Raw genomic sequence first — 54,268 nt, 5'->3', positions numbered from 1 at the left:
GCATTGTTCGCGCTCCCGCTCGCCTACGGCTATCCGGTACAGTTCGGGTTCGTGAACTTCGCGCTGTCGATGGGGCTGGCGCTGTGCCTGTTCGCGCTCTGGCTGCGGCTGGCGCGGCTCGGGCGAATCTGGCTGCGCGTCGCCTTGTTCGTCCCCCTGTCGTGTATCCTGTGGGTGGTGCACACCTTTGGCTGGGGCGTGCTGGGCGTGCTGGCCTTCTCCAGCGAGCTGATCCGCCAGCATGATCGCCGCAAGGACGCCGGCAGCGGGCATTGGTTCGAAAGCCTGATCCGCGCCGGGCTGGGCTGCGCGCCGCTGGCGCTGCCGATGCTGCTGATGATCGCGTGGCGATCGGGCGCGGACGTGACCGGGCAGACCGCCGACTTCTTCTATTGGCGCACCAAGATCGCGTGGATCGTCATGGCGTTGCGCGACCGCTGGTTGTGGTTCGACATCGGCAGCATGGCGGTGATCTACCTCGTGCTGTTCAAGGCGCTGCGCGACCCGCGGATCGGCTATTCGCGGCACCTGGGGTTATCGGCGTTGTTCATGCTGGCGGTCTATATCGTGCTGCCGCGGATCGTGTTCGGCTCGGCCTATGCCGACATGCGGATGGCGCCGTACATGATCGCGGTGGCGGTGATCGCGATCCGACCAAAACCCGGCACAACCTTCCGCCATGCCGCGGTGCTGGCGGCGCTGGGGCTCGCCTTCTTCGTCGTGCGGCTGGCGGGGACGACGATCAGCTATCTCGAATTCGACCGCGATTACGACGAGGAACTGGCGGCGCTACCGCACGTCCCGGTCGGCGCGCGGCTGATCAGCTTCGTCGGGCATAATTGCCACAATGCGTGGCGCATGTCGCGGCTGGAGCATCTGCCCGCGATCGCGCTGGTGCGGCGGCTGGCCTACACCGACGATCAATGGTCGATGGCCGGGGCGCAGTTGCTGACCTCGCGCTACACCGCCGCTGGCCCGTACGCGCATGATCCGACGCAGATCGTGACCTCGGTGAAATGCCCGGCGGAATGGTGGCGGCCGGCCAATTACGCGCTCGCCCGTTTCCCGCGCGAGGCGTTCGATTATGTGTGGCTGATCCGGCCGCCGGTCTACAATCCCCGCTTCACGGTCGGACTGGTGCCGATCTGGCGCGCGCCGACGAGCAATTCGGTGCTGTTCCGCATCGACCATGACGCGATCGTCCCGGAGGCGAGCGACGAGGAACTCGGCGTGCCGCGCTGGCTGATCGAGCGGATCAAGCGCCGGCGCGAGCGGCTGGAGGCGCTGCGCGAACGGCGCGAGCGCGAGGAAGAGCGGCTGGAGCGGTTACGCGCGGAGCAGGCGCGGTAAGTCGTTCGAGGGGCAGTCGCCCCTCTCAGCCGTTCGTGCTGAGCCTGTCGAAGCACGCGTCCTGGAACACGCCCTTCGACAAGCTCAGGGCGAATGGTGATAGTTGAGGGCGCATTTCCCGCATTAGAACGGTCCGGGAGGGAGCGCGCTACCCCCGCTTGAACGGCGTCAGCTCCCCCAGAAACGCCTGCTCGCCCTCGACCGCGACGCGTTCCTGTTCGAGAAAGTCGGCGACCGCGCGGCGGAAGTTCGGGTCGGGGATATAATGCGCCGACCAGGTCGAAACCGGCGTGTAACCGCGCGCCAGCTTGTGCTCGCCCTGTGCCCCGGCCTCGACGCGCGCCAGCCCGCGTTCGATCGCGGCGTCGATCGCCTGATAATAGCATAGCTCGAAGTGGAGGAACGGCACCTCCTCGGTCGCGCCCCAGTAGCGACCGTAGAGCGCATCGTCGCCGATCAGGTTGAGCGCGCCCGCGATCGGAACGCCGTCGCGCTCGGCGAGGATCAGCAGCACCCGCTCGCCAAGCGCTTGCCCCAGCAGCGGAAAGAAGCTGCGCGTGAGATAGGGTCGCCCCCATTTGCGGCTGCCGGTGTCCTGGTAGAAATGCCAGAAGGCGTCCCATTCGCGTTCGCCGATCGCTGACCCGGTCAGGTGACGGATCGTCAGCCCCTCGACCGCGGCGGCGCGTTCCTTGCGGATCGCCTTGCGCTTGCGGCTGGCGAGCGCGGCGAGGAAGTCGTCGAAGGTCGCATAACCGTCGTTCTGCCAGTGGAATTGCGTTCCCTCGCGCACCAGCCACCCCGCCGCGGCGAACAAAGGCAGTTGCTCAGGGGTAACGAAGGTCGCGTGCGCCGAGGACAGATCGTGCTGCGCCACCACCGCCTCGATCGCGCCGATCAGCGCCGCCGCGGCGTCGGGGTCGCGCAGCAACAGCCGCGGACCGGGGACGGGGGTGAAGGGCGCGGCGACCTGTAATTTCGGATAATAGCGACCGCCGGCGCGCTCCCACGCGTCTGCCCAGCCGTGATCGAAGACATACTCGCCCTGGCTGTGCCCCTTGGCATAGGCGGGCGCGACCGCGATCGGGGTGCCGTCCGCACCGTCGACGACGATCGGCACCGGTTGCCAGCCGCTGCGCCCGCCGACGCTGCCCGATTCTTCGAGCGCCGCAAGAAAGGCGTGGCCGACGAACGGATTGGCAGTGCCGGCGCACGCATCCCATTGCGCAGCGGGGATGGCGGATACGCCGGGCACCAGGCGCGCGGTAAGCGAGGTCATCGCGCGCGAGATAGGATCGCGAAGCCCTTGATCAAAGGGCCGGGGCGACTTCCACGATCGCGTCGACCTCGACCGCGGCACCCAGCGGCAGCACCGGGACGCCGACCGCCGAGCGCGCGTGCTTGCCGGCATCGCCGAACAGCTTGACCATCAGTTCCGACGCGCCGTTCGCAACCTTGGGCTGGTCGGTGAAGTCGGCGGTCGAATTGACGAACACGCCCAGCTTCACGATCCGCGTCACGCGGCTCAGATTGCCACAATGCGCCTTGATTTGAGCGACCAGCATCAGCGCGCAGCGCTGCGCCGCATCCTGCCCGTCCTCCAGCGAAACGCCATCGCCGAGCCGCCCGGTCACGACCGCGCCGTCCTTGAACGGCAACTGGCCCGAGATGTGGAGCAGCCCGCCCGTCTCGACGACGGGGACGTAAGCGGCAACGGGGGCGGCGGCCTGCGGCAGCGTGAGGCCCAGCTCTTCGAGAGCGCGATCGATGCGGTCGGTCATGTCGCGCTGCTTGCCGCCTGCGCCCCGCCGCGGTCAAGCCTCCGCCGGCCTGCCTTCGTCGAAGCGGGCCGCGATCCAGTCCTGCGCGGTCGCCCAATCGTCGATCCGCGCATGGGCGTGCGGGGAGGGCGGGACGCCCGGCGCGAGCTGCGGCTCCGACACCATGTGCAACCGCCACACGCCCGGCGCGTGCTCCGCAACCGATTCGTGGTGATGTGGCAGGTCGTCGACGAAGACCGTGACGGGCGCGCCATATTCCTCGACCAGCCGTGCGACCGGTGTGCCCTTGCCGCCCTGATTGCACTCGACACGATGCGCGATTCCGTGCCCGGCGAGCTGGTCGATGCGATGCGTGCGGCAATGATCCTCGAGATTGGTGAGGATCACGATATCGGCGCGCTGCGCCAGCATCGCCAGCGCCTCGCCGGCGCCGGGCACCAGCGTCTGGCGGTGCATCTCGTCGGGGAAGAAGCCGCCGAGATAAGCGAACATCTCCTCACGGGACATTGGTTCGGCACTGCCGCGGCGTTTCATGCTCTTGGCGAGTTCCCAGCTGCCGATCGTGAAATCGATCTCGTGCACGGTTCCCAGCCAGTCGGCGAAATGCCGGACCATGTGCAGCAGCACCTCATCGCAATCGGAGATCAGCAGCGGCCGGGTCATTGTGTCTGCTCCAGCTTATGGCGCGCCGCCACCAACGATTCGGGGCTGTGCCCGATCGATTCGGCGCAGGCGATCAGATCGGGCTCATAGGCTTCAAGAAACGTGAGCGCCGCCGCGAGCACGGATGGATCTGCAAGGCATGCCCGCAGGTTATCGGGTGTAAGCCCCGTCGTGTCGAGAAACCGGCCGGCGCGTAATGGATCGTTAAGGATAAAGGTCAAGGCATCTAGCGCGCGTGCCACGGCATCATCAGCATTTGTGTCGTTGCGCACCATTATCTATCTTCGCCCTGTTGGGAGTGGTCGTCGCGTGGCAAAAAGGGTGCTCGTTGTCGAGGACAACGAACTCAATCTGAAGCTGTTCAGCGACCTGCTACGGGCGCATGGCTTCGTCGTGGAGCCGGTGCGTGACGGGCGCGAGGCGGTGGAGCGCGCGCGGGCCTTCGCCCCCGATCTGGTGGTGATGGACATCCAGATGCCGCACGTCACCGGGTACGAACTGCTGCTCCAGTTGAAGGCTGACGCCGCGCTGCGCCACATTCCGGTGATGGCGGTGACCGCCTATGCCGGGCGCGAGGATGAGGACCGGCTGCGCGCCGCCGGGGCAGACGCCTATGTGTCGAAGCCGATCACGCTGGCACGCTTCATGGCCGCCGTCACCGACCTCACCTGACCCGTCACGCGAAAAAGCCACCGGCGCAAGGCGCGGGCGGCTTTCGCAAGCACGAAGCAGACGGATCGCGTACGGTCCTGAATCCTGGCGTTCGCCGGGATGGTCGAACGATCGCTACGCGATGCGTGCGATCACTTGATCTTGGCTTCCTTGAACTCGACGTGCTTGCGCACGACGGGGTCGTACTTGTTGAAGCTCAGCTTCTCGGTCTTGGTGCGCGGGTTCTTCTTGGTGACATAGAAGAAGCCGGTATCGGCCGAGCTGACGAGCTTGATCTTGACGGTGGTCGGCTTTGCCATGACCAGTTCCTAGCGAATGAAAACGAAAAATGCGGCGAAGGCTTCTCCGCCGCGTCAGGCTGGGGCGCTTGGCCCATGTGGCGCGCGGAGTCAAGCATCGGTGGGGTTAAGCCCACGGTAACACGCGGCCCGCTACAAGGAGGACAAGAGGAGACAGCCGTCATGAGCAACGACGATATCATCACCGCCCGTGCCGAACTGACCCGCCGAATCGCCGCGATCGAATGGCGTGCCGGCCCGACGCAGCTCGCACCCGACATCGCGCGGATCGAGGCGCTGGCACGGCACCATCATCTGCCCGGCGCGATGGACGCCGCGAATCAGTTGCGGCTAGCGCTGGCGCGCGGAGAGCGGGGCGTGCCGGTGCATCGCCTGCTGCAATTGCTCGGGCAGGCGGTCGCCGCCGATCGCGCGGAGGCGCCACGCCGCGCCGCCTGAGGGCACAAGCGGGAGCCAAATCCCGCCCCGATCGTTTCGCTGCCGATACCTGATCCGTACGGAGCGTTACGTGACCGACACCAACCCTGCCCTCGAAACGCCGACCGGTCTGGCGCGCAACGATACGCGCACCGTCGCCGACGCGCTGAACGCAGCGCTGGCGGACAGCTACGCACTGTATCTGAAAACCAAGAACTTCCACTGGCATGTCAGCGGGCCGCACTTCCGCGACTATCACCTGCTGCTCGACGATCAGGCGGCGCAGATCCTCGGCGTGACCGATGCGATCGCCGAGCGTGTGCGCAAGACCGGCGGCACCACCTTGCGCTCGATCGGCGACATCTCGCGCCGGCAATCGATCAAGGACAATGATCGCGATTTCGTCCCCGCCGACGAGATGCTCGCCGAATTGCGCGACGACAATTTGACGCTGGTGGAGCAGTTTCGCGAGGTGAAGCGAGCGTCTGAGGAGGCCGGCGACAATGCCACCAGCGGGATCGTCGACGAGTGGACCGATCAGGCCGAGGAACGTGCCTGGTTCCTGTTCGAAGCCAGCCGCAAGGGCTGACACCCGGCCACGACAATCAACGGAGTCTCGTCATGCTGAAACTCGCCGTCATCTTCCTCATCGCCGGGCTCGTACTCGGTGCCCTCGGCTTCGGCGGGATCGGCGGCGCGTTCGTCGGCATCGCCAAGATCCTGTTCTTCATCGCGCTGGCGCTGTTCCTGATCTTCCTCGTGCTGGGGGTGGTCGCAGGCAAGAAGGTGAAGGACTCGGTCTGACATCGCGGGAAACAGGGCAGCCATCTTGCCCCAACCTGCGCGCGGGTGCATCACCGCGCGCAAGTTACGATCCCGAGGAGTTCCGATGCGTTTGCCCTTCGCCGCCGTCCTGTTGACCGCGATGACGACCTCTGCCGCCGTGCCGATCGCCGCCGCCGCGCAGACCCCCGCGCCGCTGCCCGCCACCAATCCGTTCGCGAAGCCGAGCACGCTCCCGTTCGAAGCGCCGCCGTTCGACCGGATCAAGGACACCGACTATCAGCCGGCGCTCGAGGCCGGGATGGCCGAGCAGCTCGCCGAGGTGAACAACATCGTCCGCGTCCGCTCGATGCCGACGTTCGACAATACGATCGCGGCGCTGGAGCGTTCGGGCCGGCTGCTGGAGCGTGCCGCGCTCGCCTTCTACGGCGTCAACGGCGCGAACACCAACGACGTGCTCCAGAAGACGCAGGAGGTGCTCGCGCCCAAGTTCGCGGCGCATCAGGACGCGATCCAGCTCAACCCGCAGCTCTTCGCGCGCGTCCGCACGCTGTACGACGCGCGGCAGACGCTGAAACTGACGCCCGAGCAATTGCAGGTGCTGACGCTGACCTATGAAAATATGGTCCGTGCCGGTGCCAAGCTGTCGCCCGCCGACAAGACGAAGCTGAGCGCGCTCAACGCGCAGCTCTCCACGCTGGAGACGGCGTTCCAGCAGAAGCTGCTCGCCGCCGCCAAGGCCGGCGCGCTGGTCGTCGATGACCGTGCCAAGCTGGCCGGGCTGTCAGAGGCGGAGATCGCCGCCGCCGCCGATGCCGCCAAGGAGCGCGGGCTGGCGGGCAAGTACGTCCTGAAGCTCCAGAACACCACCGAGCAGCCGGCGCTCGCCTCGCTGACGGATCGGTCGACGCGCGAGGCGCTGTTCAACGCCAGCTGGACGCGCGCCGAAAAGGGCGATGCGAACGACACGCGCGCGACGATCAGCCAGCTCGCCGAGTTGCGCGCGCAGAAGGCGAAGCTGCTCGGCTTCGCGACCTGGGCCGATTACGTGCTGTCCGACCAGATGGCGAAGAACCCGACCACCGCACTCGGCTTCATGCAGCAGCTCGGCAAGCCGGTCGGCGCCGAACAGCGCCGCGAGGCAGCCGAATTGCAGCAGCAGATCAAGGCCGAGGGCGGCAACTTCCAGCTCAAGCCGTGGGATTGGGATCTCTATTCGGAGAAGCTGCGCAAGGCGAAGTACGACCTGAACCAGGACGAGCTGAAGCCGTATTTCGAGATCAACAAGGTGCTGACCGACGGCGTCTTCTATGCCGCCAACCAGCTGTACGGCATCACCTTCAAGCGCCGCACCGACATTCCCGTCTATCAGCCGGACGTGATGGTCTATGAGGTGTCGGAGGAGAACGGTACGCCGATCGGGCTGATGTATTTCGACTATTGGAAGCGCGACAACAAGAACGGCGGCGCGTGGATGTCGAACTTCGTCAACCAGTCGAAGCTGCTCGGCACCAAGCCGGTGATCTACAACGTCGGCAATTTCACCAAGCCGGCGGCAGGGCAGCCAGCGCTGATCACCTTCGACGACGTGACGACGATGTTCCACGAGTTCGGCCATGCACTGCATGGGCTGTTCGCGAACCAGACCTATCCGTCGGTATCGGGCACCAACACCGCGCGCGACTTCGTCGAGTTCCCGTCGCAGTTCAACGAGCATTGGGCGCTCGATCCCAAGGTGCTGCCGCATTATGCGGTCAATCGCGAGGGGCAGGTGATCCCGCCCGCGCTGGTCGCCAAGATCAAGCGTGCCGCGACGTTCAACACCGGCAGCAGCTTCGGGCAGGCGCTGGCGGCGGCGGAGCTGGACATGAGCTGGCATTCGCTGCCGGCGAGCGCCGGGCGGCAGGACGTCAATGTCTTCGAGCCGAAGGCGCTGGCGGCGACCGGGCTCGACACCGACGACGTGCCGCCGCGCTACCGGTCGAGCTATTTCCTCCACATCTGGGGGAATGGCTATTCGGCGGGCTATTACGCCTATCAGTGGACCAAGATGCTCGACGCGAACGCTTATGCATGGTTCGAGAATCACGGCGGGCTGACGCGCGCCAACGGGCAACGCTTCCGCGACATGATCCTGTCGAAGGGCCACACCGAGGATTATGCGCCGATGTTCCGCGCCTTCAACGGCAAGGACCCGGAAGTCGGGCCGCTGCTCCACGATCTGGGGCTGAACGCCGACGGGAGCCGCGTTGCGGCGGAATAACCCGCGATCTTCTGGACCCCGGCGACGGCCGGGGTCCAGGTACGGAACGATCGTAACGGCGCGCCGTGCTCCGTTACTCCGGCCTTCCCAACTGGGCTCCGGCCTTCGCCGGGGTACAGAAGCCTACGCCAGCAAGTCGCGCGTCTCGGGGTGTTTTTCTATATACGCCCGAACAAACGGGCATTGCGGCACCACCTTGAGCCCGCGGTCGCGCACGATGTCGAGCGCGCCGCGGATCAGCTTGCTGCCGACACCGCGACCCTCGATCTCGGGTGGCACGACGGTGTGCGTGAAGACGATCGTCGCGCCTTCCAGCTGATAGGCCGCAACCGCGCGCTGGCCATCCACCTCGAGCGTAAACTCCTGCTCTGAGCGCTGATCCTTTACCCGCTCCACGCTCATCGCGCTGCCGCCGGCAGCTCGGGCGGGGCGTCGATGCCCTTGGCGGCGGGCGCGATCGGGCGGGGCTTGTCGGCCTGACTCTCGGTGTCAGGGGCGCGGCGCTCGCACGCCGACAGCGCGGTCGCCGCCGCAAAGGTGAACAGGGCCAGATTGGGGCGCACGCGCATCGCGATCTTTCGGCAAGCTTATGGTTCGCGCATTACGCGCCAGCGTCGTCCGCCGTTCCCACCCCCGGTTGCGGAAGCCGCCCCGCGCGCCTAGGTGCGCCCTTGCACATGGCGCGCGATCCGCTTCCCGACCTCCACCGCATCTTCGGCTTTCCTGCGTTCCGCGGCGTGCAGGAGCAGGTGGTGACGCGCGTGCTGGCCGGTGAGCGGACGCTGGCGGTGATGCCGACCGGTGCGGGCAAGTCGCTCTGCTACCAACTGCCCTCGGCGATGCTGGAGGGGACGTGCGTCGTCGTCAGCCCGCTGATCGCGCTGATGCACGACCAACTGCGCGCCGCGACGGCAGTCGGCCTACGCGCCGCGACGCTGACCAGCGTCGACGAGAACAAGGCCGAGACGCGCGGGCGCTACCTCGATGGCGAGCTGGACCTGCTGTACGTCGCGCCCGAACGCGCCTCGACCGCAGACTTTCGTGATCTGCTGACGCGCGGCCGGCCGGCGCTGTTCGCGATCGACGAGGCGCATTGCGTCAGCGAATGGGGGCACGACTTCCGCCCCGACTATCGCCTGTTACGCCCGCTGCTCGACACGTTCGCGGACGTGCCGCGGCTCGCGCTGACCGCGACTGCCGACGCGCATACCCGCGCGGACATCCTCGAACAGCTCGGCATCCCGCACGAGGGGATGATCGTCGCCGGCTTCGATCGCCCGAACATTCGCTATACGATCCGCCCCAAGGACAACAGCACGCGCCAGATCGCCGACGTCGTGCGCGACACGCCCGGACCCGGCATTGTCTACGTCCAGACCCGCGCCGCGACCGAGAAGATGGCCGCGCAGCTGACGCAGATCACCGGTCGCCCGGTGCGCGCGTACCACGCCGGGCTCGATCCGGCGGTGCGCGCGAAGAACCAGGCCGATTTCGTCGCGTCCGAGGACATGGTGATGTGCGCGACGGTCGCGTTCGGGATGGGGATCGACAAGCCCGACGTCCGCTTCGTCGCGCATGCCGGGCTGCCCAAGTCGATCGAGGCCTATTATCAGGAGACCGGCCGCGCCGGGCGCGATGGCGATCCGGCGGTCGCGCATCTGTTCTGGGGCGCGGAGGATTTCGCGCGCGCGCGCCAGCGGATCGGCGAGGTCGAGCCGCAGCGCCAGCCCGGCGAGCGCCAGCGGCTGGCAGCGCTGGGCGCTTTGGTCGAGACTGCCGGGTGCCGCCGCGCGATCCTGCTGCGTCACTTCGGCGAGCATCCGCCCGAGACGTGCGGCAATTGCGACAATTGCCTGTCGCCTCCTGCGGCGATCGACGCGACCGAGACCGCGCGCAAATATCTGTCGGCGGTGTTCCGCACCGGGCAGATGTTCGGCGCGACCTACATCGAGGAAGTGCTGACCGGAAAGTCGAGCGAGCGCAGCCTGATGAACGGGCATGAGGCGCTGTCGGTGTGGAACATCGTCGACGGCACCGAGGTCGCGATGCTCAAGCCGGTCGGGCGCGCGCTGCTGCTCAAGGATGCGCTGCGCACCAATCCGCACGGTGGGCTGGAGTTCGGCCCGGCGGCGCGGGCGCTGCTGAAAGGTGAGGCGACGCTGGCGCTGGTCGAACCGCCCAAGCGTGAGCGGCGGCGGCGTGGCGCCGGAGCGGCGGACAATCCGGTCGACGATCCGCTGTTCGAGGCGTTGCGCGCCACCCGTCGCGAACTGGCCAAGGAGGCGGGCGTACCGCCGTACGTCATCTTCCACGATTCGGCGCTGCGCGAGATGGTGGCGCTGCGCCCGACCTCGCTCGCCGCGCTGGGGCGGATCGCCGGGATCGGGCAGCGCAAGCTCGACGCTTATGGTCAGGCGTTCCTCGACACGTTGCGTGCGCACGGCTGACGTTTCCGGCTGACGACCGGGCCGCGATTGGCTACGGAAGCGCGATGCTTCGCCCTCTCGATCCGACGATCGCGGTCGCTCCGCAGATCAGCCCCGATGATGTCCCCGCGATCGCCGCCGCCGGTTATGTCGCGATCGTCAACAACCGCCCGGATGGCGAGGAGCCCGGCCAGCCCGATGGCGACGCGATCCGCGTCGCGGCCGAGGCGGCGGGGCTCGCCTATACCGCGATCCCGATCACCCATGCCGGCTTTTCGCGCCCGCAGGTCGATGCGATGCGCGACGCGCTGGCGGCGGCGAACGGGCCGGTGCTGGCCTATTGCCGCTCGGGCACGCGCTCCTGCAACCTCTGGGCGCTCGCGCGCGCCGCGCAGGGCGACGATGCGGAGGCATTGACCGCCAAGGCCGTACAGGCCGGCTACGACCTGCGTGGTCTGCGCCCGGCGATGGACGCGGTTGCGCACGCGGGCTGAGGCCGGTGCGACTGGCGGCGCTGCTCGGCCTTGGCCGCCCGGAGCGCTTGATCCATACGATCGATGAGGCGATCGAGGCGGTGGCGGAGGCCATGCCCGGCTTCGTGGCATTCGATGCCGCGATCGGCGACGATGGCCGCGCCGCGCTGACGATCGATGCGACCGGGCGGCTCGGGCTTGTCGTCGCGCGCGGCGCGCGGGTGCGCGGGCGTGAGGTGCAATGGCCGATGCTGCGCCAGATCGACGGCGGGATCGTGATCGAAACGCGCGACCGGCGCTTCGGCGCGGTGGTGCTCAACCGGCTGACCGCGGTCGACATCCGCCGGCTGGGGATGCCGCCGCTGCCCCAACGCGAGCCGGCCGAGATCGTGTACGAGCCCGCGGCGGCGTAGCGGCGATCATTTCGTCATTCCCGCGCAGGCGGAAATCCAGAACTTCTGACGTCGCGACTCTTGCGAGCACCTGCGCGGCTGAGTCCCCGCCTGCGCGGGGATGACGGCGGCGGCGAGGGGCTCCCGGTCTACTTCCCCGCCGCCTCGCGCGCCGCCTGCCGATCGCGATAGAATTGCTGGACCACCGCCCAGCCTTCCGCCGCGCTTTCGACATAGCGGAAGATGCCGAGATCGCGCTCCGACACCACGCCTTCCTCGACCAACGCCTCGAAGTTGATGACGCGCTCCCAGAACTCGCGCCCGAACAGCAGCACCGGGATCGGCTCGACCTTGCCGGTCTGGATCAGCGTCAGCAGCTCGAACAATTCGTCGAACGTCCCGAACCCGCCCGGGAACGCGGCCAGCGCGCGCGCGTGAAGCAGGAAGTGCATCTTGCGCAGCGCAAAATAGTGGAATTGCGTCGAAAGCGCCGGGGTGACGTAGGGGTTGGGCGCCTGTTCGTGCGGCAGGACGATGTTCAGCCCGATCGATTCGGCATGGACATCCGCCGCGCCACGATTGGCCGCCTCCATGATCGAAGGACCGCCGCCCGAACAGACCACGAAATGCCGCTTCCCCGCCTCGTCGCGAGGAAAGTTCGAGCAGAGCTGCGCCAGCTCGCGCGCCATGTCGTAATATTTGCTCTTGTCGACCAGACGCTGCGCGATCTTGCGGCTCTTCTCGTCGGTGGCGAGGTCGAGCAGCGCCTGCGCCTTGGCCGGCTCGGGAATTCGCGCTGAGCCGTAGAAGACGAACGTCGAGCCGATGTGCGCTTCCTCGAAGATCAACTGCGTCTTGAGCAGTTCGAGCTGGAAGCGGACCGGGCGGAGATCCTCGCGCAGCAGGAAGTCCATGTCCTGAAAGGCGAGCCGATAGGCCGGGCTCTCGGTCTGCGGGGTGGAGACGTTGGTCTTGGCGACCTCGGCATCCTGCTTGGCACGCGGAAAGACGCGGCTCGGTACTCTGGTATCACTCATTTATCGTGAGATAGAACGCCACTGTGACACTCGCAAGATTAGCGGCAGAAGCGCGCGCTATCGTCCTCCAGATGCAGATGATCGCGATGCACCGCATTGTAATCGGGCGATAGCACCGTTCCGAAGCGCCGGCACGCCGAGGTGTGGACGACCTTGAGGAACTCCCGCACCGCCGGATCGGAAGAGTTCCAGTCGCGCAGGATCGAGATGCGTCGCCCGTCCTTCAGCTCGAACGCGCCAATGTCGATTGCGTTGGCGATCGCGTGGCCCGAACGGCGCGCCGGGCCGCGGGTGCCGACGGTGTTGCGGCAGGCATAGCTGCCCATGCTGACGACGCGCGACAGTTCAGACCCGAGAATCTGATAGGCGGCGGGGGCGACGCCGTTGCGCGCCCACCCGGCATAGGCGCGCGCCGCGCCGCAGCGCACCGCGCCCAGGTTGGCGGTCGGCACGCCGATATCGAGCAGCTTGACCGTTCCCGTCAGCCCGCACCCGCCTCCGAAATCCTTGTCGGGCAGCGGCTGGAAATCGACCCCCAGCGCGCGCAAGTCGGCGAGACACTGGCGCGTCTCGCGCGCGGAGGGCAGCTCGACGCGGGCGCGTTGCGTCGGCACGGCGGGTCGCTCGGTGCGCCCGCAGCCGGCGAGCGCGAGCGCCACCACCAACGCCCTGCCGGACCGGCACTCACGCACACTCGCCTTCCGCATCGCGCCGGTGTGCGCCACGCCGCCGCTGCCGACAAGGGTGGGAGGACGAAGGGACTCGGCGGTACGACGACCCGAGCAATCCATGTTGCCAGATCGCGAACCCGCCGCTAGGGCCATCGACGGGCCACGCGGTCCCAACGCCGCGCGTGCTCTCTGTAAGGAGAGACAGACATGACTGATTCGACTGCCGCCGACGCTACCCTTGCGCCGACGAAGCCCGCCACCAAGCCGGCGCGTCCGCATTTCTCGTCCGGCCCGTGCGCCAAGCCCCCGGGCTATGATCCCGCCAAGCTCGCGACCGACGTCCTCGGACGTTCGCACCGCTCGAAGCTCGGCAAGCAGCGGCTGCAATATTGCATCGACCTGATGCGCGAATCGCTTAACCTGCCCGACACGCACCGCATCGGCATCGTCCCCGGTTCCGACACCGGCGCGTATGAGATGGCGATGTGGACGATGCTCGGCGCGCGCCCTGTCACCGCGCTGGCATGGGAAAGCTTCGGCGAGGGCTGGGTGACCGACGCGGTCAAGCAGCTGAAGATCGACCCGACCGTCATTCGCGCCGATTACGGGCAGCTGCCCGATTTGCAGCAGATCGACTGGTCGAACGACGTGCTGTTCACCTGGAACGGCACCACCAGCGGCGTGCGCGTGCCGAACGGCGACTGGATCCCCGACGACCGCGCCGGGCTGAGCTTCGCCGATGCGACCAGCGGCGTGTTCGCCTACGACCTGCCGTGGGACAAGATCGACGTCGCGACGTTCAGCTGGCAGAAGGTGCTGGGCGGCGAGGGCGGGCACGGCGTGCTGATCCTCGGTCCGCGCGCGGTCGAGCGGCTGGAAAGCTATACCCCGGCGTGGCCGCTCCCCAAGGTGTTCCGCCTCGTCTCCAAGGGCAAGCTCGCCGAGGGCGTGTTCAAGGGCGAGACGATCAACACGCCGTCGATGCTGGCGGTCGAGGATGCGATCTGGGCGCTCGAGTGGGCCAAGGGGCTCGGCAAGGGTGGGCTGATCGCGCGCTCCGACGCGAACGCCGCCGCGCTCGACCGGATCGTCGCCGAGCGCGACTGGCTCGGGCATCTCGCCGAAGACGAAGCCTCGCGCTCGAAGACCAGCGTGTGCCTGACCGTCGAGGGCGCCGACGCGGACTTCATCAAGAAGTTCGCCGCGCTGCTCGAAAAGGAAGACGCCGCCTATGACGTCGCGGGCTATCGCGACGCGCCCGCCGGGCTGCGCATCTGGTGCGGCGCCACCGTCGACACCGCCGATATCGAGGCGCTCGGGCCATGGCTCGACTGGGCCTACGCGACCGCGAAGGCGGCCTGATCCTTTACTTCGTCATTCCTGCGAAGGTGGGAATCCAGACACGCAGGTCGTCGATAGAGCCGCAACGTCAGAGGTTCTGGATCCCCGCCTTCGCGGGGATGACGGCCGTTTCCGAAAGGGAATGCACATGCCCAAGGTACTGATTTCCGACAAGATGGACCCGCGCGCTGCCGAGATCTTCCGCGAACGCGGGGTCGAGGTCGACGTGATCACCGGCAAGACCCCCGACGAGCTGAAGGCGATCATCGGCGACTATGACGGGCTCGCGATCCGCAGCTCGACCAAGGTCACCAAGGAGATCCTCGAACACGCCACCAACCTGAAGGTCGTCGGCCGCGCCGGGATCGGCGTCGACAATGTCGACATCCCCGCCGCCTCCGCCAAGGGCGTGGTCGTGATGAACACGCCGTTCGGCAATTCAATCACCACCGCCGAACACGCGATCGCGCTGATGTTCGCGCTCGCACGCCAGCTGCCCGAGGCCGATGCCTCGACGCAGGCCGGCAAGTGGGAGAAGAACCGCTTCATGGGTGTCGAGGTCACCGGCAAGACGCTGGGGCTGATCGGCGCGGGCAACATTGGCTCGATCGTTGCCGATCGCGCGCTGGGGCTGAAGATGAAGGTCGTCGCCTTCGACCCGTTCCTGACCGAGGAGCGTGCGGTCGAATTGGGCGTGACCAAGGTGACGCTCGACGAACTGCTGGCGCGCGCCGACTTCATCACGCTGCACACGCCGCTCACCGACCAGACCCGCAACATCCTGTCGGCCGAGAACCTCGCCAAGACCAAGAAGGGCGTGCGGATCGTCAATTGCGCGCGCGGCGGGCTGATCGACGAGGCGGCGCTCAAGGAAGGGCTCGATTCGGGGCATATCGCGGGCGCGGCGCTCGACGTGTTCGTGCAGGAGCCGGCCAAGGAAAGCCCGCTGTTCGGCACCCCCAACTTCGTCTCCACCCCGCATCTCGGCGCGTCGACCACCGAGGCGCAGGTCAACGTCGCGATCCAGGTCGCCGAGCAGATGGCCGATTATCTGGTCTCGGGCGGCGTCACCAACGCGCTCAACGTCCCGAGCCTGTCGGCCGAGGAAGCGCCGAAGCTGCGCCCCTACATGGGGCTGGCGGAGAAGCTCGGCTCGCTGGTCGGGCAGCTCGCGACCGGCGCGATCGACCGCGTGTCGATCCACCGCGAGGGCGCGGCGGCGGACCTCAATCCCAAGCCGCTGACCAGCGCGGTGCTGACCGGCTTCCTGCGCCAGCAGACCGACACGGTGAACATGGTCAATGCGCCCGTACTGGCGCGCGACCGCGGCATGGAAGTGCGCGAGATCCGCACCGAGCGCGAGGGCGATTACCACACGCTGCTGCGCGTCGCGGTCCGCACCGCCGACGGCGAGCGCTCGGTGGCGGGCACGTTGTTCGGCGACAGCGCGCCGCGGCTGGTCGAGCTGTTCGGGATCAAGGTCGAGGCCGACCTGACCGGCGCGATGCTGTACGTCGTCAACGAGGACGCGCCGGGCTTCATCGGCCGGATCGGCACGCTGCTGGGTGAGGCCGGGGTCAACATCGGCACCTTCCACCTCGGTCGTCGCGAGGCGGGCGGCGAGGCGGTGCTGCTGCTGTCGGTCGACCAGCCGGTCGATGCGGCGCTGCTCGCACAGGTCAAGGCGCTGCCGGGCGTGAAGACCGCGATGGGGCTGTCGTTCTGAAACAGTTGTCAGCCCTCTGTCCGCGCGGCAGAGGGCTGGCATGACCGCGCTTCTGCCCGAAGGTCTTCGTGACCGCCTGCCGCCCTTCGCCGATGCCGCCGCCGCGATCGAGGCGCGGGTGCTCGCCGCGATCGGTGCGCATGGCTATGAGCGCGTCGATCCGCCGCTCGCCGAATTCGCCGACGGGCTCGGCACGCGGCTGAAGGCGGGGGCGCTGCATGATGCGGTGCGCTTCGTCGATCCGGTGTCGCAGCGGACGCTGGCGATCCGCCCCGACCTGACCGCGCAGGTCGCGCGGATCGCCGCGACGCGGATGGGGCACCACCCGCGCCCGGTTCGGCTGAGCTATGCCGGCGCGGTGCTCAAGCTGCGCGCCAGCCAATTGTCGCCGGCGCGCGAGACGCGACAGATCGGCGCGGAACTGTTCGGGCTCGACTCGGTCGCCGCCGCGCAGGAGGTCGTCACCGTCGCGATCGACGCGCTGGAGGCGGCGGGGGTGACGCACGGGTCGATCGACTTCACGCTCCCCGATCTCGTCGATATGCTCGCCGCCGGGCCGTTGCCGATCGCGCCCGAGGCGCTGGACGTGCTCCGCCAGCGGCTGGACGCCAAGGATGCGGGCGGGGTCGCGGCGATCGCACCCGACTATCTTCCACTGATCGAAGCCGCCGGCCCGTTCGATCAGGCGCTGGCCCGGCTGCGCGCGTTCGATCGCGCGGGCGTGCTGGCGACGCGGCTCGATGGACTGGCGGCGATTGCCGCGGCGGTCGGCGACCGTGTGGCGATGACGCTCGACCCGACCGAGCGGCATGGCTTCGAATATCAGACGTGGCTCGGCTTCTCGCTGTTCGCTGGCGGGTCGGGGACGGAAATCGGGCGCGGCGGCACCTATACGGTCGTTCATGAAGGCGGCGCCGAGGAAGCAGCGACCGGCTTCTCGCTCTATGCCGACCGCTTGCTCGGCGATCCGCCGGTGCACGACCGCCGCCGGCTGTTCCTCCCGCTCGGCACGCCGACGGGCGAGGCGGCGCGGCTGCGCGCGGCAGGCTGGGTGACGGTCGCGGCACTGACGGCGGGCGACACGCCCGAGGCGCAGGTCTGCACGCATCTGTATTCGGACGGGGACGCGCGGGCGTTGTAGGCCAAGAAGCGGCGGTGTTCCGCGCGTTTTTGAATGCTTGACGAGGCCGGGCATGACGTCGTGGTTGCCTTCCACGGTTGACCCGCTCCCGCCCGCCCGCTACCCGCGCCACCGACATTCCTGAACCGCCCGCGTGCCGAGTCCTGTCGAAGGGCGCGCGGGTTCGCAGCGGCAGGCGGGGAATCGCATCCATGGCAAATGTGGCAGTCATCGGCGCGCAATGGGGCGACGAGGGCAAGGGCAAGATCGTCGACTGGCTGGCGGAGCGCGCCGACATGGTCGTCCGCTTCCAGGGCGGGCACAACGCCGGGCATACGTTGGTGGTCGGCGAGAACGTCTACAAGCTCTCGCTGCTCCCCTCGGGGATCGTGCGCGGCACGCCGTCGGTGATCGGCAACGGCGTGGTGCTCGATCCGTGGGCGCTAAAGGCGGAGATCGAGCGGCTGGGCGCACAGGGCGTCATTGCCACGCCCGAGACGCTGCGCATCGCCGACAATTGCGCGCTGATCCTGCCCTTCCACCGCGATCTCGACGGGTTGCGCGAGGATGCGAGCGGCGCGGGCAAGATCGGCACCACGCGGCGCGGGATCGGCCCCGCCTATGAGGACAAGGTCGGCCGCCGCGCGATCCGCGTCTGCGATCTGGCGCATCTCGACGATCTCGGGCCGCAGCTCGACCGGCTGACCGCGCATCACGACGCGTTGCGCGCCGGGTTCGGCGAGTCGCCGATCGACCGCGATGCTTTGGTCGCCGAGCTGCGCGCGATCGCGGACTTCGTGCTCCAGTTCGCGCGGCCGGTATGGCGCGACCTGAACCTCGCCAAGGAAGCCGGCAAGCGTATCCTGTTCGAAGGCGCGCAGGGCGTGCTGCTCGACATCGACCATGGCACCTACCCGTTCGTCACCTCGTCGAACACGATCGCGGGCAGCGCGGCGGGCGGCTCGGGGCTCGGACCGGCGGCGGTCGGCTTCGTGCTGGGGATCGCCAAGGCGTACACTACGCGCGTCGGTTCGGGGCCGTTCCCGACCGAGCTGGAGGACGAAACCGGCGAGCGGCTCGGCACGCGCGGGCATGAGTTCGGCACCGTCACCGGTCGCAAGCGCCGCTGTGGCTGGTTCGACGCGGTGCTGGTGCGGCAATCGGCGGCGGTGGGCGGGATCACCGGGATCGCGCTGACCAAGATCGACGTGCTCGACGGGTTCGAGGAAGTGAAGATCTGCACCGGCTACCGGCTGCGCGGCGAGGTGATCGATTATTACCCGGCCCACGCGGCGGATCAGGCGCTGGTCGAGCCGGTCTACGAAACGATGCCGGGCTGGCAGGAGTCGACGGCGGGCGCGCGGAGCTGGGCCGATCTGCCCGCGCAGGCGATCAAGTACATTCGCCGCGTCGAGGAATTGATCCGCTGCCCGGTGGCACTGGTGTCGACCAGCCCGGAGCGCGCCGACACGATCCTCGTGCGCGATCCGTTCGCGGATTGAGGAATTACAAACGGCGACGAAAGCACGCTTCCGTCGCCGTTTGCTTGAGCTGTCTTCCCGGGCCGTGCCCGGGCAGACGAGGAGACGCTTAGTTGCGCGGCCCCGGCTGGGTAGCGGTGCCCGCGGCGCCGCCCTGCGGCAGCTGGTCCGGCGGGGTGTTCGTGGCCTCGGTCGGCTGCCCCTGCTGCGGCTGGCCCATCGTCGTGCGCGAGTTAGTCACCGCGTCCGGGCCGGTCGTCGTCGTGCTGTTGGTTCGCGCACGGCGCGACGAGCGCATCTTCGTCGTGGTGGTGCGATCGGTCGAGGTGCTCGGCATCGTCGTCTGCGGCGATGTTGTCATCGGGTCCATCGTGGAGCCGCCCATCGTGCCACCGGGCTGCTGACCCATGGTCCCGCCCATCGTGCCACCGGGCTGCATCGTGCCACCCATCGTTCCGCCGGTCTGGCCCATCGTGCCTCCGGCGCCGGTCGTCTGCGCCACTGCGGCAACGGGAAGCAACAGGGCAGCGGCGGTCATCGCGATATAGGTACGCATCGAACCTCTCCTTATGTGGAATGGCTCGTCAACGATGCGCGAACGCCGAACGTTCCTGACAATCGGCGGAGGTCGCCTAGTTGATGCCACACTGGGCGCGATGGAGCAACGCCTGGTCGGCCAGTACCAGCGCGACCATCGCCTCCACCACCGGCACGCCGCGGATGCCGACGCATGGGTCGTGCCGGCCCTTGGTCATCACCTCGGTCGCGATGCCGTCGCGGGTGATGCTGGGAACGGGCGTGAGGATCGAGCTGGTCGGTTTGAACGCGACACGCACGCGCACCGGCTGCCCGGTCGCGATCCCGCCCGCGATCCCGCCGGCATGGTTGGCGAGGAAGTCGGGCGTGCCGTCCGCGCCGGGGCGCATCGGATCGGCGTTCTGCTCGCCCGACAGCGCCGCCGCCGCGAAACCGTCGCCGATCTCGACGCCCTTGACCGCATTGATCGACATGCACGCGGCGGCCAGTTCGCTGTCGAGCTTGGCATAGAGCGGCGCGCCCCAGCCCGCCGGCACCCCGGTCGCCTCGCACGCGATGACCGCGCCCAGCGACGAGCCGGCCTTGCGTGCGGCGTCCATCTTCGCTTCCCAGCGCGCGACGGCACCGGCATCGGGGCAGAAGAACGGGTTGGCATCGATCTGCGCATCGTCGAACGCGGCATAGTCGATCGCGTCGCCGCCGATCGCCTCGACCCACGCGCGGATGCGGACCTGCGGCACCACCGCGCGCGCCACCGCCCCCGCCGCGACCCGCGCCGCGGTCTCGCGCGCCGACGAGCGCCCGCCACCGCGATAGTCGCGGAAGCCGTATTTGGCGTCATAGGCGTAATCAGCATGGCCGGGGCGATAGGCCTGCGCGATCGCCGAATAATCCTTCGAGCGCTGGTCGACATTCTCGATCATCAGGCTGATCGGCGTGCCGGTGGTGCGGCCCTCGAACACACCCGAGAGGATGCGGACCTGATCGGGCTCCTGCCGCTGCGTCGTGAAGCGCGACTGGCCGGGGCGGCGGCGGTCGAGCCACGGCTGGATATCGGCCTCGGTCAGCGCGATCCCCGGCGGGCACCCGTCGACCACCGCGCCGAGCGCCGGTCCGTGGCTCTCGCCCCAGGTGGTCAAACGGAAGACGCGGCCGAAGGTGTTGAAGCTCATGGAGGCGCGCTTTGCCAGAAGCGCGGGGCGGGGGACAGACCCTCTCCCGTCATTCCCCCGCACCCTCCCGTCATTCCCGCAAAGGCGGGAATCCAGACGCGCAGGTCTATCGATAAGAGCGAAACGTCGGAGGTTCTGGATTCCCGCCTACGCGGGAATGACGGAGCGGCGGGTCAGGTCACCAGCTTCTTCAGCCCGGCCAGCGTATCCGCCTCCGCCGCGGGCTTGTCGGTCCTGATCCGGGCGATCCGTGGGAAGCGCATCGCCAGCCCGGACTTGTGCCGCTTCGATTCGTGGATCGAATCGAACGCGATTTCCAGCACCAGCGTCTTCTCGACCTCACGCACCGGGCCGAAGCGGTTGAGCGTATGCTGGCGCACGAAGCGGTCGAGCTGCGCGATCTCCTGGTCGGTGATCCCCTGATAGGCCTTGCCGACCGGCAGCAGCTCGCCGTCCTCGGTCCAGCAGCCGAAGGTATAATCGCTGTACCAGCTCGACCGCCGGCCGTTGCCGCGCTGCGCGTACATCATCACGCAATCGGCGGTCAGCGGATCGCGCTTCCATTTGTACCACAGCCCGGTGCGCCGCCCCGCCACATAGGGCGAATCGCGGCGCTTGAGCATCATGCCCTCGATCGCCGCATCGCGCGCGCCGGAGCGGATGCCCTCAAGCGCCGTAAAGTCGTCCGCTTCGATGACGCGGCTGAGATCGAAGCGCTCGGGGTCGAGCCGCGCGGCGAACGCCTCCAGCCGCACACGCCGCTCGGTCCATGGCAGCGCGCGCAGATCCTCGGCGCCGTCGAACAATATGTCGTAGAGCCGCACGAACGCGGGTGCCTCCGCCAGCATCTTCGCCGACACGACCTTGCGCCCGAGCCGCTGTTGCAGCGCGTTGAAACTCGCCGCCTCGCCGCCCTGAAAGTCGCCCTTCACCATCAACTCGCCATCGACAACGCCATGTGTCGCGAACGCGGCGGCGACATCGGGAAAGGCGCGCGTCACATCGTCGCCGGTGCGGCTGTAGAGCCGCGTCTCACCCGCGACGTGAACCAGCTGGACGCGGATGCCGTCCCACTTCCATTCCGCCGCATAGTCCGCGAGATCGACGCGCAAATCCTCCAGCGGATGCGCCAGCATGAACGGGCGGAAAACCGGCACATCGGCGGCGGTGGGCTGGGCGCCGGTGCCCTCTGCCCAGGCAAACAGCGTCGGGTAGGGCGGCTCCAGCCCGTGCCAGACTTCCTCGACCGCCTCGACGTCGAGCCCGAACGCATCCGCCAGCGCCTGTTTGGCGAGCCGCGACGACACCCCGACGCGCAAGCCCCCGGTCGCCATCTTGAGCAACGCAAAACGCTCCTCGGCGTCCGACTGGTCGAGCATCGCGGCAAGCGCTGCCGGTGCATCCGAGCGCGAGAGATGCGCGAGCCGGTCGACGACGTTCGCGACCGTCAGCGGCGCGGCAGTTTCCGGCGGGTGATCGGGTTCCGGCCACAGCAGCGCTACCGTTTCGGCGGTATCGCCGACATAGTCGCGGCTCATCCGGAACAGCACCGGATCGACCCGCGACTCGACCAGCGCGCGAATCACCGCCGGCTTGACCCCGGGCAGGTCGAGCTCGCCGGTCAGCGCCGCCATCGCCCAGCCGCGATCGGGATCGGGCGTCTCGCGCAGATAATCACCGATCAGCTTGAGCTTGGCATTGCGCGAGCGGGTGTAGATCAATGCGTCGAGCAGGGCGGCGAAGGCGTGCACGTCAGAAGATGCCGAGGAATTTCTTGCGCTTGGCCCCCTCGACCTTGCCGTCGCCGACGTCCTTGCGCGGCTTGCCATCCTTGTCGCGTTGCGCGGCGGCAGGCTTGGCGGCGAGCACCGGTCCGCATTGTGCCGCCTTGGCATCGCCCGGATCGACGAACGCCAGCAGTGCGGCGACCGGAGTCGCGACGATCGCCAGCCCCAGCCCCGCCCCGGCGCGTGCCACGAGCTGCGGCGAGATCACGTTGAGCGACGGCGACGCAAAATATCCGCTGATCCCGACCGGCGACTGGCCGGAAAACAGGCTGAACTTCTTGGCGTCGGCGCGGAAGGCGAGATCGAGCGCCTCGCTCCTGAAGCTGAAGCCGCCGTTGCCGAGGATCACGTTCTTCCTGGTGTCGATCAGGATCGGGTCGGTCGCCGCGACCCCATTGCGGACGGTGAAGGCGACCAGCCCGCAATTGATCTGCACTGGCTCCTTCAGCTCCTGCTCGAACATCTTCTGGATGAACACGCCGAGGTCGATCTCGGCGAGCTGGACGTTGCGGGTCCACAGACTGCCGTTCGGGATCACGAAGGCGATGCGGCCATTGGCGGTCGAGAGCGAATCATGGATCGTATCGCCGCGTCCCTTCAACTCGATGCGCCCGCGGATCGTGCCGCTCGTCCCCGACTCAGCGACGCCATAACCGGCAAGCAATTGTCCTAATGGTGTGGGCGCAAGCCGCACGTCATAGCTGACTGCGCTGGGCCGCTGGCGCGTGTCGAACACGCTGTCGGTGGCGAGCTTGCCGCGCGCCATCGTCATCGTCAGCGGCGACAGCGCCAGCCGTCCGCGCTCAAGATCGAGCTTCAGGTCGATGTCGGCGATCGGCAGCCGCTTCGACCGGACGCGATCGATATGCCATATCAGATCGGCGTCGAAGCGCTGCATCGTCGCGATCGGCAGTGCGGCGTCGGGCAGGATGCGCGCAGGCGCGGCACCGGTCGCGGCGGCGGCGGCGATCGCGCCCTTGGTCGCGACGATGTCCGGGTTGAAGCCGATGAACGGCGCGGCATCGATGATGTCGAGCTGGCGAGTGGTCAGTTGCGAATCGAGGTGGAGCCGCTCGCGGTTGGCGATCGTCAGCTGCCCGCGCACGTCGCTGTCGCCGAACGTGCCGCGCAGATGCGTGAAGCGATATTCCGGTCCGCTCTGCACGAGTTGCGCGCGCAGCCGGTAGGTGCGCGTGTTCGGGATCGCCACGCCGATGATGTCGAGCAACGTCGCAAGATTGCGCCCGCGTGCCTGAACCGCCAGCGGCACGTCCTCGAACGCCGCGATGCTCGGCAGTGTCCCCGCCACGTCGATGACGTTCCCCGCCGCCCGCGCACGCATCACCAGCTCGTTCTTGCCGCGCGCGACGGTGGCGTCGGGCGACAGCAGACGCGCGACGACGGTGAACGGCGTGCCGCGCAACCGCCCGCCGCCGTCGAGCCCAACCGCCTGCCCGATCCGTGCGTCGGTCGACCGAATCGTGTCCAGTTTGACATCGGCGAGCAGTTGCAGGCGCGGGTCGAGATAGCGAACCTGTGTGCCGGTGACGGTCGCGCGGTCGATGCGCGGCAACTCGAGCGGCTTGCCGCCCTTCTTCTCGCTGAACGTCCAGCTGTTATGATCGTGCGCGTTGGTCCATTCGAGATCGACCGCGCCGTTGGTCAGGTCGAGCCAGTAAAGCCGGCGCTTGCCGAACAGCAGCGACAGCGGCGCGATGCGTGTGTCGATCCGGTCGGCGGTGAACAGGTAAGGCCGCGTCGCCCACGCCGGGTTCGCAATCGCAAGCTTCTCGGCATAGAATTTGATCCTGAGCGGCGCGAAATAGAGCTGGAAGTCGCCGCCGACCGTCACCTGCCGGTTGGTCAGCCCGCCGACGACACGCTCGAACGTGCCCTTCAGGAACCGGCCCTTGGTGACGAACAGCACCAGCCAGACCGCCGCCAGCGTCGCCAGCAACACCAACGCGACATTGCGCGCAATGCGCCGCCAGCGCAATTTGGTCTGCGGCGCGGGTGCGGTCGTTGCCATCGCGGTACAATCGCAAGATCGCGGCGCGGGTTCCCTGCACCTGCTTCCCCTCGGTGGTTGCTTTCCAAGCATCATCTCGCTATGCGGCCCGCTTCCGAGCGATCGGCGGATACGGACGGCCCGGCCAACGAGGGCTGCCGCGGCCGTCTCAGTCGATTCGCGCAGCAGAAAGGATGAAAATGCCCAAGCTCAAGACCAAGAGTGGCGTGAAAAAGCGCTTCAAGCTGACGGCCACCGGCCTTCTCAAGCACGGCGTTGCTGGCAAGCGCCACCGCCTGATGAGCCACAACGCCAAGTACATTCGCCAGAACCGCCGCACCAAGGTGCTGTCGAAGGCCGACACCGCCGCGGTGAAGGCCTGGGCGCCCTACGGTCTCAGCTGAGCGAGAAGGAATAAGATATGGCACGCGTCAAGCGGGGCGTAACCACTCGCGCCAAGCACAAGAACATCCTGGAACAGGCCAAGGGCTATCGCGGTCGTCGCAAGAACACGATCCGCGTCGCCCGTCAGGCGGTCGAAAAGGCCGGCCAGTACGCCTATCGCGACCGCAAGGTTAAGAAGCGCACCTTCCGTGGTCTGTGGATCCAGCGCATCAACGCCGGCGTCCGCGCCGAGGGTCTGACCTATTCGCAGTTCATGCACGGCCTGAAGCTGGCGGGCGTCGAACTCGACCGGAAGGTCCTGGCCGACATCGCGATGCACGAGGGTGAGGCGTTCGCCGCCATCATCGCGCAGGCGAAGGCGGCTCTCCCGCAGGCCGCCTGATCGCGGACGGCCCGTGCCTGCGACAGCAGGCGCGGGACTCGTCACGGCGGGCAGCGGGTCGGCAACGCCGATCCGTCTGACGGCGTGACAGATGAGGTATGAGAAGGGCGTCGGTGGCAGCACCGGCGCCCTTCTTCTTGTTGTCATCCCCGCGCAGGCGGGGATCCAGACGCGCAGGTTCATCAATAGAAGCGCAGGCGTCAGAGGTTCTGGATTCCCGCATGCGCGGGAATGACGAAAAGGGGCGGGGAATGGAGCGGCAACCGTGCGTCTATATCCTCGCCAGCCGCCCTCACGGCACGCTCTACATCGGCGTCACCTCGAACCTGCTCGCGCGCCTCATCCAGCATCGCGACGGCACCTTGGAGGGCTTCACCTCACGCTATCACGTAACCCGCCTCGTCTGGTACGAAACCGCCGATACGATGGAGGCCGCGATCCAGCGCGAGAAGCAACTGAAGAAATGGAATCGCGACTGGAAGCTGCGGCTGATCGAGGAAACGAACCCGCAATGGCTGGACTTGGCGGCGAGTCTCGGCTTGGACGGCACGCATGACGGATAACACGATGACCGACACCGACGACCTCAAGACCCACCTGCTCGTCGCGATCGAGGCCTCCGCCTCGCTCGATGCGCTGGAGGCGGTCCGGGTCGATGCGCTGGGCAAGCAGGGGCGCGTCACGCAGCTGCTCAAGACGATGGGTGCGCTCTCCCCCGAAGAACGCCAGACGCGCGGGCCCGCGATCCACGGGCTGCGCGAGGCGGTGACCAGTGCGATCGCGGCGCGCAAAGGCCATCTGGAGCAGGTCGCGCTCGACAGGCAACTCGCCAGCGAGGCGCTCGACATGACGCTGCCCGCCGACGCACCGCTCGCCGGCACCGTCCATCCGGTCAGTCAGGTGATGGACGAGCTGGCGGAGATCTTCGCCGACCTCGGCTTCGCGGTCGCGAGCGGGCCGGAGATGGAGACCGACTGGCACAATTTCGGCGCGCTCAACATCCCGGAGACGCATCCGGCGCGCGCGATGCATGACACCTTCTACCTCGCCGGGCGGGAGGACAGCGATCCCAACGACCGCGAGACGCCGCGCGTCCTGCGCACGCATACCTCGCCGGTGCAGATCCGCACGATGCTGGCCAACAAGCCGCCGATCCGGATCATCGCGCCGGGGCGCACCTATCGCTCCGACAGCGATGCGACGCACACGCCGATGTTCCATCAGGTCGAGGGGCTGGTGATCGACAAGGGCATCACGCTCGGCCATCTGAAATGGACGCTGGAGACGTTCCTCAAGGCGTTCTTCGAGCGCGACGACATCGTGCTCCGCCTGCGCCCCAGCTATTTCCCGTTCACCGAGCCGTCGGCGGAGGTCGACGTCGGCTATTCGGTGGTCAAGGGCAAGCGCGTGATCGGCGGGTCGGAAGGCTGGATGGAAGTGCTGGGCAGCGGCATGGTCCACCCGAAGGTGATCGAAGCGTGCGGGCTCGATCCCGAGGAGTGGCAGGGCTTTGCGTTCGGCTGCGGGATCGACCGGCTGGCGATGCTGAAATACGGCATGGACGATCTGCGCCCGTTCTTCGACGGCGATATCCGCTGGCTGAAACATTACGGGTTCAGCGCGCTCGACGTGCCGACCCTGTCGGGGGGCGTCGGGACGCCGGCCTGATCCTCGCCACGGCTACAGACATTCAGGCCCCCGCGGGCGGGGGCGACGGGAAGTAAAATGAAATTCACGCTCTCCTGGCTCAAGGACCATCTCGAAACGACCGCATCGCTTGACGAGATCGTGGTCGCGCTCACCAACATCGGGCTGGAGGTGGAGGGCGTCACCGACCCCGCTGCCAAATTGAACGGCTTCACCGTCGCGCGCGTGCTCACCGCCGAACGCCACCCGCAGGCCGACAAGTTGCAGGTGCTGTCGGTCGATGCCGGAGACGGGCCGTTGCAGGTGGTGTGCGGCGCGCCCAACGCGCGCGCCGGGCTGGTCGGCGTGTTCGGCAAGCCGGGCGCAACAGTCCCGGCGAACGGCATGGTGCTCAAGGTCGCAGGCATTCGCGGCGTCGAATCGAACGGCATGATGTGCTCGACCCGCGAGCTGGAACTGGGCGAGGACCACGACGGGATCATCGAACTGCCCGACGACGCGCCGGTCGGCACCGCCTTCGCCGATTATGCCGGGCTCGGCGATCCGGTGATCGAGGTGTCGGTGACGCCCAACAAGCAGGATTGCATGGGCGTCCACGGCATCGCGCGCGATCTGGCGGCGGCGGGCCTCGGTACTTTGGTGCCGCCGACCGTGCCCGAGGTCGTGGGCGAAGGCGCCGGGCCCGACGTGCGGATCGAGGATGCGGCGGGCTGCCCGGCATTCTTCGCGCAAGGTGTGCGCGGCCTCACCAACGGCGCCGCGCCGGAGTGGATGACCAAGCGGCTGCGCGCGATCGGGCAGAAGCCGATCTCGACGCTGGTCGACATCACCAATTACCTGACGGTCGATCTCGGCCGCCCGCTGCACGTCTACGACAAGGCGAAGCTGTCGGGCGGGCTGGTCGCGCGTCAGGCGCGCGACGGCGAAACGGTTGAGGCGCTCAACGGCAAGACCTACACGCTGTCGGCGGGGATGACCGTCATCGCCGACGATGTCGCGGTGCACGATATCGGCGGGATCATGGGCGGCGCGCATTCGGGCGTGTCGGATACGACCACCGACGTCGTCATCGAATGCGCCTATTTCACCCCGGAGGCGATCGCACGCACCGGGCAGAAACTCGCGCTGACCAGCGATGCGCGGCAACGCTTCGAGCGCGGTGTCGACCCGGCGTTCCTCGACGACGGGCTGGCGATCGCGACCTTCCTCGTGCTCGAATATTGCGGCGGCACCGCCAGCGGCGTGACCCGCGCGGGTGAGCCGCCGCTCGGGACGCGCTCCTACGCCTATGACCCGGCGCGCGCCGAAACGCTCGGCGGGCTCGCGGTCGCGCCGGAGCGGCAGCGCGCGATCCTCGAATCGCTCGGCTTCACGGTCGACGACGCATGGAACGTCACCCCGCCGACATGGCGACGCGACGTGGACGGCACCGCCGATCTGGTCGAGGAAGTGATCCGCATCGAAGGGATCGACAAGGTCGCCCCGGTGCCGCTGCCGCGCACCCCCGGCGTCGCCCGTCCGACCGCGACCCCCGAGCAGCGGATCGAGCGCCGCACCCGCCGCGCCGCCGCTGCGCGCGGGCTCGACGAGGCGGTCACGTGGAGCTTCCTCAGCGAGAAACAGGTCGCGCCGTTCAGCGAGGCGGCGTGGCGGCTGGCGAACCCGATCAGCGAGGAGCTGAAGGTGATGCGTCCCTCGCTGCTCCCCGGCCTGCTTTCGGCTGCCGAGCGCAACCTGCGGCAGGGTGTCGAGACGGTGCGGTTGTTCGAGATCGGCCGGCGCTATCTCGCCGAGGGTGAGCGCGCGACGGTCGGCGTGGTGCTCGCGGGCGACAAGCGCGCGCGCGGCTGGCGTGAGGGCAAGGCCGCCGGGTTCGACGCTTATGACGCCAAGGCCGAGGCGCTGGCGCTGCTGGCGGCGGCAGGCGCGCCGGTCGACAATCTGCAGGTAATGGGCGAGGCGGGCGCGGCCTTTCACCCCGGTCGCTCGGGCACGCTGCGGCTCGGGCCGAAGACGGTGCTGGCGGCGTTCGGCGCGGTGCATCCGGCGGTGATGAAGGCGTTCGACCTGGGTGGACAGGTCGCGGCGGTCGAACTGTATCTCGACGCGATCCCCGCCAAACGCGGTTCGGGCTTCATGCGCGCGGCCTATGCGCCGCCCGCGCTCCAGCCGGTGCGCCGCGACTTTGCGTTCCTCGTCCCCGCCGATGTCTCGGCCGAGGCGCTGGTGCGCGCGGTCAAGGGCGCGGACAAGGCGACGATCACCCGCGCGCGCGTCTTCGACGTGTTCACCGGCACCGGCGTCGCCGAGGGGCATAAGTCGGTTGCGGTCGAGGTGGTGCTGCAACCCGCCGAGAAGAGCTTCACCGACGCCGATTTGAAGGCGATCGCCGACAAGGTGGTCGCCGCCGCCGCCAAGCAGGGAGCGCAATTACGTGGCTGATGACTGGATCCGCATTTCGAACGGCACGCTGTCCGCGGCGATCAACCCGCTCGGCGCGGAGCTGTCGTCGCTCACCGACGCCGACGGGCGCGAGCTGATGACCGACGCCGACCCGCGTTTCTGGACTGGGCGTGCCCCGCTGCTGTTCCCGGTGGTCGGGATGACCGCCAGCGGCGCGATCAAGGTCGATGGCGTGTCCTATCCGATCGCCAAGCACGGCTTCGCGCGCCGCAGCGTCTTTTCGGTAATCGAGACGAGCGCCACCCGCGCCGTGTTCGCGTTGACCGACGATCAGGCGACGCGCGCTTCCTATCCGTTCGCGTTCCGACTGGAGGTGGCGTTCGAACTGCGCGACGCGACGCTTGGCATCGAGGTGACGGTCGTGAACCCGGCCGACGCGCCGCTTCCCGCCAGCTTCGGCTTCCACCCCGCCTTCGCCTGGCCGCTGCCCTACGGACAGGACCGCGCCGCGCACCGCATCACGTTCGAGAAGGACGAGCCCGGCGCGCTCAAGGTGATCGCCACCGACGGCACGATCGCTGCGACCGAGCGTCCCTCGCCGCTCGATGGTCCCGTGCTGCACCTCGCCGACGATCTGTTCGCCGACGACGCCTTGGTGTGGGACCCGGTCGCCTCGCAGTCGGTTATTTACGGCGTCGACGGCGCACCGCAGCTCCGTATCGCGTTCCCGGACACGCCGAAGCTCGGCATCTGGACCAAGCCCGGCGCGGCCTATGTGTGCGTCGAGCCGTGGCACGGCATCGCCGACCCCGAAGGCTATGACGGCGAATATCGCGACAAGCCCGGCGTATTCGAGGTGGCGCCGCATGGCGAGCAGCGGATCACGATGAGCGTCACGCTGGTCGACTGACGTAGGGAGCGTTGCCCGAAGGGCCGCGCTTCTTGAGGACGATGATGCAACGCTAATCCGTCATTGCTTCGCAACGCTCGCAATGACGGTCGATGCGTTCAAACCGCATCCACGCCTCAATCGCGGTACAACGACCCCTTGCCGCTGCGGGCGCGCGCCCAGATTCCCCATCGGGCAGGTCGGTTTCCATCAGCTCGACCGGCACACCGCCGTCGTCGATGATCGCGACGCGATAACCGTCGATCGGCTCATAGGGGCCAAGCAGCAGCGTCTCGCCCGCGATCGCCATCGCCAGATCGTCGACCTTGAACGCCGTATGCGGGACGGTGCGGATCAGCGGGTGCAGCGTCGACTCCGGCGTGAAGCGATGCCACTGGATGCGAAAGGCGCCGGGATTGTCGGCGGTGAACATCCCCGCCTTCGCGCTGTAGCTCTCGCCCTCGCGCGGCGTGTCGCATGGGATGCCCATATGGTGGAACTGGTAACGGATGCCCGGCTTCATGCGCCGATCATAGCCGTGCCGCTTCCGCGACCAAAGTCCGCTTCACCTCGGCCACGTCCCCGGCTACGCTAGCCGCAGGAGACGGATGATGCTGAAATCACTGATGATGATTGCGATGTTGGCAGCGGCGCAGGCGCCGGACAATCCGCATCTGCCCGCGCCGGTCGTCGACACCGTCGCGCCGACGCTGCCTGCCGGGCTGAAGGGCGCGGTGCTGATCGTCTCCAAGACCAACGGCTGGCGGCATTTCGAACATATTCCGCATTCCAACGAAGTGCTGGGCGACATCGCCAAGCAGCTCGGCCGCAAGAGCTTTGCGACCGAGAATGCCGCGGTCTTCAACGACCGCGACCTCAGCCACTTCGCGGTCGTGGTGCTCAACAGCGCGAGCGGCAATTTCATGAGCCCCGATCAGCTCGCGGCCTTTGAACGCTTCGTCGCGCGCGGCGGCGGCGTCGTTGCGCTCCACGCCGCGGGTGACGATAGTCACAAGGAGCCGTGGTACGACCGCACCATCATCGGCACGACCTTCATCGGCCACCCCAATGGCGACGATCATATCCAGACCGCGCAGGTGATCGTCGACAAGCCGCAGCATCCGGTGATGGCCGGGGTCGCGCGGACCTTCCCGCTGTCGGACGAATGGTATTCCTTCTCGAACGATCCCGCGACACGCGGCATGACCGTGCTCGCGCGTGTCGACGAGAAGAGCTACCGCGTCGGGGGCAAGCTGGCGATGGGCGCGTCCCACCCGGTGGCGTGGGTCAATCCGCGCGCCAAGGGCCGGGTCTTCTATTCGGCGCTGGGGCACGAGCCGGCGGTCTATGACGATGCCAACGTGCACCGGATGCTGACCAACGCGGTCCGCTGGGCGGCGCGCTGACCCGCAGCGACAGCAAAAGCGATGCCGAATTGCCACGTCGCGCGGCGTGGCGGTTTTTTTCTGCACGGGAATGTTGCAATGCGGCCGCAACCGGCCCCATCCTCATCCCGTGTTGAGACAATATGAACTGATCGACCGGGTCCTCGATTACGACCCCGACGCCAACGAGGCGATGCTCAACCGCGCCTACGTCTTCTCGGTCAACGCGCACGGAACGCAGAAACGCGCCAACGGCGATCCCTATTTCAGCCATCCGATCGAGGTGGCGGGCATCCTGACCGAGCTGCATCTCGACGACGAGACGATCGCGACCGCGATCCTCCACGACACGGTCGAGGATACGGTCGCGACGCCCGAGGAGATCGAGCGGATCTTCGGCGCGAACATCGCGCGGCTGGTCGATGGCGTGACCAAGCTCAGCAAGATCGAGGCGCAGACCGAGAACGAGCGCGCCGCCGAGAACCTGCGCAAGTTCCTGATGGCGATGTCGGGCGACATCCGCGTGCTGCTGGTGAAGCTGGCCGATCGGCTCCACAACATGCGCACCTTGCACTTCATCCCCAAGCCGGAGAAGCGCCGCCGCATCGCGAAGGAGACGATGGACATCTACGCCCCGCTCGCCGAGCGGATCGGCATGTACGAGTTCATGAAGGAGATGCAGACGCTCGCCTTCGCGCAGCTCGAACCCGAGGCGTATGAATCGATCACCAGGCGGCTGGAGCAGCTCAAGGAAGGATCGGGCGGCGACCGGATCGCCAAGATCGGTTCGGGGCTGAAGCTGCTGCTCGGCCGCGGCGGCGTCGACGCGCAGGTATCCGGGCGCGAGAAGCACCCCTATTCGATCTGGCGCAAGATGCAGGAGCGCCACATCAGCTTCGAGCAGCTGTCGGACATCATGGCGTTCCGCGCGATCGTCCCGACGATCGAGGATTGCTACCGTGCGCTCGGGCTGATCCATCGTCGCTGGCCGGCGGTGCCGGGGCGGTTCAAGGATTATATCTCGACGCCGAAGCGCAACGGCTATCGCTCGCTCCACACCAGCGTGATCCATGCCGAAAATCGCCGCATCGAAATTCAGATCCGTACGCCCGACATGCATGCCGAGGCTGAGTTCGGGCTGGCGGCGCATTGGGCGTACAAGCAGTCGGTCGGCGCGCACCCGGTCCGCCCCGACCAGCAGCAGGACTGGATCAAGGATCTCGTCGAAATCCTCGACACCGCCGAAACGCCCGAGGAACTGCTCGAACATACCCGAATCGCGATGTACCAGGATCGCATCTTCGCCTTCACGCCGAAGGGCGAGCTGATCCAGCTGCCCAAGGGCGCGACGCCGATCGACTTCGCTTATGCCGTCCATACCGATCTCGGCGACCAGGCGGTCGGCGCGAAGGTCAACGGCCGCGTCGTGCCGCTGTCGACCGTGCTGGAGAACGGCGATCAGGTGCAGGTGCTGCGCTCCAAGGCGCAGGTGCCGCAGCCGGCGTGGCTGAAGGTCGCGATTACCGCCAAGGCGCTTGCCGCGATCCGCCGTCACCTGCGCAACGAGGAACGCGAGCAGACGATTGCGCTGGGCCGCAAGCTGTACGACGACATCGTTCAGCGCTTGCCCGCGACGCTGGCCGATCACGCGATCGACGAGGCGCTCAAGCGGCTGAAGCTCGCCGACGAACCCGCGCTGATGCAGGCGATCGCGCGCCGCACCCTGACCGACGGCGAGGTGATGGAGGCGCTGATGCCGGGCTCGGCGGGTGCCGATGTTGCGCATGCGCCGCCGCAGTCCAGCGCCATTTCGATCGAGGGGCTGGCGCCCGGCGTCGCCTATGAGCTGGCGGATTGCTGCCACCCGGTGCCGGGCGACCGGATCGTCGGGCTGCGCCGCCCCGACGCCTCGATCGAGGTCCATGCGATCGATTGCCGCGTGCTCGCCGATCTGGCGGAGCGCAGCGAGGACGAAACCGACTGGATCGACGTGCAATGGGGGCACGCCACCGAGGGCGCGACCGCGCGTATTTCGGTGGAGGTCCGCAACCAGCCCGGTGCGCTCGGGATGCTGGCGACCATCATCGGACAGCACAAGGCGAACATCATCAACCTGCGGCTCGACAACCGCGATACGCAATTCCACACCAACGTCATCGATGTGGAGGTGCACGACGCGCATCAGTTGATGCGACTGCTTTCCGCGCTCCGCGCCGCCGATGCGGTCAATGCGGCGGAGCGGCTCTGACCCCTCTCCATCGGGCCCGATGGAGCGCGATCCGGCCTACAACACCGTAGGTGCGCTGGTCACGATCCCGCAGCCGGCCGCTGCCTTGGTGACTTCCAGCGGAACCTTGGGATCCTTTACTTGCCCGGCAACGCGGATGAAGTCGCCGATCGTCAGCCGCCCCGGCGTCGTGTCGCCCTCGCGGGTCGCCCGCGCCGCCCGGCCGAGTTGCTGAAGCTGGCCGATCGACAGATTCTTCTCCAGCCGGTCGCCGACGCACTGCGACTGCCCCGGCGCGAAGCCGTAGCCCTCAAGCGAGGAGGCGATCCGCGCGGACGGGTTGACGCAGGCCGCGAGCACCAGCGTCATCATTGCTATGCCGGCGCCGATCGTTCGTTGCTTCCCGTGCATCATCCAGCTCCCGTCGCTGCTCCATCGAACAAGCAGCATCGGTGAAGTGTCCTGATCTACAATAATAATTCAAGTTGCTTGGTTTAGAAAGCGCTCCAGTCCTCGTTAACAGCGTCCAGCGCGACGTTCCCGCGTACGACCGGGACGCCGGCGGCACGAACCGCACGACGCACCGGTGTGGCAGGCGCTCGGATTGCCACTGGCGTCGCAGCGACGCGGAAACGGTTCACCTGACTCTCCAGCGTCACCGTCTCGTCGGTGAGCAGGCGGCATGCGGCGGTCACTTCCTCCACCATCGCAGCGTTGGCCTGCGTGGCACTGTCCATTTCGCCGATCGCGACATTGACCTGCCCGATGCTCGCGGCTTGCGAAGCGGCGCTGTCGGCGATCTTCGTCACGAACGTCGCAATCTCGTCGATCCCGCGCGTGATCGCGCGCAGCGATGTGTCGGTTTCCTGCGCCAGTTCGACGCCGCTGCGGACCCGCTGGACAGTGTTGGTGATCCGCGCATTGATGTCGCGCGCGGCCTCCGCGGAGCGCTCGGCGAGCGCGCGCACCTCGCTGGCGACCACCGCAAACCCCTTGCCGGCATCGCCCGCACGCGCGGCCTCGACCCCGGCGTTGAGCGCCAGCAGATTCGTCTGGAAGGACAGGCCGTCGATCAGCGCAATGATCTCGGCGATCTCGTTCGATGACCGTTCGATATCGTTGATCGCCGACATCGTCCGGCGAACGATCTCCTCGCTGTGGCGCACGTCGGCAGTTGCGCGGTCAACGACACCGATTGCGGCCTTGGCCTCATCGGCGGTGGCGCGCACCGATGCCGCGATCTCTGTCACGGCAGCGGCGCTTTCGGCGAGGCTCGATGCCTGCTGCTCGGCGCGCTGGGCGAGGTCGTCGGTGGCCGCATGCATTTCGGCGGTGCTGGTCGCGATCCCGCCCGCGCTGCCGCGTACCGTGCCGAGCGCCACCGCAAGCCGCGCGACAGCGGTGTTGAAGTCGCGCTCCAGCGCGGCATAGGAGGGCGGGAAGCCGCGCAGCGTCGCGCACAGGTCGGCCTCGGCCAGTCTCGCGAGCGCGCCGCCGACCTCGGCCATCACCTGCTGCTGTTCGGTATCGGCCTGCGCCTTCGCCGCGGCGGCGTCGCGAAAGACGAGCACCGCGCGCGACATGCTGCCCAGTTCGTCGGCGCGATCCGTGTCGGGCACGGTCAGACCGTGATCGCCGCGCGCGAGCGTATCCATGACTCTGGTCAGCCGCACCACGGGGCGGGCGAGCGCGCGACCCAACAGCAACGACACCAGGATCGCCGTACCGGTCATCGCCAGTCCGCCCAGCGCCAGCGCGATCTTGCCGGTCAGCAAAGCCTGCATCCGTGCCGCACTGGCCGCTTCGCCGCGCTCGGTTTCCTCGTCGCGCAGGTCGCGCAGCGGGGCGAGCACGGGAACCAGCGTCACCTTCCTGCTGACCGCACGCAGCCGTTCCTGCGCCGCCAGGCGATCGCTGCGGGCCAGCGCGATCATCGGCTCCGCCACCGCGCGACGCCAATCCTCGGCGCGGGCCAGCGACTCGTCGACCTTGGCGCGTTGCGCCGGCCGATCCGCGAACAAGGCGTGCAATTTGGTCGTGCCGTCCACGACCTGCGCCTGCCCCTCGCGATATTGCTTCAGATAGCCTTCGTCGCCCGTGACCAGAAAGCCGCGCATCTGGCTGTTCTGGCGCAGCATGCCGATCTCGATCTGTAGCGATTGCGCCAGCACCTCCTGCCCGCGCGCGCTGACATCGCTGGTCGCCTCGATCCGCGACAGCAACGTCCACAGCACGGTCATCATGACGAGTACCGCGAGAATAACCGCGCAGAAGGCGGCGGCGATCTTCTTTCCGATCGGCAAGCTGTTGAACATCGATGCTGTCCCCGATCCATCCTTACGGCGATGCTCTGCCGCGCGAGAGTCAAGATCACGTTAATCAATACCGTGGGACTCGGCTGACCCATTGGATGCGGGGAGGTGGAAACCACCAACGCTTTTCCGCATTGTGGCAAGTCGGGAGGACGAACAATGTTACGATCCATGCTGCTTGCCGCAGCACTGGCGACCGCCGCGTCGCCGGTTGCGGCCCAGTCGATTTCTGCGAATGACAAGGCGCTCGGCGCACGCGCGAACCCTGAATTGCTGGCGCAGTTCGGCGGCAAGTACACCGGGCCGCAAGCGACTTATGTTGCACGGGTCGGCAAGCGGGTGGCGGTGCAATCCGGGCTGTCGAATGCGCAGGGGGACTTCATCGTCACCTTGCTTGACTCACCGGTCGAAAATGCCTTCGCGATCCCCGGCGGCTATATCTACGTGACCCGGCAATTGCTGGCGCTGATGAACAGCGAGGCGGAACTGGCGTCGGTTATGGGGCATGAAGTCGGCCACGTCGCCGCGCGCCATTCCGCCGCGCGTAATCAGCGCGCGACGATCGGCGGCGTGCTCGCCGCGGTGGTCGGCGCGGCGGCCGGCAACAGCGCGGCCGGGCAACTGGTCGGCACGGCCGCGCGTAGCGAGGCGCAACTCTATGTGCTGAAATATGGCCGCGATCAGGAATATGCCGCCGACGGCCTCGGCGTGAAATACATCACCGCCGCCGGCTATGATCCCTATGCCGCCGCCGACATGCTTGCGCAGCTCGATGCGCAGAGCCAGTTGCAGGCGGAGGTCGGAGGGAAGGGCGGGCAGCAGGTGCCGAGCTGGGCCTCGACCCACCCCAACAGCGCCGACCGTGTGCGGCGTGCCGCCGCGCTCGCCAAGGCGACCGGCCGCCCGCTGATCGAGCCGCCGCAGGACGTGACGTTCCTTCGTCAGCTCGACGGGCTGGCCTATGACGAGAAGGGATCGGGCAAACGCATACGCATCGTCACGGTAAAGCGCGGCGATACGATCGACTCGCTTTCGCGGCAGATGGCGTATGACAAGCTTCAGCGCGACCGCTTCATGACGCTCAATGCGATCGAAGATGACGCACAATTGACGCCGGGACGCTTGGTAAAGATCGTGACGCGCGGATAAGCTTCGGTTAGATGCGGGCATTATGCATCGTCCTGCGCTTTCGGTCGTCATCCCGTGTTATAACGAAGAGGCTACGTTGCCGCTGCTCCACGCGCGCGTCTCGGCGGCGGCGCGGGCGGCGGTCGGCGACGATCACGAGATCGTGCTGGTCAACGACGGTTCGCGCGACAACAGCTGGGCGGCGATGCAGCGGCTGTCCTACGAGGATCCGCGCGTGGTGGCGATCAATCTGTCGCGCAACCACGGGCACCAGCTCGCGCTGACTGCCGGGCTCGATATGTGCGCGGGCGAGCAGATCCTGATCATCGACGCCGATCTTCAGGATCCGCCCGAGCTGCTGTCCGACATGCGGCTGATGATGGCGCGCGAGCAGGCCGATGTCGTCTACGCGGTGCGGCGCAAGCGCGAGGGCGAGACTTTCTTCAAGAAGGCGACTGCCGCCGCTTTCTACCGCGTGCTTGATCGCGTCACCGATACGGCCATCCCGCTCGATACCGGCGATTTCCGGTTGATGACGCGCCGCGCGCTCGACGCGTTCCTTGCGCTGCCCGAACAGGCGCGCTTCATCCGCGGCATGGTCGCGTGGGTGGGGTTCCGGCAGGTGCCGTTTCCTTATGACCGCGCCGAACGGCATGCGGGCGAAACCAATTATCCGCTCGGCAAGATGGTGCGGCTGGCGCTGGATGCCGTCACGGGCTTCTCGACCGCGCCGCTTCGCTGGGCCAGCCATCTCTCGGTCGTGCTGGCGGCGTGTTCGATGTTGCTGCTGGTCTATATCGGCTGGGGCTATTTCGTCGGCGACCATGTGCAGGGGTGGACCTCGACGATGCTGGTCGTGGTGGTGCTGTCGTCGATCCAGATGTTCGTGCTGGGGATGATCGGCGAGTATCTTGGCCGCCTGTACATCGAAGCGAAGCGCCGACCCTTGTACCTGATCGCCGATGTCGCCGGTACCGCACATGGCCGCGCGACGCTGGGATTTCAGGCCGAGCGGACGCGCATCCCGGACACGCAGGTCGCGGGCGAGGTCGTCGCGCAGGATTGAGGCGGCTCCGTCGTTCCCGCGCGGGCGGGAATGACGGGAGCGGCGTCGCCGCTTCCCCATCCGTCATCCCGGGCTCCCGCTTTTCGCTAGCGCGGCAAACAAGAAGTGGGGCCCCGGTTTTCGTCCGGGGCCAGGATGACGGGGAAGGCGGCGTCGCATCAGACCGCCGCCACGAACCTCACGCCGCTTCTTCGGCATCCAGCCCATATGCGGTGTGCAGCACACGCACCGCCAGTTCGGTCTCGTCCTCGTGGATCAGGACCGACACCTTGATCTCGCTGGTCGAGATCGCCTGGATGTTGATCCCGCGCGCGCCCAGAGTCGTGAACATCGAGCTTGCGACGCCGGCATGGCTGCGCATCCCGACGCCGACGACGCTGATCTTCGCGACGCGCATGTCGTGGATCAATTCGCCGAAGCCGATCGTCTCGCGCGCCTGATTCAGCGCCTCGATCGAGCGCGGCAGATCGGCGGCGGGCACCGTGAAGGTCACGTCGGTCGCGCTGCTGCTGCCGCCGGTCGTCGACGGGCTGCGATGCGCGATGTTCTGGATGATCATGTCGACGTTGATGTTCGCCGCCGCCAGCGGCTCGAAGATGCTCGCCACCGAGCCGGGCTTGTCGGGCACGCTGGTCAGCGTGATCTTGGCCTCGTTCTTGTCGTGCGCGATGCCGGTGATGAGCTGGCGTTCCACGTCTTCGATCTCCTCTTCGCCCACGATCATCGTACCGGGCAATGTATCCGCCATCGGTGCATCCTCGCCGGTGAACGACGACAGCACCTGCACGCGAACCTTTTCCTTCATCGCCAGCCCGACCGAGCGGGTCTGAAGCACCTTGGCGCCGACACTGGCGAGTTCCAGCATCTCCTCGTACGTCACCTTGGCAAGCTTGCGCGCGCGCGGCACGATCCGCGGATCGGTGGTATAGACGCCGTCGACGTCGGTGTAGATGTCGCAGCGATCGGCCTTCATCGCCGCCGCCATCGCCACCGCCGACGTGTCCGACCCGCCGCGCCCCAGCGTTGTGATCCTTCCCTCGGCCGACACGCCCTGAAAGCCGGGGATCACCGCGACCTCGCCCGCCGCCAGGCTGGCGTCGAGCGCTTCGGTGTCGATGGTCCCGATCCGCGCCTTGGCAAAAGCGTCGTCGGTGTGGATCGGCAATTGCCAGCCCAGCCATGAGCGCGCCGGCACGCCGATCGCCTGCAGCGCGATCGCGAGCAGCCCGCTGGTGATCTGCTCGCCCGCGGCGACGACGACATCATATTCGCGCGGATCGTAGAGCGGCGAGGCTTCGCGGCAGAAGCCGACCAGCCGGTCGGTTTCGCCCGCCATCGCGGAGACGACCACCGCGACCTGATTGCCGGCGGCGGCCTCGCGTTTCACCCGCGCGGCGACCGAGCGGATGCGCTCGATTCCCGCCATCGAGGTGCCGCCGAATTTCATGACGATGCGCGCCACTGCCGTATCCAAACGCCTTGGGATGAGAGGGGCGCCCTGATAGGAAGCGGGCATGACCGACGCAAGCGTAACAACCGCAACCATCCCCGCCGCCCCGCACGCCTCGGTGATCGGGCGCGAAGCGGCGCATTTCGGCAGGCTGGCGGCGGAATGGTGGGACCCAAACGGCTCGTCGGCGATGCTCCACCGGCTCAACCCGGTGCGGCTGCGCTATCTGCGCGCGGCGATCGACCGGCACTGGGACCTCGACGATCGCACCTTCACGCCGCTCGCCGGAAAGCGTGCGCTCGACATGGGCTGCGGCGCGGGGCTGCTCGCCGAGCCGCTGGCGCGGATGGGCGGCACCGTGACCGGGGTTGATGCCGCGGCCGAGAGCATCGCGGTCGCGCAGGTCCATGCCGAAGGGCGCGGGCTGACGATCGACTATCGCGCGGGCGGGGTCGAGGCGGTGGCCGGCGAGACGTTCGATCTGGTCTGCTCGCTGGAGGTGGTCGAGCATGTCGCCGACGCGCGTTCGTTCGTCGCCGGGCTTGCGGCGGCGGTCGCGCCGGGCGGACTATTGGTGATGAGCACGCCCAACCGCACCTGGTGGTCGCGCGTCGCATTGGTCGAGGGCGCGGAGCGGCTCGGCCAGATCCCGCGCGGGACGCACGACTGGGACAAGTTCCTGACCCCCGACGAATTGTCGGCGATGATCGTCGACGCAGGTTTCGAGGTCACCGACGTCACCGGCTTATCGGTCGGCGCGACCGGCTTCACGCTCGGCGGCTCGACCGCGCTCGATTATTTCGTAACTGCAGTGCGGTCCATATAACCGTCCTCAACTGTCATTTCCGCGAAGGCGGGAATCCAGACGCGCAGGTCTTGTAAGAGCCGAGACGTCGGAGGTTCTGGATCCCCGCCTCCGCGGGGATGACGACCGTGATCAGCCCTTCGATTTCCCCAATCCCCGCTCGACCATCTGAGCGCCATTGCGCTGGCACGCCGCGCTGACGACCGGAAAATCGAGGTCGTTGTTGCGTGCGAGCACATCGGGCATCGCCGCCTGACATTGCTGGACCGTCGCATAATGCGCGGGCTCGATGCGGGCGGTGGCGCAGGCTGCGGCGGCATCGCCGCATCCCATGATCGCCATGACGAAGAACGCAGCTTCCATCTCGTCTTCCCTTCACGGATAAAACGAGTACACGCCCGGCGTGTTCCGATCGGCGACCGGTCCCACCGCGGGACGGTTGACGCGCGTGCTCCCGCGCACGACATCCCCGTCACCCATGCCACCCGACAGATCGACCTCCTCCGCCGCCGAGCGCCCGCTTCTGCCGACGCTCCGCCGCTTCCTGCCCGATCTCTGGCCCGCCGACGCGCCGGGGATGAAGCTCCGCGTGGTCGGCGCGATGCTGCTGGTCGTGCTGTCGAAGCTGGTGCAGGTCTATGGCGCGCCCTTCGCGCTGCAGGGCGCGGTCGACGGCATGGCGGTGCCGACCACGCCGCTGTCGCTCGTCGTGCTGCTGGTGGTCGGCTATGCCGCCGCGCGCTTCGGCACGACGTTGTTCGACAATCTGCGCAACACCGTGTTCGAGCGGGTGGGGCAGGAGGCGACCCGCCGGCTGGCGGCGCGCGTGTTCCGGCACCTCCACCAGCTCTCGCTGCGCTTCCACCTCGAACGCCGCACCGGCGCGGTGACGAAGGTGGTCGAGCGCGGCACCAAGAGCATCGACACAATGCTCTATTTCCTGCTCTTCAACATCGCGCCGACCGTGCTCGAACTGACGCTGGTGCTCGGCATCTTCTGGGTGAAGTTTGGATGGCAGCTGGTCGCGGGCACCGTCGCGATGGTCGCGTTGTACATCTGGTTCACGCGCCTCGTCACCGATTGGCGTTCGGCGTTGCGCGAGCGGATGAACGACCTCGACACCGGCGCGGTCGCGCATGCGGTCGATTCGCTGCTCAACTTCGAGACCGTCAAATATTTCGGTGCCGAGGAGCGCGAGGCGCAGCGCTACGACCGCGCGATGCGCGCCTATGCCGATGCCGCGGTGGTCAGCGAGAACAGCCTGGCGTGGCTCAACATCGGGCAGGCCGCGATCACCAATGCGATGCTCGGTGGCGGTATGGCATGGATCGCCTATGGCTGGAGCCAGGGTCGCTTCACCGCGGGCGAGGTGGTGCTGGTCTCGACGTTGCTCTCGCAGCTGTTCCGCCCGCTCGACCTGCTCGGGATGGTCTATCGCACGATCCGGCAGGGCGCGATCGACATGGGCGCGATGTTCGACCTGATCGACACGCCGTCCGAAGTGGTCGACGCGCCCGGCGCACCGGCGCTGCTGGTGTCGCGCGGCGCGGTGCGGTTCGAGAACGTGATGTTCGGCTATGACGCGGGCATGCCGATCCTGAAGGGCATCGACCTCGACGTGCCCGCCGGCACGACCTGCGCGGTGGTCGGACCATCGGGGGCGGGCAAGTCGACGCTCGCGCGGCTGATGTACCGCTTCTACGATGTCAGCGGCGGGCGGATCACGATCGACGGACAGGACATCGCGAAGGTCGCGCAGCCGTCGCTGCGCGCCGCGATCGGGATCGTCCCGCAGGACACGGTGCTGTTCAACGACACGATCGGCTATAACATCGCCTACGGTCGCGCCGACGCCGATCAGCGCGCGATCGAGCAGGCGGCGCGCGGCGCGGCGATCGCCGGCTTCATCGAGCGCCAGCCCGACGGCTATGCCACGCGCGTCGGGGAGCGCGGTTTGAAGCTGTCGGGCGGCGAGAAGCAGCGTGTCGCGATCGCGCGCACCTTGCTGAAGGACCCGCCGATCCTGATCCTCGACGAGGCGACCAGTGCGCTCGACAGCCGCACCGAGGCAGAGATCATGGAGACGCTGGAGGCGATCGAGCGCGGCCGCACCACGATCGTGATCGCGCACCGGCTGTCGACGATCGTCAACGCCGACCAGATCGTCGTGCTGGAGGCGGGGCAGGTCGTCGAGCGCGGCACGCATGCGGCGCTGCTGGCGCAGGGCGGGCTTTACGCGGAGATGTGGGCGCGACAGGCGCAGGAGCAGGAAGAGGAAGCGTTGGCCGTGACGGTGGAGTGATCGCCGCATCAATCGCCATTGCGCGCATGGCGAAGCAATCAAGGGCGTCCTGGTCCGGCTCTGGACTGCTTCGCTACGCGCGCAGTAACGGTGCCGCTACTCGTCTATCCCAAAATTGAGCCCGCGCGAGATCGCCGGATCGGCGACCGCGGTCAGCAGATACGCCACGAACTGCTTGCTCCGCTGCCACCAGCCGGTTGTCGCGCGGTAAGCGTTGACCGTCACCTCGTTCGACTGCGCGATCTCGCCATCGACATAGCCGCGCACATGCTCCGCAAATGCCGCATCCTCGATCCGCAGCATCAGTTCGAGATTGATGAACAGGCTGCGCATGTCGAAATTGGCGCTGCCGATCCATGTCGCGTCGTCGACCACGTACAGCTTGGTATGCAGCTTGGTCGCGGCATATTCCCAGATCCGCACGCCCTTGCGCAGCAGCCCGGCATAGGTGAATCGCGACGCCGCGATCGTGACATTGTTGTCGGAACGCGAGGCGGTGACGACGCGCACCGTCGCCGCGCGCTTGCCCGCGCGGTCGAGCCGTCGCAGCACGGTCGGGCTGGGCGTGAAATAGCCCGCGATGATGTCGATCCGCTGCGCGTGCCGCATGTCGGCGCGGATCGCGCGCGCCCATGGCGACAGATGGCGGGTCGGCCCGCCGATCAGCCAGCGCAGCCGCCCGTCGCGCTCGCTCCATTGCGCCAGCGCCTTGTTGAGACGGCGGATCTTGCCGCCGCTGTGGATGCCCTCCTCCAGCGCGTCGAAATAGCCCGCCATCCGCGCCGCCGCCGGTCCCTCGACCAGCAGCCCGAGGTCGCGCCACGCCTGTTCCTTGGGCGTGCCGAAATAATCGTCCTCGATGTTGAAGCCGCCGATGATGATCTTGGCGTCGTCCTCAGCGTCGGCGAGCGCCAGCTTCTGGTGGTTGCGCAACAGGTAGCGCCGCCCGACGCGCGGCGAGAAGCGGCACACCGACACGCCCGCGTCTCGCAACGGATCGAAGAAGTCGTCGCCCTCGCTCCCGAAGCCGTCGACGATCAGCTTGACCGCGACCCCGCGCCGCGCCGCCGCGATCAGCGCGGCGTTGACGCGTCGCCCGGTCGTGTCGTCGGCATAGATGTAATAGAGGATGCGCAGCGACCGTCGCGCGCCGTCGATCAGCGCCAGCACCGCCTCGAGTCGCCGCGGCCCGGTATCGAGCAGCGTCAGCCGGTTGCCGTCCACGGTGAATACGGGTTGCGGGGCGGCCTCATCCATGATCCGGCAGATGGCGACGGCGGCGCCGTCGGGCAAGCGCAGCCTTTCCTTGACGAACGCGCCCCGGCCGCGTACCTGCTCCAGCTTCCCTGAGTTTACCGTTTAGAGGATACGCGGATGGCGCGCGTCACTGTCGAGGATTGCGTCGACAAGATCCCGAACCGTTTCGATCTGGTCCTGCTCGCTGCACAGCGCGCGCGGCAGGTGTCGGGCGGTGCCGAACTGACGATCGATCGCGATCGCGACAAGAACCCGGTGGTCGCGCTGCGCGAGATCGCCGAGGAGACGGTGCGTCCGAAGGACTTGCACGAGTCGGTGGTGCAGAGCCTCCAGCGTGTCCAGATCGACGACGAGGAAGAGGCCGATGCGATCGGCAGCCTTGCCGCCTCGGCCGAGGCGCTGCGCCTCACCGCCGTTGCCCCGCCGCGCAATCAGAACCTCGGTGCCGATTACGACGGTTGATCCCGTCGCTTCGGTGTAGATGAAAAAGGGCCGGTCGCTGGATGCAGCGACCGGCCCTTTTCGTGTGCGCACGCCGGTCGTCGCTACGAGCGAAGCGAAGCAATGACGGGTAGCTTGGCCTCAAGCCCCTCGTCATCCTGGACTTGATTCGGGATCCCGCTTCTTGCCGCCGTCGAGAAGAAGCGGGGCCCCGGATCAAGTCCGGGGCGACGACGCGGGGAATATAGCCTGCAACCGTAAACTCACCCCGCAACCTTGCCCGGCGTGTTGACCCCCATGCTCTGCAGGTATCTCTTCACGTTGCGCGCCGCCTGCCGCAGCCGCTGCTCGTTCTCGACCATCGCGATCCGCACGAAGCCCTCGCCGTTCTCGCCGTAACCGACCCCCGGCGCGACCGCGACCTTGGCGTGCGCCAGCAACTGCTTCGAAAACTCCAGCGATCCCAGATGCTTCAGCGCCGGCGGCAGCGGTGCCCAGGCGAACATGCTCGCGGGCGGGGCAGGGATGTCCCATCCTGCGCGCCCAAAGCTCTCCACCAGCACGTCGCGGCGCTTGTGATACAGCTGCCGGTTCTTCTCGACGATATCCTGCGGCCCGTTGAGCGCCGCGCACGCCGCCGCCTGCACCGGCGTGAACGCGCCATAATCGAGATACGACTTCACGCGCGTCATCGCCGCGATCAGCTTCTTGTTGCCGACCGCGAAGCCGATCCGCCACCCGGCCATCGAGTAGGTCTTCGACAGGCTGGTGAATTCGATCGCCACGTCCTTGGCGCCCGGCACCTGCAGGATCGAGACGGTCGGCTTGCCGTCGAAGTACAGCTCCGAATAGGCAAGGTCGGACAGGATCCACACTTCGTTCTCGCGCGCCCACGCCACCAGCCGCTCATAGAAGGCGAGGTCGACCGTCTCGGCGGTCGGGTTCGACGGATAATTGACGACCAGCACGCTCGGGCGCGGGATCGTGAACTCCATCGCGCGTTGCAGGCTCTCGAAATAATGTTCGTCGGGGGTCGTCGGCACCGCGCGGATCGTCGCGCCGGCGATGATGAAGCCGAAGGTGTGGATCGGGTAGCTCGGATTGGGCGCGAGCACCACGTCGCCCGGCGCGGTGATCGCGGTGGCGAGGCTCGCCAGCCCCTCCTTCGATCCCATCGTTACGACGACCTCGGTTTCGGGATCGATATCGACGCCGAAGCGGCGCCCGTAATAATTGGCCTGCGCGCGCCTGAGGCCGGGGATGCCGCGCGACTGCGAATAGCCGTGCGCCGACGGCTTCTGCGCCACCTCGATCAGCTTGGCGATCACATGGTCGGGCGGGGGCAGGTCGGGATTGCCCATGCCGAGATCGATGATGTCCTCGCCGCCCGCACGCGCCTGTGCCCGCATCGCATTGACCTCGGCGATGACATAGGGCGGCAGGCGCTTCATGCGGTAGAATTCGTCGGACACGGGGCTGATACTCCTTTGCGCCGCCGGCTATACAGCCAATCGCCCGCGCCGGGCACCCCGCGCAACAAAAAGCCGTGGACCTGACTTCGCGCTGCAACGTCGGTACGTTACGGCAGCCGAGAGAGAGGAACCCGCGTGACCGAGCCCGTCGCCCCGCCGAAGACCGCGCTGCCCGACCTGACCGATCTTCAGCATTGGACATGGCTGATGGGCCGTGCGCAGCAATTGATGCTGGAGGCCGGCGTCCCGCTCGCGCCGCCCGAGACGCTGGCGGAGCAGACGCGCGATTTCTGGAGCGATTACCTCGCGCTGTGGCAGCGCTTCACCACGCCTCCCGCGCCCGAGGCGGAACGGCCGAAGGAGAAGGACCGTCGCTTTGCCAATCCGGCGTGGCGCAGCAACCCGGCGTTCGACTGGATGCGGCAGAGCTATGCGCTGATTGCCGACCACATGCTGCGCGGGGTCGATGCGCTGGAGGGCGTCGACGAGCGGACGCGCGCGCAGCTGAAGTTCGCCACGTCCGGCTTCGTCGACGCGATGAGCCCGTCGAACTTCGCGGTGACCAACCCCGAGGTGATCGAGAAGACGATCGAGACGCGCGGGCAGAACCTGCTCACCGGGCTCACCAACATGCTGTCCGATATCGGGCGCGGGCAGCTGACGCATACCGACGGCACCGCCTTCGAGGTCGGGCGCAATCTCGCCGCGACGCCGGGCAAGGTGGTCAAGCGCACCGAGCTCTACGAATTGATCCAGTACACGCCGACGACCGAGACGGTGCTGGCGACGCCGCTGCTGATCTTTCCGCCGTGGATTAACCGCTTCTATATCCTCGACCTGACGCCCGAGAAGAGCTTCATCCGCTGGGCGGTGGCGCAGGGGATCACCGTGTTCATGGTGTCGTGGAAGTCAGCGGACGCGTCGATGGCCGAGGTGGTGTGGGACGATTACGTCGCCGCGCAGGTTGAGGCGATTGACACGGTCCGCGACCTGCTGGACGTGCCCGCGGTGCATACGGTCGGCTATTGTGTCGCGGGCACCACGCTCGCCGCGACGCTGGCGTGGCTCGCCGCGAAGGAGCAGGCCGACAAGGTGGCGAGCGCGACTTTCCTGACCGCGCAGGTCGATTTCTCGCGCGCGGGCGAGTTGCTCCATTTCGTCGACGACGAGCAGCTGAAGATGATCGCGACGCTCAGCCCGCAGGGGTTCCTCGACGGTCGCTATCTCGCCGCGACCTTCAACCTGTTGCGCGGGCGTGACCTGATCTGGAATTACGTCACCAACAACTATCTGCTCGGCAAGGATTATGCGCCGTTCGACCTGCTCCACTGGAACGGCGACGTCACCAATCTGCCCGCGAAGTGGCACCTCGCTTATCTGACCGATCTTTACCGCGACAATCTGCTGGTGCAGCCCGGCGCGATGAGCGTCGGCGGCGTGCCGCTCGACCTCGGGAAGGTTGAGACCCCCGCTTATGTACAGGCGGGACGCGAGGACCATATCGCGCCGGCTGAAAGCGTCTGGAAGCTGACCGAGCATCTGCGCGGACCGCTACGCTTCGTGCTCGCGGGCTCGGGGCACATCGCCGGGGTGGTCAACCCGCCGGCCGCCGGCAAATATCAGCATTGGATCAACGATCAGCCCGCCGACTCGCTGGACGCCTTCATCGCTGGCGCGCGCGAGGTGAAGGGCAGCTGGTGGAACGACTGGGCGGACTGGCTCCGCGCCCGTTCGCCCGCGACGGTGGCCGCATACGGGCCGCGCATGCCGGGCGCAGGGGCGCTACCCGCGCTTGAGGACGCGCCCGGCCGCTACGTCAGGGCCAAGTAGCGCTTCTGCTGCGCCGCACAAACTACTTGTCTTTGCAACCACGAATCACTATTGTGCAGTGCAGCAATTACGGAGCGGACACGATGGTGGACCAGACCGGCAAGGTTGAGGGCAGGAAGACGGGCACACCGGCCAAGGGTCGCGCACGTGCCGCGGCAAAGCCGGGCGCGTCGCTCACGCCCACACTGCCGCCGGTTCCCGTCGAGCCGGACGTGCCCGCGGTGCTCGCCAACCCGGCGCTCACTGACGAACCAGCGCCGGTGGTGATCGCCGCCGAAGAGCCGACGGTTCCGGTGACGGAAGCGCCCCCCGCACCTGCTCCCGTGATTGAAGAACCCATTCCCCAACCCGAACCCGCTGCCCCCGCGGCGCCATTGGAAGTGAAGGACACGAACATGACCGACACCGTCACGACGTTCGCCGACAAGGCGCAGGACCAGGCCAAGGCCTTCGCTGACAAGGCGCAGGAGCAGGGCCGCGCGGCGTTCGCCAACGCTGGCGAGCAGGCGCGGGTCGCGCTCGACAAGAGCCGCAAGGTCGCCGAGGACATGGCCGAATTCGGCAAGGGCAACGTCGAGGCGCTGGTCGAATCGAGCCGCATCGCCGCGCAGGCGTTCGAGTCGTTCGGTCAGGACGCCGCCGCGTTCGCGCGCGCCCGTTACGAGAGCACCGCGCAGCTCGTGCAGACGCTGGCGTCGGTGAAGTCGCCGACCGAGGCGCTTCAGCTCCACGCCGAATACGTCCGCGCCTCGTTCGACGCGCTGGTCAAGGAAGCCTCGCGCTCGACCGAAGCGACGCTGAAGCTGGCCGGCGACGTCGCCAAGCCGCTGCAGAACCGCGTCGCCGTCGCCGCCGACAAGTTCCGCCCGGCCGCCTGATCGCGGTCGCGCAGGCGAAAGAGGGCGGCCGCAGCGATGCGGCCGCCTTTTTTGCGCGTTTGCGGTCTTGCCTGCGCGCCCCCGCGTGCCATATTCGCGCAGTGTCCATGCAGCAGCAGATTGTCCCGATGGCCGCGGGCCAGAGCGACGATGCCGACGGTGACGGCACCGGGATCGGCATCGCCACGCGCACACGCGCCCGCACCAAGAAGCCGACGCCCTACCGCGTCCTCATGCTCAACGACGATTACACGCCGATGGAATTCGTCGTCCTGTGCCTCCAGCGCTTCTTCCGCATGAACATGGAAGAGGCGACACGCGTGATGCTCCACGTCCACCAGAAGGGCGTCGGCGTGTGCGGCGTGTTCAGCTATGAGGTCGCCGAGACGAAGGTGAGTCAGGTGATGGACTTCGCCCGCCAGAACCAGCACCCGCTGCAATGCACGCTGGAGAAGGCGTAACCGCGTCGCCCCGGACCTGATCCGGTGGGACGATAAGGGCGCTCCTCCAGCCCCGACGCCCGTCGCCCCTGCGCAGGCAGGGGCCCATGTCCGTGGCAGGTGGCGGAACATCTGACACATAGACAGCGTCCACGACGGGCCACGACCATCAAGTCGCTGGCAGCCATAGGCCCCTGCCTCCGCAGGGGCGACGGCGGTAGACTCCGCTCCCACGCCGACCTTCCACGTCCCGTCGCTTCCCGCTACCCTCCCACGCTAACCACAACGAATCGTGAGAGGAACCGTCATGGACCCCAGCCTGCGCGACCGGGCGATCGGCCTGTACGACGCCTTCACCCACGAACATCGTGATCGCCGCACCCTGCTGCGCCAGATGACCGCGCTGGTCGGATCGGTTGCCGCCGCCGAGGCGCTGATCGGCGGGATCGCCGCGTCGCCGGCCGCCGCCGCGCTCACCGATCCCGGCGACGCCCGGCTCGTCACCCGCAAGGGCAGTTATGCCATCGGTGGCGGCGCGCAGATGACCGGCTATTTCGCTGCGCCACGCAATCCCGGCCGCGCAATCGGCGCGGTGATGGTGATCCATGAAAATCGTGGGCTGCAACCGCACATCGAGGATGTCGCGCGCCGCGTCGCACTCGCCGGCTTCTTCGCCGTCGCCCCCGATTTCCTCTCCGCGCAGGGCGGCACCCCCGCCGACGAGAACGCCGCGCGCGACCTGATCGGCAAGGCCGACATGGACGCAGTGCTGGCCGGCGCGGTGGCGACGGTCGGGCGGCTCGCAAAACTCTCGCATGGCACCGGCAAGGTCGGCACGGTCGGCTTCTGCTGGGGTGGCGCACTGGTGGACCGCGTCGCGCTCGCCGCCGGACCGGGGCTCGCCGCCGCGGTCAGCTATTATGGTCCCGCGCCCGATCCGGCCGAGGCGCCGAAGCTGCAGGTCCCGCTGATGCTCCATTATGCCGGCAAGGATGCGCGTGTCGCACAGACCGGCGGTCCATGGGTCGCCGCGCTCAAGGCCGCCGGCAAGCCGGTCGAGGCGTTCGACTATCCCGGCGTCGACCACGCGTTCAACAACGACACGTCGGCCGAGCGGTACGACAAGGCCGCTGCCGACCTCGCCTGGGGGAGGACGATCGACTTCTTTCACCGCCATCTGGATGCCCGCGCATGACGCTGACCTTTTACACAAATCCGATGTCGCGTGGCCGGATCGCGCGCTGGATGCTCGAGGAGGTCGGCGAGCGCTACGACACGGTGCTGGTCGACTGGACGCAGAAGCCCGCCGCGTTGCTCGATGCCAATCCGCTCGGCAAGGTGCCGACGATCGTCCACGACGGCGCGGTGGTCAGCGAAGCGGCTGCGATCTGCGCCTATCTCGCCGACGCGTTCCCCGCCGCCGGGCTCGCGCCGCGCGCCGAAGAACGCGCATCCTATCTGCGCTGGATGTTTTTCACCGCGGGGCCGCTGGAGGCGGCGATGGTCGACAAGGTGCTGGGGGTCGAGGTGCCCGCGGCCAAGCGTGGGATGGTCGGCTACGGCGGCTTCGCGGAGGCGGTCGACACGCTCGAATATGCCATATCGTCGCACAGCTACATCACCGGCGACCGCTTCACCGCGGCCGACGTCTATGTCGGCAGTGCGGTCGGCTGGTTCACGCAATTCGGGCTGCTGGAAAAGCGCGAGACGTTCATGCGCTATCTCGACCGGCTCCAGCAGCGCCCGGCCTATCAGCGCGCCGTCGCGATCGACGACGCGCTGATCGCGGAGGCCGCTCAGCGATAGCGGCGGTCGTGCTTGTCCCAGCGGACGCGCGCGCTCAGCGCGTCGAAGCGGCGGTTGAGGTCCTGACGCTCCCAGTTCGACAGCCCGCCGCTGCGGCGATAGCGCGTCTCGAGCTGGACGAGCTGGCGCGAGTCGCGGCGCAGCCGGGTCGCTTCGCGGCGATCGAGCTTGCCGCTGCGGATGCCCTGGTCGATCCGCTGGTCGAGCCGCGTCTGCCGTGCGTTGATCGACTGCCACGGCGCGGCGCTGGCGGCGAGCGGGGCGGTGACGCCGACCAGGCTCAGCCCGGCGACCAGCAGGTGAAAACGGTTCATTTTGACGCTCCTTTGCACTGGCACCGCAATCAGCGGCGGTACGAGAACGAAGATAGGCAGCATCTGTCGCAGCCCCGTCCCGTCAACCCTGTGAAAGTGTGTCACTTTGTCGCGGCGGCGACGGCTTCGTTCAGCTTCGGGCCTCGCCGGTCAAGGCGGTGCGCAACCCGGCGACCTGCCGATTGAGGTGCGCAAGCTGGTCGAGCGACAGCCCGCTGCGCGCGACCAGTTCCTCCGCGAGACATCCGCAGCGTTGGCGCAAGGCGCGCCCGCTGTCGGTCAGCAATACGCGCACCTGCCGCTCGTCGTCCGGGTTGCGTTGGCGCGCAACATGCCCGGCTGCCTCCAGCCGTTTGACCAACGGCGTCACCGTGCTCGATTCAAGCGCCAGTCGCTCGGCGATTGCGCCGATCGTTCGAGCGTCCTCCTCCCACAGCGCGTGGAGCACGAGATATTGCGGATAGGTAATCCCGATCGCATCGAGCAGCGGCTTGTACGCGCGCCCGACCGCCATGCTCGCGGAATAGAGCGAGAAGCACAGCTGCTCGTCGAGGGGGCGGGCGTCAGCCATGGCAGGGGCTTAGCAGCTTTTTCCTTATCGCGATAATCTTTTCACTGGACTGTTGTATTCTTCTGATTTATATACCGTGATACTGATTATCGAGATAAGGATCATGCGCATGTCCGTCGACGTCAAATACGCCACCACTGCCTCTGCCACTGGTGGCCGCGACGGCCGCGCGCGCAGCGAGGACGGCCGCTTCGAGGTCGCGCTATCGACGCCGACGGAACTGGGCGGCGCGGGCGGTGAGGGGAGCAACCCCGAACAATTGTTCGCTGCCGGCTATTCGGCGTGCTTCCTCGGCGCCCTGAAGGTCGCCGGGCAGCAGCTCAAGGTGAAGGTGCCCGCTGAAACCAAAGTCACCGCAACTGTCGGCATCGGTCCGCGTTCGGCGGGTGGGTTCGGCATTACCGCCGACCTCGTCGTCGACCTGCCCGGCGTGGACAAGGATGAGGCGCAGCAGCTGGTCGATACCGCGCACCAGATCTGCCCCTATTCCAACGCCACGCGCGGCAACGTCGATGTCGGCCTGACGCTCGCCTGATCCGGAGAAGACCATGCCCCGCACGCCCGGCACCGAAGGGTTCGCGCTCAACCAGACGATGCTTCGCATCCGCGATCCGAAGCCGTCGCTGGCCTTCTACCGCGACGTGCTGGGCATGAGCCTGCTTCAGCAGCTCGACTTTGCCGACATGCGCTTCTCGCTCTATTTCCTCGCCTATCTCGGCGAGGGCGAGACGGTGCCTGATGATCCGGCCGAACGCGCGCGCTTTATCTTCACACGCGAGACGACGCTGGAGCTGACCCACAATTGGGGCACCGAAAGCGACCCGGCCTTCACCGGCTACCACAGCGGCAACGACGACCCGCGCGGCTTTGGCCATATCGGCATCTCGGTGCCCGACGTGGCGGCGGCGTGCGCGCGGTTCGAGGAACTGGGTGTGCCGTTCAGGAAGCGTCCGCAGGACGGCACGATGAAGGACATCGCCTTCATCACCGATCCCGACGGTTACTGGATTGAGATCCTGTCGCCGGCGGGAATGACCGCCGCGATCGCCGCCGCGGATTGACGCTGGGCACCGCGGCCGTGCGTGTCTAGCCTGCCGCGATGACGACGACGGACTGCCGCCCGCTCGCACTGCTGACATCGCTCTGGTTCGGCGGCCTGATCCTGTCCGGATGGCACCCGTTCGACCGTGCGACATGGTGGATGGAAGTCGCGCCGGTGCTGGTCGTGCTGCCGGTCCTGTGGGGAACGCGCCGGCGTTTCCCGCTGACGCCGCTCGCGATGGTGTTGATTGCCGTGCACGGCGTCATCCTGATGATCGGCGGCGCCTACAGCTATGCGCGGGTGCCCGCCGGCTTCGTGATGCAGGATTGGCTGCATCTCGCGCGCAACCCTTACGATCGCATCGGGCATTTCGCGCAGGGGTTCGTGCCCGCAATCGTGCTGCGCGAGTTGCTGTTCCGTGGCGGCGGGATCGCGCGCGGTCCGCTGCTGACCGTGCTTGTGCTCGCCTGCTGCCTCGCGATCAGCGCCGCCTACGAACTGATCGAGTTCGGCGCGGCGGTCTGGCTGGGGCAGGGTGCGGACGCATTCCTCGGAACGCAGGGCGACCCGTGGGACACGCAATGGGACATGCTGACGTGCATGATCGGCGCGTCCGTCGCGCTGCTGCTGCTGACGCGCCTCCACGACAGGCAGATCGCGCGCCGTTTGCCGCCGGGGCGGTGATGGCAGCGCCCTGCCATCACCGCCCCGGACAGCCTAGAACCGCCCGCGCACACCGACGCGGAAGAAGCGGCCGAGCGTGTCGTACAATGCCGGGTTGACGTCCAGCCCGGTGTTGGTCTGCGGCGACGGTTCGGGGTCGTGGTCGAAGAGATTGTCGACCTTCACGAACATGCTGACCTGCGGGGTGACGTTCACCGTCGCGCCGATGTCGAAATAGAAGGCGCCCTTCATGCGGTTGAAGTCGATCGTCGGGTGGTCGTTGGTCGATTCCGGGCAAGTACCCGCCGAGCAGACGACATATTGGTTGCCGTACACGCCGTCGCTGAACCAGCGTTCCTGCAGCAACAGGCTGAAACTGTCGTTCTGATAGGTCTGGATTGCCAGCCACTTCCAGCTCGGCGTCGCCCCCGAATTGGCACCCGCCGAATTGACCGGCGCGACCGGTTTGCCGTTCGAGTTCAGCCCGGAGTCGGTGATGTAATCGATCACATGCGTGCCCAGCCCGCGGAGCGTCAGGCTGCCCGGCAGCCCGAGCGGCCGGCGCCACTGATAGCTCGCCTCGATGTCGAACCCGCGCGTCTTGATCGAGGCGAGGTTGAACGCCTGCACGTTGACGAAATTCGGCCCGGCGGTGTTCTGGAGGTTGAACGCGCTACAGGTATCCGCATTGCCCTCGCGGCACAGATTGACGATCTGTTGCGCCGACAGTGATGAGACGACGTCGTCGATCTTG

General features: G+C 67.5%; 57 protein-coding genes (2 of these 57 running past the window's edge). 34 read left to right on the top strand and 23 right to left on the bottom strand.

Annotated elements, in window-relative coordinates; genetic code table 11:
- A protein-coding gene (locus ACI2JO_RS07120; protein ID WP_404719992.1) for a hypothetical protein crosses the window boundary here: on the top strand, nt 1-1,350 show its 3' portion. 354 nt of this gene lie to the left of the window's left edge; the window shows 1,350 of its 1,704 coding nt (coding positions 355-1,704); its start codon lies off the left edge, out of view; its stop codon occupies nt 1,348-1,350.
- Nucleotides 1,351-1,498: 148 nt separating this feature from the next.
- Here ACI2JO_RS07120 and ACI2JO_RS07115 read toward each other — a convergent pair whose 3' ends face one another.
- Genes ACI2JO_RS07115 through ACI2JO_RS07100 form a run of 4 tightly spaced genes read right to left on the bottom strand, consistent with a single transcriptional unit; the run spans nt 1,499 to nt 4,069 of the window.
- On the bottom strand, nt 1,499-2,629 hold the full coding sequence (locus ACI2JO_RS07115; protein ID WP_404719991.1) for a GNAT family N-acetyltransferase: 1,131 nt from the start codon (nt 2,627-2,629) through the stop codon (nt 1,499-1,501).
- 31 nt (nt 2,630-2,660) lie between these two features.
- On the bottom strand, nt 2,661-3,131 hold the full coding sequence (locus ACI2JO_RS07110) for a RidA family protein (protein WP_404719990.1): 471 nt from the start codon (nt 3,129-3,131) through the stop codon (nt 2,661-2,663).
- A gap of 33 nt (nt 3,132-3,164) precedes the next feature.
- Complete coding sequence (locus ACI2JO_RS07105) at nt 3,165-3,794, bottom strand: HAD family hydrolase (RefSeq protein ID WP_404719989.1); 630 nt, start codon at nt 3,792-3,794, stop codon at nt 3,165-3,167.
- Nucleotides 3,791-4,069: a DUF3572 domain-containing protein gene (locus ACI2JO_RS07100; protein WP_404719988.1), complete on the bottom strand. Its 279-nt coding sequence runs from the start codon at nt 4,067-4,069 to the stop codon at nt 3,791-3,793. Before ACI2JO_RS07100 ends, ACI2JO_RS07105 begins: the two co-directional genes overlap by 4 nt.
- Before the next feature lie 34 nt (nt 4,070-4,103).
- On the opposite strand from ACI2JO_RS07100, the gene ACI2JO_RS07095 reads away from it, so the two are divergent.
- Nucleotides 4,104-4,466: a response regulator gene (locus tag ACI2JO_RS07095; protein WP_404719987.1), complete on the top strand. Its 363-nt coding sequence runs from the start codon at nt 4,104-4,106 to the stop codon at nt 4,464-4,466.
- A 131-nt stretch (nt 4,467-4,597) separates the two neighbouring features.
- Here the strand turns inward: ACI2JO_RS07095 and rpmG are convergent, their stop codons facing one another.
- Entirely contained in the window at nt 4,598-4,765 is a 168-nt protein-coding gene (gene rpmG / locus ACI2JO_RS07090; protein ID WP_007407030.1) for a 50S ribosomal protein L33, read from the bottom strand.
- Between the two features lie 162 nt (nt 4,766-4,927).
- Between rpmG and ACI2JO_RS07085 the strand changes: the two genes are divergently transcribed.
- The 4 genes from ACI2JO_RS07085 to ACI2JO_RS07070 all read left to right on the top strand — a co-directional run bounded on the left by ACI2JO_RS07085 (nt 4,928) and on the right by ACI2JO_RS07070 (nt 8,228).
- The gene (locus ACI2JO_RS07085) at nt 4,928-5,203 is read left to right on the top strand and encodes a hypothetical protein (RefSeq protein ID WP_404719986.1); all 276 of its coding nucleotides are present in this window, start codon (nt 4,928-4,930) and stop codon (nt 5,201-5,203) included.
- Nucleotides 5,204-5,273: 70 nt separating this feature from the next.
- Entirely contained in the window at nt 5,274-5,771 is a 498-nt protein-coding gene (locus tag ACI2JO_RS07080) for a Dps family protein (protein ID WP_404719985.1), read from the top strand.
- 32 nt (nt 5,772-5,803) lie between these two features.
- Nucleotides 5,804-5,986: a DUF1328 family protein gene (locus ACI2JO_RS07075; protein ID WP_159753689.1), complete on the top strand. Its 183-nt coding sequence runs from the start codon at nt 5,804-5,806 to the stop codon at nt 5,984-5,986.
- A gap of 85 nt (nt 5,987-6,071) precedes the next feature.
- Nucleotides 6,072-8,228 carry a M3 family metallopeptidase gene (locus ACI2JO_RS07070; protein WP_404719984.1) on the top strand — a complete coding sequence of 719 codons (2,157 nt, stop codon included), beginning with the start codon at nt 6,072-6,074 and terminating at the stop codon, nt 8,226-8,228.
- A 123-nt stretch (nt 8,229-8,351) separates the two neighbouring features.
- Here ACI2JO_RS07070 and ACI2JO_RS07065 read toward each other — a convergent pair whose 3' ends face one another.
- Both ACI2JO_RS07065 and ACI2JO_RS07060 read right to left on the bottom strand, forming a co-directional pair.
- On the bottom strand, nt 8,352-8,630 hold the full coding sequence (locus tag ACI2JO_RS07065) for a GNAT family N-acetyltransferase (protein WP_404719983.1): 279 nt from the start codon (nt 8,628-8,630) through the stop codon (nt 8,352-8,354).
- Nucleotides 8,627-8,797: a hypothetical protein gene (locus tag ACI2JO_RS07060; protein WP_404719982.1), complete on the bottom strand. Its 171-nt coding sequence runs from the start codon at nt 8,795-8,797 to the stop codon at nt 8,627-8,629. Before ACI2JO_RS07060 ends, ACI2JO_RS07065 begins: the two co-directional genes overlap by 4 nt.
- A 108-nt stretch (nt 8,798-8,905) precedes the next feature.
- Between ACI2JO_RS07060 and recQ the strand changes: the two genes are divergently transcribed.
- From recQ to ACI2JO_RS07045, 3 genes are read left to right on the top strand one after another with little or no spacing between them, the layout of a single operon-like run.
- Nucleotides 8,906-10,675, top strand: a complete 1,770-nt coding sequence (gene recQ, locus ACI2JO_RS07055) for a DNA helicase RecQ (protein ID WP_404719981.1) — start codon at nt 8,906-8,908, stop codon at nt 10,673-10,675.
- A 44-nt stretch (nt 10,676-10,719) separates the two neighbouring features.
- Complete coding sequence (locus ACI2JO_RS07050) at nt 10,720-11,148, top strand: TIGR01244 family sulfur transferase (RefSeq protein WP_404719980.1); 429 nt, start codon at nt 10,720-10,722, stop codon at nt 11,146-11,148.
- A 5-nt stretch (nt 11,149-11,153) separates the two neighbouring features.
- A complete protein-coding gene (locus tag ACI2JO_RS07045; protein WP_404719979.1) occupies nt 11,154-11,540 on the top strand; it encodes a hypothetical protein in 387 nt (128 codons plus the stop codon).
- Between the two features lie 128 nt (nt 11,541-11,668).
- Here ACI2JO_RS07045 and ACI2JO_RS07040 read toward each other — a convergent pair whose 3' ends face one another.
- Complete coding sequence (locus tag ACI2JO_RS07040) at nt 11,669-12,556, bottom strand: LOG family protein (protein ID WP_404719978.1); 888 nt, start codon at nt 12,554-12,556, stop codon at nt 11,669-11,671.
- Nucleotides 12,557-12,594: 38 nt separating this feature from the next.
- The gene (locus ACI2JO_RS07035) at nt 12,595-13,263 is read right to left on the bottom strand and encodes an extensin family protein (protein WP_404720344.1); all 669 of its coding nucleotides are present in this window, start codon (nt 13,261-13,263) and stop codon (nt 12,595-12,597) included.
- 171 nt (nt 13,264-13,434) lie between these two features.
- On the opposite strand from ACI2JO_RS07035, the gene ACI2JO_RS07030 reads away from it, so the two are divergent.
- The 4 genes from ACI2JO_RS07030 (at nt 13,435) to ACI2JO_RS07015 (ending at nt 18,916) form a co-directional block, all read left to right on the top strand.
- Entirely contained in the window at nt 13,435-14,589 is a 1,155-nt protein-coding gene (locus tag ACI2JO_RS07030) for a phosphoserine transaminase (RefSeq protein ID WP_404719977.1), read from the top strand.
- 127 nt (nt 14,590-14,716) lie between these two features.
- A complete protein-coding gene (serA, locus tag ACI2JO_RS07025) occupies nt 14,717-16,294 on the top strand; it encodes a phosphoglycerate dehydrogenase (RefSeq protein ID WP_404719976.1) in 1,578 nt (525 codons plus the stop codon).
- Nucleotides 16,295-16,334: 40 nt separating this feature from the next.
- Entirely contained in the window at nt 16,335-17,435 is a 1,101-nt protein-coding gene (locus ACI2JO_RS07020) for an ATP phosphoribosyltransferase regulatory subunit (protein ID WP_404719975.1), read from the top strand.
- A gap of 191 nt (nt 17,436-17,626) precedes the next feature.
- Nucleotides 17,627-18,916, top strand: a complete 1,290-nt coding sequence (locus ACI2JO_RS07015; protein WP_404719974.1) for an adenylosuccinate synthase — start codon at nt 17,627-17,629, stop codon at nt 18,914-18,916.
- A gap of 88 nt (nt 18,917-19,004) precedes the next feature.
- Here ACI2JO_RS07015 and ACI2JO_RS07010 read toward each other — a convergent pair whose 3' ends face one another.
- The 4 genes from ACI2JO_RS07010 to ACI2JO_RS06995 all read right to left on the bottom strand — a co-directional run bounded on the left by ACI2JO_RS07010 (nt 19,005) and on the right by ACI2JO_RS06995 (nt 24,420).
- Nucleotides 19,005-19,451 carry a hypothetical protein gene (locus tag ACI2JO_RS07010; protein ID WP_404719973.1) on the bottom strand — a complete coding sequence of 149 codons (447 nt, stop codon included), beginning with the start codon at nt 19,449-19,451 and terminating at the stop codon, nt 19,005-19,007.
- 76 nt (nt 19,452-19,527) lie between these two features.
- Nucleotides 19,528-20,604, bottom strand: coding sequence for a chorismate synthase (gene aroC / locus ACI2JO_RS07005; protein WP_404719972.1), 1,077 nt, complete (start codon nt 20,602-20,604; stop codon nt 19,528-19,530).
- 173 nt (nt 20,605-20,777) lie between these two features.
- Entirely contained in the window at nt 20,778-22,355 is a 1,578-nt protein-coding gene (locus tag ACI2JO_RS07000) for a cisplatin damage response ATP-dependent DNA ligase (RefSeq protein ID WP_404719971.1), read from the bottom strand.
- Nucleotide 22,356: 1 nt separating this feature from the next.
- Complete coding sequence (locus ACI2JO_RS06995; protein ID WP_404719970.1) at nt 22,357-24,420, bottom strand: AsmA family protein; 2,064 nt, start codon at nt 24,418-24,420, stop codon at nt 22,357-22,359.
- 179 nt (nt 24,421-24,599) lie between these two features.
- Between ACI2JO_RS06995 and rpmI the strand changes: the two genes are divergently transcribed.
- The 6 genes from rpmI (at nt 24,600) to ACI2JO_RS06965 (ending at nt 30,146) form a co-directional block, all read left to right on the top strand.
- A complete protein-coding gene (gene rpmI, locus ACI2JO_RS06990; protein WP_028967242.1) occupies nt 24,600-24,803 on the top strand; it encodes a 50S ribosomal protein L35 in 204 nt (67 codons plus the stop codon).
- Between the two features lie 17 nt (nt 24,804-24,820).
- Nucleotides 24,821-25,186 (top strand): 50S ribosomal protein L20, encoded by a 366-nt coding sequence (gene rplT / locus ACI2JO_RS06985; protein ID WP_159753934.1) that lies wholly within the window; start codon nt 24,821-24,823, stop codon nt 25,184-25,186.
- 251 nt (nt 25,187-25,437) lie between these two features.
- Nucleotides 25,438-25,749, top strand: coding sequence for a GIY-YIG nuclease family protein (locus ACI2JO_RS06980; protein WP_404720343.1), 312 nt, complete (start codon nt 25,438-25,440; stop codon nt 25,747-25,749).
- A 4-nt stretch (nt 25,750-25,753) separates the two neighbouring features.
- Nucleotides 25,754-26,854, top strand: coding sequence for a phenylalanine--tRNA ligase subunit alpha (gene pheS, locus ACI2JO_RS06975; protein WP_404719969.1), 1,101 nt, complete (start codon nt 25,754-25,756; stop codon nt 26,852-26,854).
- Nucleotides 26,855-26,911: 57 nt separating this feature from the next.
- Complete coding sequence (gene pheT / locus ACI2JO_RS06970; RefSeq protein ID WP_404719968.1) at nt 26,912-29,275, top strand: phenylalanine--tRNA ligase subunit beta; 2,364 nt, start codon at nt 26,912-26,914, stop codon at nt 29,273-29,275.
- On the top strand, nt 29,268-30,146 hold the full coding sequence (locus ACI2JO_RS06965) for an aldose 1-epimerase family protein (RefSeq protein WP_404719967.1): 879 nt from the start codon (nt 29,268-29,270) through the stop codon (nt 30,144-30,146). The genes pheT and ACI2JO_RS06965 overlap by 8 nt, the downstream gene beginning before the upstream one ends.
- 52 nt (nt 30,147-30,198) lie before the next feature.
- Here ACI2JO_RS06965 and ACI2JO_RS06960 read toward each other — a convergent pair whose 3' ends face one another.
- Nucleotides 30,199-30,648 (bottom strand): hypothetical protein, encoded by a 450-nt coding sequence (locus tag ACI2JO_RS06960; protein WP_404719966.1) that lies wholly within the window; start codon nt 30,646-30,648, stop codon nt 30,199-30,201.
- 88 nt (nt 30,649-30,736) lie between these two features.
- Between ACI2JO_RS06960 and ACI2JO_RS06955 the strand changes: the two genes are divergently transcribed.
- Nucleotides 30,737-31,531 carry a ThuA domain-containing protein gene (locus ACI2JO_RS06955; protein WP_404719965.1) on the top strand — a complete coding sequence of 265 codons (795 nt, stop codon included), beginning with the start codon at nt 30,737-30,739 and terminating at the stop codon, nt 31,529-31,531.
- Nucleotides 31,532-31,640: 109 nt separating this feature from the next.
- Complete coding sequence (locus tag ACI2JO_RS06950; RefSeq protein ID WP_404719964.1) at nt 31,641-33,758, top strand: RelA/SpoT family protein; 2,118 nt, start codon at nt 31,641-31,643, stop codon at nt 33,756-33,758.
- Between the two features lie 36 nt (nt 33,759-33,794).
- Here ACI2JO_RS06950 and ACI2JO_RS06945 read toward each other — a convergent pair whose 3' ends face one another.
- Entirely contained in the window at nt 33,795-34,187 is a 393-nt protein-coding gene (locus ACI2JO_RS06945; protein ID WP_404719963.1) for a hypothetical protein, read from the bottom strand.
- 44 nt (nt 34,188-34,231) lie between these two features.
- Nucleotides 34,232-36,052: a methyl-accepting chemotaxis protein gene (locus ACI2JO_RS06940; RefSeq protein ID WP_404719962.1), complete on the bottom strand. Its 1,821-nt coding sequence runs from the start codon at nt 36,050-36,052 to the stop codon at nt 34,232-34,234.
- A 156-nt stretch (nt 36,053-36,208) separates the two neighbouring features.
- On the opposite strand from ACI2JO_RS06940, the gene ACI2JO_RS06935 reads away from it, so the two are divergent.
- Both ACI2JO_RS06935 and ACI2JO_RS06930 read left to right on the top strand, forming a co-directional pair.
- Entirely contained in the window at nt 36,209-37,198 is a 990-nt protein-coding gene (locus tag ACI2JO_RS06935) for a M48 family metalloprotease (RefSeq protein ID WP_404719961.1), read from the top strand.
- A 22-nt stretch (nt 37,199-37,220) separates the two neighbouring features.
- Nucleotides 37,221-38,243, top strand: a complete 1,023-nt coding sequence (locus ACI2JO_RS06930) for a glycosyltransferase family 2 protein (protein ID WP_404719960.1) — start codon at nt 37,221-37,223, stop codon at nt 38,241-38,243.
- 178 nt (nt 38,244-38,421) lie between these two features.
- Here the strand turns inward: ACI2JO_RS06930 and ACI2JO_RS06925 are convergent, their stop codons facing one another.
- Nucleotides 38,422-39,705, bottom strand: coding sequence for an aspartate kinase (locus tag ACI2JO_RS06925; RefSeq protein WP_404719959.1), 1,284 nt, complete (start codon nt 39,703-39,705; stop codon nt 38,422-38,424).
- 52 nt (nt 39,706-39,757) lie between these two features.
- Between ACI2JO_RS06925 and ubiG the strand changes: the two genes are divergently transcribed.
- On the top strand, nt 39,758-40,519 hold the full coding sequence (gene ubiG / locus ACI2JO_RS06920; protein ID WP_404719958.1) for a bifunctional 2-polyprenyl-6-hydroxyphenol methylase/3-demethylubiquinol 3-O-methyltransferase UbiG: 762 nt from the start codon (nt 39,758-39,760) through the stop codon (nt 40,517-40,519).
- 111 nt (nt 40,520-40,630) lie between these two features.
- Here the strand turns inward: ubiG and ACI2JO_RS06915 are convergent, their stop codons facing one another.
- The gene (locus tag ACI2JO_RS06915; RefSeq protein WP_404719957.1) at nt 40,631-40,861 is read right to left on the bottom strand and encodes a hypothetical protein; all 231 of its coding nucleotides are present in this window, start codon (nt 40,859-40,861) and stop codon (nt 40,631-40,633) included.
- A gap of 115 nt (nt 40,862-40,976) precedes the next feature.
- Here ACI2JO_RS06915 and ACI2JO_RS06910 point away from each other — a divergent pair, with 115 nt between their 5' ends.
- Nucleotides 40,977-42,800, top strand: a complete 1,824-nt coding sequence (locus ACI2JO_RS06910) for an ABCB family ABC transporter ATP-binding protein/permease (protein WP_404719956.1) — start codon at nt 40,977-40,979, stop codon at nt 42,798-42,800.
- A gap of 96 nt (nt 42,801-42,896) precedes the next feature.
- On the opposite strand, the gene ACI2JO_RS06905 is transcribed toward ACI2JO_RS06910, so the two are convergent.
- Entirely contained in the window at nt 42,897-44,057 is a 1,161-nt protein-coding gene (locus ACI2JO_RS06905) for a phosphatidylserine/phosphatidylglycerophosphate/cardiolipin synthase family protein (RefSeq protein WP_404720342.1), read from the bottom strand.
- A gap of 117 nt (nt 44,058-44,174) precedes the next feature.
- Between ACI2JO_RS06905 and rpoZ the strand changes: the two genes are divergently transcribed.
- Nucleotides 44,175-44,519 carry a DNA-directed RNA polymerase subunit omega gene (rpoZ, locus tag ACI2JO_RS06900; RefSeq protein WP_022687961.1) on the top strand — a complete coding sequence of 115 codons (345 nt, stop codon included), beginning with the start codon at nt 44,175-44,177 and terminating at the stop codon, nt 44,517-44,519.
- A 242-nt stretch (nt 44,520-44,761) separates the two neighbouring features.
- Here rpoZ and ACI2JO_RS06895 read toward each other — a convergent pair whose 3' ends face one another.
- Nucleotides 44,762-45,970 (bottom strand): LL-diaminopimelate aminotransferase, encoded by a 1,209-nt coding sequence (locus ACI2JO_RS06895; protein ID WP_404719955.1) that lies wholly within the window; start codon nt 45,968-45,970, stop codon nt 44,762-44,764.
- A gap of 207 nt (nt 45,971-46,177) precedes the next feature.
- Here ACI2JO_RS06895 and ACI2JO_RS06890 point away from each other — a divergent pair, with 207 nt between their 5' ends.
- The 5 genes from ACI2JO_RS06890 (at nt 46,178) to ACI2JO_RS06870 (ending at nt 50,924) form a co-directional block, all read left to right on the top strand.
- A complete protein-coding gene (locus ACI2JO_RS06890; protein WP_404720341.1) occupies nt 46,178-47,800 on the top strand; it encodes a PHA/PHB synthase family protein in 1,623 nt (540 codons plus the stop codon).
- Nucleotides 47,801-47,883: 83 nt separating this feature from the next.
- Nucleotides 47,884-48,678 (top strand): phasin family protein, encoded by a 795-nt coding sequence (locus ACI2JO_RS06885; protein ID WP_404719954.1) that lies wholly within the window; start codon nt 47,884-47,886, stop codon nt 48,676-48,678.
- A gap of 107 nt (nt 48,679-48,785) precedes the next feature.
- Nucleotides 48,786-49,139, top strand: a complete 354-nt coding sequence (clpS, locus tag ACI2JO_RS06880; RefSeq protein ID WP_376699699.1) for an ATP-dependent Clp protease adapter ClpS — start codon at nt 48,786-48,788, stop codon at nt 49,137-49,139.
- 286 nt (nt 49,140-49,425) lie between these two features.
- Nucleotides 49,426-50,313: a dienelactone hydrolase family protein gene (locus ACI2JO_RS06875; RefSeq protein WP_404719953.1), complete on the top strand. Its 888-nt coding sequence runs from the start codon at nt 49,426-49,428 to the stop codon at nt 50,311-50,313.
- Nucleotides 50,310-50,924 (top strand): glutathione S-transferase family protein, encoded by a 615-nt coding sequence (locus ACI2JO_RS06870; protein ID WP_404719952.1) that lies wholly within the window; start codon nt 50,310-50,312, stop codon nt 50,922-50,924. The genes ACI2JO_RS06875 and ACI2JO_RS06870 overlap by 4 nt, the downstream gene beginning before the upstream one ends.
- Here ACI2JO_RS06870 and ACI2JO_RS06865 read toward each other — a convergent pair.
- Both ACI2JO_RS06865 and ACI2JO_RS06860 read right to left on the bottom strand, forming a co-directional pair.
- The gene (locus ACI2JO_RS06865; protein WP_404719951.1) at nt 50,915-51,238 is read right to left on the bottom strand and encodes a hypothetical protein; all 324 of its coding nucleotides are present in this window, start codon (nt 51,236-51,238) and stop codon (nt 50,915-50,917) included. The two genes, ACI2JO_RS06870 and ACI2JO_RS06865, sit on opposite strands and share 10 nt — an antisense overlap.
- 130 nt (nt 51,239-51,368) lie before the next feature.
- Nucleotides 51,369-51,809: a MarR family winged helix-turn-helix transcriptional regulator gene (locus ACI2JO_RS06860; RefSeq protein WP_404719950.1), complete on the bottom strand. Its 441-nt coding sequence runs from the start codon at nt 51,807-51,809 to the stop codon at nt 51,369-51,371.
- 109 nt (nt 51,810-51,918) lie between these two features.
- On the opposite strand from ACI2JO_RS06860, the gene ACI2JO_RS06855 reads away from it, so the two are divergent.
- The 3 genes from ACI2JO_RS06855 to ACI2JO_RS06845 are packed head-to-tail and all read left to right on the top strand — an operon-like array spanning nt 51,919 to nt 53,535.
- Nucleotides 51,919-52,344 carry an organic hydroperoxide resistance protein gene (locus tag ACI2JO_RS06855; protein WP_404719949.1) on the top strand — a complete coding sequence of 142 codons (426 nt, stop codon included), beginning with the start codon at nt 51,919-51,921 and terminating at the stop codon, nt 52,342-52,344.
- A 13-nt stretch (nt 52,345-52,357) separates the two neighbouring features.
- Nucleotides 52,358-52,870 carry a lactoylglutathione lyase gene (gloA, locus tag ACI2JO_RS06850; RefSeq protein WP_404719948.1) on the top strand — a complete coding sequence of 171 codons (513 nt, stop codon included), beginning with the start codon at nt 52,358-52,360 and terminating at the stop codon, nt 52,868-52,870.
- Between the two features lie 38 nt (nt 52,871-52,908).
- Complete coding sequence (locus tag ACI2JO_RS06845) at nt 52,909-53,535, top strand: DUF2238 domain-containing protein (protein ID WP_404719947.1); 627 nt, start codon at nt 52,909-52,911, stop codon at nt 53,533-53,535.
- Nucleotides 53,536-53,568: 33 nt separating this feature from the next.
- Here ACI2JO_RS06845 and ACI2JO_RS06840 read toward each other — a convergent pair whose 3' ends face one another.
- Nucleotides 53,569-54,268, bottom strand: the 3' portion of a protein-coding gene (locus ACI2JO_RS06840) for a TonB-dependent receptor plug domain-containing protein (protein WP_404719946.1). 2,318 nt of this gene lie beyond the right edge of the window; 700 of the gene's 3,018 nt are visible here — the last part of the coding sequence; its start codon lies beyond the right edge, outside the window — the gene reads right to left on this strand; it ends in the stop codon at nt 53,569-53,571.

The sequence above is a fragment of the Sphingomonas sp. NPDC079357 genome (genome assembly GCF_044901155.1).
Taxonomy (GTDB): Bacteria; Pseudomonadota; Alphaproteobacteria; order Sphingomonadales; family Sphingomonadaceae; genus Sphingomonas.
This window is presented reverse-complemented; position numbering and strand designations above follow the sequence as displayed.

What these genes read in the sequence shown, in the direction of transcription:
- ACI2JO_RS07115 (WP_404719991.1), bottom strand. Translation starts at nt 2,629, where the DNA reads ATGACCTCGCTTACCGCGCGCCTGGTGCCCGGCGTATCCGCCATCCCC.
- ACI2JO_RS07110 (WP_404719990.1), bottom strand. Translation starts at nt 3,131, where the DNA reads ATGACCGACCGCATCGATCGCGCTCTCGAAGAGCTGGGCCTCACGCTG.
- ACI2JO_RS07105 (WP_404719989.1), bottom strand. Translation starts at nt 3,794, where the DNA reads ATGACCCGGCCGCTGCTGATCTCCGATTGCGATGAGGTGCTGCTGCAC.
- ACI2JO_RS07100 (WP_404719988.1), bottom strand. Translation starts at nt 4,069, where the DNA reads ATGGTGCGCAACGACACAAATGCTGATGATGCCGTGGCACGCGCGCTA.
- rpmG (WP_007407030.1), bottom strand. Translation starts at nt 4,765, where the DNA reads ATGGCAAAGCCGACCACCGTCAAGATCAAGCTCGTCAGCTCGGCCGAT.
- ACI2JO_RS07085 (WP_404719986.1), top strand. Translation starts at nt 4,928, where the DNA reads ATGAGCAACGACGATATCATCACCGCCCGTGCCGAACTGACCCGCCGA.
- ACI2JO_RS07075 (WP_159753689.1), top strand. Translation starts at nt 5,804, where the DNA reads ATGCTGAAACTCGCCGTCATCTTCCTCATCGCCGGGCTCGTACTCGGT.
- ACI2JO_RS07070 (WP_404719984.1), top strand. Translation starts at nt 6,072, where the DNA reads ATGCGTTTGCCCTTCGCCGCCGTCCTGTTGACCGCGATGACGACCTCT.
- ACI2JO_RS07065 (WP_404719983.1), bottom strand. Translation starts at nt 8,630, where the DNA reads ATGAGCGTGGAGCGGGTAAAGGATCAGCGCTCAGAGCAGGAGTTTACG.
- ACI2JO_RS07060 (WP_404719982.1), bottom strand. Translation starts at nt 8,797, where the DNA reads ATGCGCGTGCGCCCCAATCTGGCCCTGTTCACCTTTGCGGCGGCGACC.
- recQ (WP_404719981.1), top strand. Translation starts at nt 8,906, where the DNA reads ATGGCGCGCGATCCGCTTCCCGACCTCCACCGCATCTTCGGCTTTCCT.
- ACI2JO_RS07050 (WP_404719980.1), top strand. Translation starts at nt 10,720, where the DNA reads ATGCTTCGCCCTCTCGATCCGACGATCGCGGTCGCTCCGCAGATCAGC.
- ACI2JO_RS07040 (WP_404719978.1), bottom strand. Translation starts at nt 12,556, where the DNA reads ATGAGTGATACCAGAGTACCGAGCCGCGTCTTTCCGCGTGCCAAGCAG.
- ACI2JO_RS07035 (WP_404720344.1), bottom strand. Translation starts at nt 13,263, where the DNA reads ATGCGGAAGGCGAGTGTGCGTGAGTGCCGGTCCGGCAGGGCGTTGGTG.
- ACI2JO_RS07030 (WP_404719977.1), top strand. Translation starts at nt 13,435, where the DNA reads ATGACTGATTCGACTGCCGCCGACGCTACCCTTGCGCCGACGAAGCCC.
- serA (WP_404719976.1), top strand. Translation starts at nt 14,717, where the DNA reads ATGCCCAAGGTACTGATTTCCGACAAGATGGACCCGCGCGCTGCCGAG.
- ACI2JO_RS07020 (WP_404719975.1), top strand. Translation starts at nt 16,335, where the DNA reads ATGACCGCGCTTCTGCCCGAAGGTCTTCGTGACCGCCTGCCGCCCTTC.
- ACI2JO_RS07015 (WP_404719974.1), top strand. Translation starts at nt 17,627, where the DNA reads ATGGCAAATGTGGCAGTCATCGGCGCGCAATGGGGCGACGAGGGCAAG.
- ACI2JO_RS07010 (WP_404719973.1), bottom strand. Translation starts at nt 19,451, where the DNA reads ATGCGTACCTATATCGCGATGACCGCCGCTGCCCTGTTGCTTCCCGTT.
- aroC (WP_404719972.1), bottom strand. Translation starts at nt 20,604, where the DNA reads ATGAGCTTCAACACCTTCGGCCGCGTCTTCCGTTTGACCACCTGGGGC.
- ACI2JO_RS06995 (WP_404719970.1), bottom strand. Translation starts at nt 24,420, where the DNA reads ATGGCAACGACCGCACCCGCGCCGCAGACCAAATTGCGCTGGCGGCGC.
- rpmI (WP_028967242.1), top strand. Translation starts at nt 24,600, where the DNA reads ATGCCCAAGCTCAAGACCAAGAGTGGCGTGAAAAAGCGCTTCAAGCTG.
- rplT (WP_159753934.1), top strand. Translation starts at nt 24,821, where the DNA reads ATGGCACGCGTCAAGCGGGGCGTAACCACTCGCGCCAAGCACAAGAAC.
- ACI2JO_RS06980 (WP_404720343.1), top strand. Translation starts at nt 25,438, where the DNA reads ATGGAGCGGCAACCGTGCGTCTATATCCTCGCCAGCCGCCCTCACGGC.
- pheS (WP_404719969.1), top strand. Translation starts at nt 25,754, where the DNA reads ATGACCGACACCGACGACCTCAAGACCCACCTGCTCGTCGCGATCGAG.
- pheT (WP_404719968.1), top strand. Translation starts at nt 26,912, where the DNA reads ATGAAATTCACGCTCTCCTGGCTCAAGGACCATCTCGAAACGACCGCA.
- ACI2JO_RS06960 (WP_404719966.1), bottom strand. Translation starts at nt 30,648, where the DNA reads ATGAAGCCGGGCATCCGTTACCAGTTCCACCATATGGGCATCCCATGC.
- ACI2JO_RS06955 (WP_404719965.1), top strand. Translation starts at nt 30,737, where the DNA reads ATGCTGAAATCACTGATGATGATTGCGATGTTGGCAGCGGCGCAGGCG.
- ACI2JO_RS06945 (WP_404719963.1), bottom strand. Translation starts at nt 34,187, where the DNA reads ATGCTGCTTGTTCGATGGAGCAGCGACGGGAGCTGGATGATGCACGGG.
- ACI2JO_RS06940 (WP_404719962.1), bottom strand. Translation starts at nt 36,052, where the DNA reads ATGTTCAACAGCTTGCCGATCGGAAAGAAGATCGCCGCCGCCTTCTGC.
- ACI2JO_RS06935 (WP_404719961.1), top strand. Translation starts at nt 36,209, where the DNA reads ATGTTACGATCCATGCTGCTTGCCGCAGCACTGGCGACCGCCGCGTCG.
- ACI2JO_RS06930 (WP_404719960.1), top strand. Translation starts at nt 37,221, where the DNA reads ATGCATCGTCCTGCGCTTTCGGTCGTCATCCCGTGTTATAACGAAGAG.
- ubiG (WP_404719958.1), top strand. Translation starts at nt 39,758, where the DNA reads ATGACCGACGCAAGCGTAACAACCGCAACCATCCCCGCCGCCCCGCAC.
- ACI2JO_RS06915 (WP_404719957.1), bottom strand. Translation starts at nt 40,861, where the DNA reads ATGGAAGCTGCGTTCTTCGTCATGGCGATCATGGGATGCGGCGATGCC.
- ACI2JO_RS06910 (WP_404719956.1), top strand. Translation starts at nt 40,977, where the DNA reads ATGCCACCCGACAGATCGACCTCCTCCGCCGCCGAGCGCCCGCTTCTG.
- ACI2JO_RS06905 (WP_404720342.1), bottom strand. Translation starts at nt 44,057, where the DNA reads ATGGATGAGGCCGCCCCGCAACCCGTATTCACCGTGGACGGCAACCGG.
- rpoZ (WP_022687961.1), top strand. Translation starts at nt 44,175, where the DNA reads ATGGCGCGCGTCACTGTCGAGGATTGCGTCGACAAGATCCCGAACCGT.
- ACI2JO_RS06890 (WP_404720341.1), top strand. Translation starts at nt 46,178, where the DNA reads ATGGGCCGTGCGCAGCAATTGATGCTGGAGGCCGGCGTCCCGCTCGCG.
- ACI2JO_RS06885 (WP_404719954.1), top strand. Translation starts at nt 47,884, where the DNA reads ATGGTGGACCAGACCGGCAAGGTTGAGGGCAGGAAGACGGGCACACCG.
- clpS (WP_376699699.1), top strand. Translation starts at nt 48,786, where the DNA reads ATGCAGCAGCAGATTGTCCCGATGGCCGCGGGCCAGAGCGACGATGCC.
- ACI2JO_RS06875 (WP_404719953.1), top strand. Translation starts at nt 49,426, where the DNA reads ATGGACCCCAGCCTGCGCGACCGGGCGATCGGCCTGTACGACGCCTTC.
- ACI2JO_RS06870 (WP_404719952.1), top strand. Translation starts at nt 50,310, where the DNA reads ATGACGCTGACCTTTTACACAAATCCGATGTCGCGTGGCCGGATCGCG.
- ACI2JO_RS06865 (WP_404719951.1), bottom strand. Translation starts at nt 51,238, where the DNA reads ATGAACCGTTTTCACCTGCTGGTCGCCGGGCTGAGCCTGGTCGGCGTC.
- ACI2JO_RS06860 (WP_404719950.1), bottom strand. Translation starts at nt 51,809, where the DNA reads ATGGCTGACGCCCGCCCCCTCGACGAGCAGCTGTGCTTCTCGCTCTAT.
- ACI2JO_RS06855 (WP_404719949.1), top strand. Translation starts at nt 51,919, where the DNA reads ATGTCCGTCGACGTCAAATACGCCACCACTGCCTCTGCCACTGGTGGC.
- gloA (WP_404719948.1), top strand. Translation starts at nt 52,358, where the DNA reads ATGCCCCGCACGCCCGGCACCGAAGGGTTCGCGCTCAACCAGACGATG.
- ACI2JO_RS06845 (WP_404719947.1), top strand. Translation starts at nt 52,909, where the DNA reads ATGACGACGACGGACTGCCGCCCGCTCGCACTGCTGACATCGCTCTGG.